The following is a 57,671-nucleotide window of genomic DNA, read 5'->3' on the forward strand; positions in this document are numbered from 1 at the left end:
CGACCGCAGGTCGCTCCAACCCACCTCCGTCGCGAGCGGCTCGGCCCGCTCGGTCTCGACGACGGACGACGACATCACCGTCAGATCGGTGTGGGGGGCGTGCAGGTCGAACGCCGTGACCGCGGTGCCCCAGTAGTCGATGTAGCGATACGACCGCGTCGCCGGGATGGTTTCGACGCGGTTGAGGATGACGTTCTGCCGGGTGTTGGACCGCGGCGTGAGCCGGGCCTCGTTGTAGGAGGCCGTCACCGGCGACTGGTAGGCGTACCCCGTGGTGTGCACCACCCGCAGCCGCCACATCAGCCGTCCCCTTTCCTGCCGGCCAGCCGGGCGCGCTGGCCCGCGTCCGACCACGCCACCCACGGCGTCACGTGGAAGTACTGCAGCGCCAACGCTTCTCCGACGTCACGGCAGGTCCGTTGCAGCCCCGCCAGACGGCTCTCCAGCGATTCCAGCAGCACGCCGGGCTGGACGAACTCCAACTCGCTGCGCGCCTGGCCGAGCAGCCGCTGCGCCTCGGCGGTGGCCCCGATCCGGCTCTGCCGGTTGTGCACCAGTTCGTCCAGGTTGTGTTCGGCCAGCCGCAGCGAATAGAAGACCGATCGCGGAAAGAGCCGGTCCAGCAACATGAATTCGACCACCCGGCCCGCGTCCAGCACGCCGCGGTAGGTCCGCAGGTAGGTGTCGTGTGCGCCCGCCGACCGCAACAGCGTCACCCACGCCGGGGACGAGGCGCTGTCGCCGACCCGCGACAGCAGCAGCCGAACCGTCATGTCGACCCGTTCGATCGCCCGGCCCAGCACCATGAACCGGTAGCCGTCGTCGCGGGACAGCGTCGAGTCGGCCAGACCGGCGAACATCGCCGCGCGCCGTTCGATGAACGACAGGAAGTCATGTGGCCCAAGGCGTTTGGCGGCCCGCTCGCGTTCGGGCAGGGCATGGTAGGTGGTGTTGAGGCACTCCCATATCTCGCTGGAGGTCACCTCGCGCGCCGACTTCGCGTTTTCTCGCGCCGCGGTGATCGCGTCGACGATCGAGCAGCCGCCCTGGGTGTTGGTGTTGTAGGCCACCAAGTCGGTCAGCGACCAGACGTCCAGGTCGCGATCCGGCGGGTCGATGCCGAGCACCCGCAGCAGCAGCCGCGAAGCCTGGTCGGGGTCGACGCTGGAGTCCTCGAGCAGTTGGTGCAGGGCGACGTCCAGGATGCGTGCGGTGTCGTCGGCGCGCTCGACGTAGCGGCCGATCCAGTAGAGCGACTCGGCATTACGTGCCAGCATCAGCGCACCGCCTTTTGTTGTTGCTGCTGCTTGGGTTTCTCGCGCTGGGGGTGGTCGGTGGGCTGCGGCTGCTGAGAGGTCACAGACGTCAGACGCGGCGAGTCTTCCAGCGGGTCCGGCATCGACTCCGGCAACGAGCGCACCACCTCGGCCGCGCCGAGCTCGTGCTCGCCCCCGAGGCCCGCGACGCCAACACCCAGGTGTCCTTGGAGCCACCGCCCTGGCTGGAGTTGACCACCCGCGACCCCTCGACCAGGGCCACCCGAGTCAGCCCGCCGGGCAACACGAACACGTCGTTGCCGTCGTTGACCGCGAACGGTCGCAGATCCACGTAGCGCGGCGCCAGCGTGTTGCCGATCTGCGTCGGCACCGTCGAAAGCTCCATCATCGGCTGCGCGATCCAGCTGCGAGGATCGTCGCGGATCTTCTTGGCGGCGGCGGCGAGCTCCTTCGCCGAGGCCTCCGGACCGAACACGATGCCGTAGCCGCCGGACCCCTCCACCGGCTTGATGACCAGCTCATCGATGCGGTCCAGCGCTTCTTCACGCTCGTCATCGAGCCAGCAGCGCAACGTCTCCACGTTGGCCAGCAGCGGCTTCTCGCCCAGGTAGTACTCGATCATGGTGGGCACGTAGGTGTAGACGAGTTTGTCGTCGCCGACGCCATTGCCGATGGCGCTGGAGATGGAGACGTTGCCGGCGCGGGCCGCGTTGACCAGGCCGGCCACGCCCAGCATCGAGTCGGCGCGGAACTGCAGCGGGTCCAGGAAGGCGTCGTCGATGCGCCGATAGATGACGTCGACCTGACGCTCGCCCTCGGTGGTCCGCATGTACACCTGGTTGTCGCGGCAGAACAGGTCGCGGCCCTCGACCAGCTCGACGCCCATCTGGCGGGCCAGCAGCGAATGCTCGAAATAGGCCGAGTTGTAGACGCCCGGGGTCAGCACCACCACCGTCGGGTCGGCCTCGTTGGTGGCCGCGGAGTTGCGCAGCGCCCGCAGCAGGTGCGAAGCGTAGTCGTCGACCGCGCGCACCCGATGGGTGGCGAACAGGTTCGGGAAGACCCGCGCCATCGTGCGCCGGTTCTCCATGACATAGGACACCCCCGACGGCGAGCGCAGGTTGTCCTCGAGGACCCGCCAGACACCCTTCTCGTCGCGGATCAGATCGATGCCGGCGACGTGGATCCGCACCCCGTTGGGCGGGACGATGCCCATCGCCTGGCGGTGGAAATGCTCGCAGGAGGTGACCAGGCGGCGCGGGATGACGCCGTCGTTCAGGATTTCCTGGTCGCCGTAGACGTCATCGAGATACATCTCGAGCGCCTTGACCCGCTGGGTGATGCCGCGTTCCAGCCGGGTCCACTCGGCGGCCGAGATCACCCGCGGCACCAGGTCCAGCGGAAACGGCCGTTCCTGGCCCGACAACGAGAACGTGATCCCCTGGTCGAGGAAGGCGCGCGACAGCGCTTCAGCGCGAGCTTTCAGTTCCGAGGCGTCCGAGGGTGCGAGCTCGGCGTAAATGCCCTTGTAGGGGCCGCGGACTGCGCCCTGGGCATCGAACATTTCGTCGAAAGCCATGTCGTAGGCGTCCGAGGACCCGTTGTAGCCGCCGAAGATGCGCTCAGCACGCGCAGCGCGAAAACCCCGCTTGCTGTCGTCAAGCTGGTTCGTAAGACTCACTGTTCAGATGCTGCCTCAAGTCGACGTTCTGGCAGCCCACGTGTTCCCGTTTTGGGAGAAAACGTAACTCACTGATAACCTGGGCAATCGCTGTGGTGATATCCGGCGACCCACAAAACGTCTAATCGAAGAAGGAACTCCAGCGTGGCCAACATCAAGTCGCAGCAGAAGCGCAACAAGACGAACGAGCGCGCTCGCCTGCGCAACAAGTCGGTGAAGTCGTCGCTGCGTACCGCCGTCCGCGCGTTCCGCGAGGCCGCCCACGCCGGTGACAAGGAGAAGGCCGCCGAGCTGCTGGTGTCGACCAACCGCAAGCTGGACAAGGCCGCCAGCAAGGGCGTGATCCACAAGAACCAGGCCGCGAACAAGAAGTCGGCGCTGGCGCAAGCCCTCAACAAGATCTAAGGGCTTTACCGGCCCACGCCGCCCGGCCCCTAATGGCCGCGCTGGGCGGCCAGTTCGGCCACCTGCCTGACCGCGGATTCCAGGGCGTAGTCGGCGTCCACCACCGCTCCCTTGACGTTGGCGTTGAGCGCCGCGACCACCTTCATCGCCGTCGCCACCGAGTCACGCGACCACCGCCGGGCCTGTTTCTGCGCCTTCTGCACCCGCCACGGCGGCATCCCGAGCTGCGACGCCAGCCGATAAGGGTCGCCGGACAGCGGGCCGACCCGTCCGATCGTGTGAATCGCCTCGGCCAGCGCATCGGCCAGCACCACCAGCGGCTCGCCCCGCATCATCGCCCAGCGCAGCGCCTCGGCGGCTCCCTCGATGTCACCGACCACCGCCTTGTCCGCGATGTCGAAGCCCTTCACCTCGGCCTTGCCGCTGTGGTACCGGCGCACCGCCGCGGCGTCGACCACCCCGCCGGTGTCGGCGACCAATTGGGAGCAGGCAGAGGCCAATTCCCGCAGATCCGAACCGACCGAATCCAGCATCGCCGTCACCGTCTCCTCGTCGGCCTTGACCCGCAGACGGCGAAATTCCTTGCGGACGAAGTCGATCCGTTCGCTGAGTTTGGTGATCCGCGCGCACGCATGCACCTCGGCGCCAAGCGACTGCAGCTCGGTGGCCAGCGCCTTGGCCCGCCCGCCGCCCGAGTGCACCACCACCAGCACCACACCCGTCGGCATGTCGTTCGCGGCCGAAACAATCACTCCCGCAGCGTCTTTGCCCGCCTCGCCGGCGGCCTCCAGAACCACGATGCGCTCGTCGGCGAACAACGACGGGCTCAGCAGCTCGGCGAGCTCATACGTGCTGACGTCGCCCGCCCGCATCCGGTTGACCGGCACGTCGTCGGTGCCGGCCCGCTTCCGCGCCAACCGCAGCACGTCGGCCACCGCCCGCTCGACCAGCAGTTCCTCGTCTCCCAGGACCAGGTGCAACGGCGAAACCTCGCTCACCCCACGATGGTGTCACGCCCCACCGACTGCGCCGCTCGGGGATCCGGCGGGACCGAGCCCCGACCCGGCTTCGCCCTACCCCAGCCCGGCCAGCACCCAGGCCAGCCCGGTCAGCGCCGCCACTGCGGCGGCGAGACGGAACGGCCGCCACCGCCACAGCAGCACCGCCAGCACCGTGACACCGCCGACGATCACTGTGCCGGGGAGGCCCTCGGGAACCGGCAGGGTCGCGCCGGGCAGATCGGCCGCCCAGCGGGCGACCCCGTCCACCCACCACAACTCGGGACCGGTGAAGCGGATCAGCAGCCGCGCGGCGGCCGGCCACACCGCGCAGAGCGCCGCCGCGGCGGTGCCGAGCACGGTGATCGGCGCGATCACCGCGGCCACCACCAGATTCGCGAGCGCGGCGACCACGCTGAAACGGCCCGAGATGGCCGCAACCAGGGGCGCGGTCACCACCTGCGCGGCCCAGGCGACCGCGAGCGCGTCGGCCAGCGGCTTGGGCCACCCCTTCGCCACCAGGCGCCGTGACCAGACCGGCGCGACGACGATAAGCGCGGCGGTGGCGACCACCGACAGCGCGAACCCCACGTCGACGGCCAGCGCGGGGGCGATGGCCAGCAGCACCAGCACGGTGGTCGCCAGGGCCGGAATGGCTTGGCGCCGGCGCGAAGACAGCATTCCCAGCAGTGCGATGGCACCCATCACCGCCGCCCGCACCACACTCGCCGTCGGCTGCACCACGATGACGAAGGCCACCAGCGCCAGCGCGGCGAGGACGACGGCCGCGCGGGGACCGATCAACCGCGCCGAGAACAGCACGGCGGCGCACACGATCGTCACGTTGGCCCCCGACACGGCCATCAGGTGCGTCATGCCGGCGGCGCGAAAGTCGCGGCTGGTGTCGCCCGGCACCGCCGAGGTGTCACCGAGTACCAGTGCGGGCAGCATCGCCGCCTGCTCGCCGGGCAGTGTGTCGCGAACGACGGCGGCGAACCGGCCACGCACCCCGTGCGCGGCGCGCTGCACTGCGCTCGCGGTGCCCATGACGGGCCGCCCCGACGCGTTGAGCACCGCGACCGTCAGGTCGCGACGGGCCGGGCGGGTGATGCGCGCGGTGAACCGCACCGGCTGGCCAACCGTCACGGAGCCGAAGTCCGAGGCGCGCGCGAAAACGACGACACGGCCGGATGTTTGGGCGTCGCGCAGCCGTTGCAGGGAGGCCTTGAACATCATCCGGCTGCTGCCCAGCGACACCGGGCTTTCGGTGGGGGTGACCGTGACGGGGGCGCTGCCGCCGAAGGCCGCGGTGATCGGGTGGTGAGCGACCGCGTCGGCGCGCAGCGCGACGGCGAAGCCGTATCCGGCCCCCACCACACCGATCGCGGCCACGCCGGCGCTGACCGCCCGCAGCCGCGCCGTCCGGCCGGGTCGGTACGCGGCGCGCCATGCCAGCACACCGGACGCGGCGATCAGCGCCACGCAGCACCCGGCGAGCATCCGGCCGGCCGACCACCAGATCCCGCCCGCGGTCACCGCCCAGCAGGTCAACGCCGCGGGCACCAGGCGCACATCCACATGCCCGGAGGGCGATTCGCCCGCCCCGGGGTGCACCACCGGGGTCAGACACGGACCAGGGCGCGCAGCTTCTCCAACCGCGCCGGCCCGATGCCTTCGACGTCGGCGAGCTGGTCGACGCTGGTGAATTTGCCGTTGGATTGCCGCCAAGCCACGATCGCGGCGGCGGTGACCGGCCCGACGCCGGGCAGCGCGTCGAGTTCCTCGACGGTCGCGGTGTTCAGGTCGACCGCCTGGCCCGGTTTCGGCGTGGCCGATCCCTTCGTCGGTGCGGGGGCCTTCGATGTGGGCGTCGTTGCGGTGGCCACGGAGCTGCCGAGCACCGTCGGCTGCCCGGGCGCGGGAGCGAGACCGACCACGATCTGTTCCCCGTCATCGAGCGGTCGGGCCATGTTCAGTCCGATGGTGTCCGCGCCGTTCACCGCACCCCCTGCGGCCTGCAGCGCATCGGCGATACGCGCGCCCGGCGCGAGGGTCACCAGGCCCGGGGTGTGCACCAGACCGACCACGCTGACCACCACCGGGCGGTCGGGGCCCGGCGATGGCGCGGCACCCGGACCCCCGACGACCGCGGGCCGGCCGTCGACACCTGCTCCACCGGCGGCAGCTTGGCCGACATCACCGGCGCCGGCCGGTCGCGCAGCAACGTGAAGACCGTGACCAGCACCGCCAGCGCCGCCACGATCGCGAGCCCGACGGCGCCGGCGCGCCCGGGGTCGGCGCGCACCCTGGCCACCCAGCCCCGGTCCCGCGATGCGTCGGGAAGCCACCGGGGCAGCAGCGAATTCTGGTCGTCGTCGGGGGTGTCCTCGGTCGACGCCGACCCGGAGTCGACCACACCGGCGTGCGCGTCGGTCTCCGGTTCGGCGTTGAGCCGCCGCTGCAGGCGCTCCGCCGGAAGTTCTGTTCGCATGGACCGACGGTAGGTCCGCGCACCGCCAAAACGGCCCCGCTCAACGGCGCCGCGGGCCCGAACTGTGGATTAACCCGAGGCTGTGCACGGGGCCTGCGAGGGATGGGTCAAGATGGAAGCCGAGCGAACGACCGGCATCGCCAGAAAACAGCTCTGGGCGCTGCGTCGTCACCCTCACCGGAGAGAAACGACAGGAGGCTGCCATGCAACTGGCGCTCACGCCCGAGGAAGCCGCGTTCCGCGACGAACTCCGCACCATCTACACGACCAAGATTCCCGAGGAGATGCGCGAGCGGGTGCGCCGAGGCGCGGCCGAGGTGAACCACGACGACATCGTGACCAGCCACAAGATCCTGCACGAGCACGGCCTGGCGGTACCGAACTGGCCGGTCGAGTGGGGCGGCAAGGACTGGACGCCGACCCAGCATCAGATCTGGGCCGACGAGATGCAGTTGGCGTGCGTGCCGGAGCCGCTGAACTTCAACACCAAGATGGTGGGCCCGGTGATCGCCGAATTCGGTTCGGAGGAGGTCAAACAACGCTTCCTGCCCCCGACGGCCAGCCTCGACATCTGGTGGTGCCAGGGATTCTCCGAGCCCGAGGCGGGATCGGACCTGGCGTCGCTGCGCACCACCGCGGTCCGCGACGGCGACAGCTACGTCGTCAACGGCCAGAAGACCTGGACCACGCTGGGGCAGTACGCGGACTGGATCTTCTGCCTGGTCCGTACCGACCCGCAGGCGCCCAAGCGGCAGGCCGGCATCTCGTTCCTGCTGTTCGAGATGAACACCCCGGGCGTCACCCTGCGACCCATCAAGACGATCGACGGCGGCCACGAGATCAACGAGGTCTTCTTCGAGGACGTCCGGGTGCCCGCCAATCAGCTTGTCGGAGAAGAGAATAAGGGCTGGACGTACGCGAAATTCCTGCTGGGCAACGAGCGCACGGGTATCGCCGGGGTGGGACGGACCAAGGTGCGCCTCGCCGAGGTGAAGAAGCACGCCGCGGCCACCGGGGTGCTCGACGACCCGCTGTTCGCGGCGCGGCTGGCCGAGGCCGAAAACGAGTTGCTGGCACTGGAACTCACGCAGTCGCGAGTGGTCACCGACTCCACGGACGGCCAGCCCAACCCGGCGTCGTCGGTGCTCAAGCTGCGCGGCAGTCAACTGCAGCAGGCGGCCACCGAATTGCTCGTCGAGGTGGCCGGCCCGGACGCGCTGCCGGCCGACGGCGAAGACATCGCGTCGCCGTCCTGGGCGCAACACAGTGCGCCCCACTACCTCAACTACCGCAAGACGTCGATCTACGGCGGTAGCAGCGAGGTGCAGCGCAACATCATCGCGTCGACGATTCTGGGATTGTGAGGCAGCCATGGACTTTCAACTGAGCGACGAGCAAGCCCTGCTCCGCGACACCACCCGCGATCTGTTGTCGCGCAGCTACGACCCGGAAAGCCGCAACAAGATCATCGGCTCCGATCTGGGCTGGAGCAAGGAGGTGTGGAATCAGCTCGCCGACACCGGGATCCTCGGACTGGGTTTCGAGCCGGAGGAGTCGGGCCAGATCGAGATCATGGTGGTGCTCAACGAGGTCGGGCGCCGGCTGGCCCCCGAACCGGTGCTGCACGCGGCGCTGGGGCCCGGCGCGCTGATCGCCGAGTTGGGCAGCGCCGAGCAGAAGCAACTGCTCGACGAGGTCGCGGGCGGGCAGCGGCTGCTCGCGTTCGCCCACCTCGAGCCGGGCCAGCGCAAGCCCTCGGCCGAGGTGAGCACCAAGGCTGAGCAGCAAGGTGATTCGTGGACGCTAAGCGGCCGGAAGAACCCGGTGCTCGCCGGGGACTGCGCCGACACTCTGGTGGTCAGCGCGGCGCTGCCCAGCGGTGGCACCGGCCTGTTCCTGGTCGACGCCGCAGCGGTGACCAGGCACCCGTACCGGACGTTCGACGGACAGCGCGGCGCCCAGATCGACCTGGACTCCACCGCCGCGCAACCCCTGGGCGAGGCGGTCGACGCGTCGGGCGCCATCCGCGACGGCCTGGTCCGCATCCAGTCGGCGCTGTGCGCCGAAGCGCTGGGGGCCATGGAGGAATCGCTGCGCCTGACCACCGATTACCTCAAGACGCGCAAGCAGTTCGGTGTCACGCTCAACAAATTCCAGGCGCTCACGCAGCGCGCCGCCGACATGTACGTGTCGCTGGAATTGGCCCGCAGCATGACGTTGTACGCGGCGATGTCGATCGCCGACGGCACCATCGACCCGGTGATCGCCTCGCGCGCCAAGCTGCAGATCGGCCGCTCGGGCCGGCACATCGCGCAGGAGTCGGTGCAGATGCACGGCGGCATCGGGGTGACGGCGGAATACCCGATCAGCCATTACGCCGCCCGGCTCACCGCGATCGAACACACCCTGGGAACCTCGGGCGAGCACCTGCACAACCTCATCGATCACCTCGGCGACTACGACCTGGCCCGCCTCTAACGCATGGCCGAGTTATCCGACAGGGTCGTCGAGTTCCTGTCAACCGGCACCCGTACCGGGATGCTGGGGTACCTCGCGGCCGACGGCCGCCCGCTGGTCGCGCCGGTGTGGTTCGTGGTCGACGACGGACAGCTGGCGTTCAACACCGGGCGCGACACGTCGAAAGGCCGTGCCCTGGCTCGTGATCCGCGGGTGGTGATGTGCGTCGACGATCCTCATCCGCCCTATTCGTTCGTCCAGGTACAGGGCGTGGCCACGGTCAGCGAGGATCCGCAGGACGTGCTCGACATCGCCACCCGCACCGGTGGCCGCTACATGGGCGCCGACCGCGCCGACGAATTCGGCCGCCGCAACGCCGTTCCCGGTGAATTGGTGGTTCGGGTGCGGCCGACGAAGGTCAACGCAGGGTTCGATATCAGCAACTAGTTGGCGCACGGCAAAGGAGCCGCGATGAGCAAGGCAAGCACAGACCGTCCGCTGCGGGTGATCCAGTGGACGACCGGCAACATCGGTCGTCGTTCGCTGCACGCCATCATCGGGCGGCCCGACCTCGAACTGGCCGGCGTGTATGCGCATGGCGCCGACAAGGTCGGGGTCGACGCCGCCGACTTGGCGGGCTGGCCCGAGCCGACCGGGGTCCACGCGACGAACGACATCGACGCGCTGTTGGCCCTAGGCGCCGACGCGTGCTGCTACAACCCGTTGTGGCCCAACGTCGATGAGTTGGTCCGGCTGCTGGAAGCGGGAGTAAACGTGTGCACCAGCGCGGCGTGGATTACCGGCGGAAAGCAGACTCCACAGGACCGCAAGCGCATCGAGGACGCCTGCCGCAAGGGCAATTCGACGATCTTCGGCAGCGGTGCCCACCCGGGCATGACGAACATGGTGGGCATGGTGCTGTCCGCCTCGTGCGAGCGTGTCGACGAGATCCGCATCACCGAGTCGGTCGACTGCTCGACCTATGAGTCGGCGGAAACCCAGACGGCCATGGGGTTTTCGCAAGACCCCGATACCCCGGGGCTGGCCGAGAATGTCCGTCGGGAAAGCGAGGTCTTCGCCGAATCGGCCGCGATGATGGCCGACGCGATCGGGGCGAAGCTGGACAAGACGACCTTCGACGTCACGTTCACCGCGGCCACCGATGATTCCGATCTGGGCTTCATGAAGATTCCCGCCGGCACGGTCGGCAGCGTCTACGGCTACCACCGCGGCTGGGTCGGCGATCGCAACGTCGTCAGCGTCGGGTTCAACTGGACCATGGGCAGTCACGTCGTGCCACCCAAACCGCTCGAGCACGGCCACGTCATCCAGGTGTTCGGGCTACCCAACATGCGCACCGTCTTGCACTGCCTGCCGCCCAAGGATTGGACGGAGCCCGGGTTCATGGGCCTGGGAATGATTTACACCGCGATGCCGGTTACCAACGCCGTCCCGGCGGTGGTGGCCGCCGAACCCGGGATCGTCACGCTCGCGGATTTGCCGCCCGTCACCGGTCGGCTGGCCCACTAGCGGGTATGCCGTTCGCCACAACTGGCGGCCCCCGGGAGGAACGCTTGCGTGCACTAAGGTTAGTATCCCTAACCGAGCAAATGTTCCGTTGACATTGATGTCGTCGGCGACGGTTGGTGAGCTTTGCGGAAGGCGGTCAGGTGGTGGCTAGTCCGGACTCAGGTCCCCGCCCCGGCATTGTGACCCGCGTGCTGAGGCAAGGGTGGATCCCGCTGCTGCTGGTGGTCGTGCTGGCTGTGTCTGCACTCGTGGTGTCGCGGCTGCACAAGCTCTTCGGTTCGGAAGATCTCAACGCGAACGCCGGCAAGGGGATTGAAATCGTGCAGTTCAACCCGAAAGTCGTCGTCTACGAGATTTCCGGTCCGCCCGGGGCGACCGCCAACATCAACTACTGGGACGCGGACGCCAACACGCATCAGGTCAACAATGCCCCCCTGCCGTGGTCGACCACCATCTCGACCACACTGCCCTCGGTGAGCGCCAACATCATGGCGCAGAGCGACGGCAGCACGATCAGCTGCAAGATCACCGTGGACGGCGTCGTCCGCGCTAACCAGAACTCCGATGGCCATAACGCCCAGACCTTCTGCCTGGTGAAGTCCGCATGAGCAATGTGAACAACGAGACCGAGCGCGACCTGAGCGCGGCCGATACCGGCCCGATCACAACCCGGGGCCTGTCCAAGGCCGAGCGCGGCCACCGCCCCTACCTTCCCCATGCGATCCGCATCTTCGCGATACCGATCATTGTGGGCTGGGTTGCCATCACAGTGCTGGTGAACGTCCTGGTCCCCTCCCTGGAAGTGGTCGGCGAGGCGCATTCGGCGCCGATGACCCCCCTGGACGCGCCGTCGATGAAGGCGATGATGCGCCTGGGCAGTAACTTCCACGAATTCAACTCGAACAGCACCGTGATGATCGTGCTCGAAGGCCAGCAACCCTTGGGCCCCGATGCACATAAGTACTACGACAAGCTGATCCGAGACCTGCGCAAGGATCCCGCGCACATCCAGCACATCCAGGACTTCTGGGGCGACCGCCTGACCGCCGCGGGCGCGCAGAGCGCCGACGCCAAGGGCGCGTACGTACAGGTGAACCTCGCCGGTAATCAGGGCACCACGCAGGCCAACGACTCCGTGGACGCCGTCCGCAAGGTGATCGACGAGAACAAGGCGCCGCCCGGTGTGAAGGCCTACGTCACCGGGCCTGCGGCACTGTCCGACGACATGCACATCATCGGCAACGCCAGCCTTGCCAAGATCACGCTGTTCACCCTGGGCGCGATCGCGATCATGTTGCTGCTGGTCTACCGATCCATCGTCACCACGCTCGTGCAGCTGTTCATGACCTTCGTGGCGCTGGCGTGCGCGCGCGGCGTCGTCGCGGTTCTGGCCTATAACAACGCATTCGGGCTCACCACGTTCGCTGCCAACATCCTCACCATGCTGGCAATCGCCGCGGGAACCGACTATGGCATCTTCCTCGTCGGGCGATATCAAGAAGCGCTGGCCGCCGGTGAGGACCGAGAAACGGCTTACTACACCACATTCAAGGGAGTCGCCCCGGTCGTCCTGGGTTCCGGCCTGACGATTGCGGGAGCCACCTACTGCCTCAGTCTTGCCCGGCTGCCCTGGTTCAACACGATGGGCGCACCGGTGGCGATCGGCATGCTGGTCGTGGTGCTCGCAGGGCTTTCCCTCGGCCCTGCGGTCGTTTTCGTCGGCAGTCGTCTCCATCTCTTCGAAAGGCAGGCGAAGCGAGGTCGGCTGTGGCGCCGGGTGGGCACCGCCGTGGTGCGTTGGCCCGCACCCATTTTGGCCGTCAGCGCCGCGGTCGTGCTGGTCGGCATGGTGGCCCTGCCGGGTTTCAAGCCGAGCTACAACGACCGGCATTACCTGCCGTTGTCAGCCCCGGCCAATCAAGGGCAAGAGGCCGCGAATCGGCACTTCTCCGAGGCCCGGATGAACCCCGACCTGCTGATGGTCGAATCCAACCACGACATGCGAAACCCGGCCGACATGCTGGTGTTGGACAGGGTGGCGAAAAACGAGATGCGCACGCTCGGCATCGCCATGGTTCAGGACATCACCAGGCCGCTGGGCATCCCGATTCAGCACAGCTCGATTCCGTTCCAGAACAGCGTCCAAAGCCAGACGACGATGCAGAACATGGGCTTCCTCAAGGAGCGCATCAAGGACATCCTCAGGATGGCCGATGACCTGCAGACCCAGATCGACACCACGCAGCGCCAGTACGAGGTGTCGCTGGATTTGGCCAACGCCGCCGACGACAGTGCAAAGACGACGGCGGTGACGTCGCAGATCACCGACACCCTGCGCGACCACATCGCGGACTTCGACGACACGTTCCGGCCGATACGCAGCATCTTCTACTGGGAGAAGCACTGCTACGACATTCCAGTGTGCGTCGGGCTGCGGTCCCTGTTCGACACGTTCGACGGGTTCGACCAACTGGCCGAGCAGTTCCATTATTTGACGACCGATATCGCGCACACGGCCAAGGCGTCACGCGACCTGACCGCGCTGTTTCCCACTCTGATCACCACGCTGAAGACCACCAGGGGCATCACGCTGACGCTCTACCAGACGTTCAAGGCGATGATCGACCAGATGGAGGCAATGAGCAACACCGGGATCGTCATGGGGCAGAGCTTCGATCAGTCGAAGAACGACGACTTCTTCTACCTTCCACCAGAAGCCTTTGACAACCCCGACTTTCAGACGGGTCTGCGCATGTTCTTGTCGCCGGACGGTAAGTCGGCGCGATTCTTCATCACCCACCAGGACGATCCGATGACGCCGGAGGGAATTGAACGGGTGGCGGCCGAACGCACCGCCGCGCAGGAAGGACTCAAGCAGTCCTCCCTGGCCGACGCCAAGGTGTATCTCGGCGGAACCGCCGCGACCTTCAAGGACATGGCCGACGGTGAGAAATACGACCTGATGATCGCCGTCATCGCGTCACTGACGCTGATCTTCATGATCATGCTGCTGCTGACCCGAAGCGTGGTGGCCGCGCTGGTCATCGTCGGCACCGCGGCCAGCTCGATCGCCGCATCATTCGGGCTGTCCGTGTTGATTTGGCAGGACCTGTTCGGCATCAATATCCACTGGATCGTGATGGCGCTGGCGGTCATCATCCTGCTGGCCGTGGGATCGGACTACAACCTGCTGTTGGTCTCCCGGTTCAAAGAGGAGATCCATCACGGGCTCAAGACGGGCATCATCCGATCGATGGCCGGCACCGGTGGCGTGGTGACGGCCGCGGGTCTGGTGTTCGCGTTCACGATGGCGTCCATGCTGGGCAGCGATCTGCGCGTGCTCGGTCAGTTCGGCTCGACCGTCTGCATCGGTCTGCTGCTCGACACGCTGATCGTGCGCACCTTGCTGATGCCCTCGATCGCCACCCTGCTCGGTCGGTGGTTCTGGTGGCCACAGGTGGTGCACCCGCGCGGTGACCACGCGCGACGGCCGGTGAGCGCCTGATCCGCTGGGGGCGCCCCGCCACTAATCCGACGGCAACTCGACGCTGACCGCGACCGCGCCCGCGCCGACATGCAGCGCGAGCACGGGTCCCAGCTCGGTGATGATCGCCGGCTCGCACGCCGGTAGCCGCTCGCCCAGGGCCGTCGCCACCTCCTGGGCGCCGTCCGGGTTGGCCACGTGATGCACCGCCAGGGCGGCGGCGTCGTTGCCGACGACTTGACAGACCCGGTCGATCATCGCCTCCGTCGCATGGCTTACCGTGCGCACCCGTTGGGCCAGAACGAGTTTCCCGTCGTCGATGCGCAGCAGCGGCTTGAGTGCCAGCGCGGTGCCCAGCCACGCCTTCGCCCCGCCGATGCGTCCGCTGCGGCGCAGGTTATCCAGCCGGTGCACCACGATGAAGGCGTGCCCGCGGTCCACGGCCGCGCGGGCGGCGTCCGCGACGGCGTCGACGTCTTTACCGTCGGCCGCGGCGCGCGCGGCGGCCAGCGCGACGAAGCCGGTGCCCATCGCCGCCGACTTGGAGTCGACGACGCGCACGTTCGGATCGAGGTCGGCCGCGGTGCGCTCCGCGGCCCGGCAGGTGCCCGACAGCGCCGACGAAAGGTGTACGGCCACAACCCCGTCGGACCCACTGTCGACCAGGGCCTGCTGGTAGACGTCGGCCAGTTCGGCCGGAGTGGCCGCCGCGGTGGTGGCCGTCAGTTTGTAGATGTCTGCGGGGATGTCGTCCACACCGTCGCGCAGATCGTTGCCGTCGAGCAGGATATGCAGGGGAACGACGCGTATCCCCCACTTTTCGAGCAGGTCGGCCGGCAGACGCGCCGACGAGTCGGTCACCACCACAACGGACATGGCGCTACCCGCGCGGTTTCTCGTTGGCCACGCCGGCCTCGGCGAGCGCCTTGAGCATCAACTCCGCGACCGCCTGGTGAGCCTCGAAATTCCAGTGAATGCCGTCGGGGTTCCCACGACCACTCATAACCTGCTCGGCGACAGCGGCTTTGAGGTCGACCAGGGGCACCCGGTGGGTTTGCGCCCATTCGGTGATCGCGGCCACCGTCCCCTCGCGCCCGTGATGCGCCCGGCCGTAGGTGTCGGCGATGTGCACGGACGGCAGTGACGCCACGATCGGGATGCCGGGGCGGTTGAAATCGATTGCACCCCGGGTCTGTTCGAGGTAATCCGCGCTCAGGTGGGGAGGCAGGGCCGATCGGGCCACCGGCGAGAGCCTGGGCTGCAGCCAGCCGTAGCCGTCGCGGACCCAACGTCGCAGCCAGGGCGGCCGCACGTAGCGGATCAGTTCGCGCAGCGCGGTCGGCAGCACCGACGGCAGCGAATCCATGCCGCCGGTGGCGAAGATGACCGCGCCGGCCCTGGGCAGCGCCGCCCAGGCCCGCGGGTCCTGGGTCGCCGCCCACCAGATGTCGCGGCACGTCCAACCGATGCGGCCGATCAGCTCGACATCCCAGCCCAATTGCGTCGCCACGATATTCGGCCAGATGCGGGGGTCGTCGGCGGGTAGCCCCCCGGTCGGCCCGTAGTACGCCAACGAGTCGGCGAAAATCAGCAGGGTGGGCTTTCGCGGCCGTTCAGAGGACATCGTTGGACACCTGCGCCGAAGCGTTCCACACGTCCAGACGCCAACGGATGCGGTCGAATTCGTCGGCGGGATCGTCGTTGTGTCCGGACAGCTGCACCCAGCTGGCATTGCCCATGCCACCCAGAATCGGCCAGTTGGCGACGGGAAGCTTCAGCAGCGCGGCCGACAGCGCGGCGATCAGGCCACCGTGGGCCACCAGCACCACCGGGCGGTCCGGCCCGTCGGGGTCGCCCCACTCGCGCTCGGCGGACACCAGTTCGGCGACCAACGGCACGCTGCGGGCCGCGACGTCGACCCTGCTCTCGCCGCCGTGCGGTGCCCAGGTGGCGTCCTCGCGCCAGGCCAGCCGCGCACCGGGGGCCTGCGCGTCGACCTCGGTGTGGGTCAGGCCCTGCCAGTCACCCAGGTGGGTTTCCCGCAACCGCTGATCCACCCGAATCGGCAGACCTGTCACCTCCCCCAGCCTGACCGCGGTGTCATACGCGCGATGCAGATCCGACGACACGATCAGCAGCGGCGGCAGCTTGCCCAACACCTCGGCGGCGGCGATCGCCTGCGCCCGCCCGAGTTCGCTCAGCTCGGAATCCAGCTGGCCCTGCATCCGGCTATCGGCGTTGAACTCGGTTTGCCCGTGCCGCAACATGATCAGACGACGGATTCTCATTGCGCGCCCGAGTCTTCGGAGTTGCCGGGGCGCGCGTCCAGCTCCACCGGCACCATCGGGCAGTCACTCCACAACCGGTCCAGGGCGTAGAAGTCGCGGTCTTCCCGGTGCTGAATGTGAACGACGATGTCGCGATAGTCCAGCAGCGTCCAGCGGCCTTCCCGCGTGCCCTCGCGACGCGCCGGCTTGTAACCGGCCTTGCGCATCTTCTCCTCGACCTCGTCGACGATGGCGTTGACCTGTCGCTCGTTGGACGCCGAGGCGATAACGAAGCAGTCCGTGATGGCCAGCTGGGCCGAGACGTCGATGACGACGACATCGTCGGCCAGCTTCGCCGCGGCAGCACCGGCGGCCACCGTCGCCATGTCGATGGCCTCCTGGGTGGCGCTCATGGGTGTTCCCCTGTGCTCAGCCGTGTTTCGTTCACGATCACCGGCGGCTGCTCGTCGTGGCGGTAGAGCCGGCGCTTGGAGACGTACTGCACGACGCCGTCGGGCATCAGGTACCACAGCGGCCGGCGCTGCGCCGCGCGCTGCCGGCAATCGGTCGACGAGATGGCCAGCGCCGGGATCTCGACCAGCGTCAGCGCGTCGTCGGGCAGCTCGCCGAGCACACCGGTGATGTGTTCGCGGCGCAGCTCGTAGCCCGGCCTGCTGACCCCGATGAACCGCGCCAGGTCGAACACCGTCTCCCAGCCCTGCCACGACAGGATGGAGGCGAGCGCGTCGGCCCCGGTGATGAAGTACAACTCGGAGTCCGGGTTGAGGGCGTGCAGCTCGCGCAGGGTGTCCTTGGTGTAGGTGGGGCCGGCGCGGTCGATGTCGACCCGGCTCACCGAAAAGCGGGGATTGGATGCGGTGGCGATCACCGTCATCAGGTACCGGTCCTCGGCAGCCGAGACGTGCCGGTCCTTCTGCCAGGGCTGCCCGCTGGGCACGAACACCACTTGGTCGAGTTCGAACAGGTCGGCGACCTCACTGGCGGCAACCAGGTGGCCGTAATGGATGGGGTCGAATGTCCCACCCATCACTCCTAACCTGCGAAGCTGCTTTTGCACGATTTGCCAGCTTACTTGAGCCGGTGTTACGAGCCGATTTCCCAGGCATTGGTCACATGCGCCACACCGGTCTCTGCGCCGGGCGGCATGTGTTGTGCCCGCCTCACAGCGACAAATGGCTGGCGGCGGCGCATCGACGGCGGCGCGCACCGACGGCGCATCGAGGGCGGCGCACCGACGGCGCATCAAGGGTGACGCACCGACGGCGCATCGAGGGCCGGCCCGCGGCGGTTGTCGCTAAGAGGCGGGCACAAGGACATGCCCCGCCCGACGGAGACGCGCGTGGCCGGTGTGAACGACGCGGGGTCGGCTACACCGGCAGCAGCTGGTCGATCACCGCGGCCAGCTGCTTGGCGGACCGGCACTCGTGCATCGGGATGACCTCTTGATAGCGCGGCACCGCCGAGTCGCCGCTGCCCCACAGATGCTTGGGTTCGGGATTCAGCCAATGCGCGTGCCGGCTGGCGGTGACCATGTGGGTCAGCAGGTCGATCTCCGGATTGCGGTAGTTGGTCCGGCCGTCCCCGAGGACCAGCAGCGAGGTGCGCGGCGAGAGCACATTGGGGAACGCCTGCACGAACGACGCGAACGCGTTGCCGTAATCGGAATGGCCGTCGCGGCTGTAAACGCCCGACTCCCGGGTGATGCGCTGGATCGCCACCGCCAGGTCGGCCTCCGGGCCGAACATGTGGGTCACCTCGTCGGTGGTGTCGATGAAGGCGAATACGCGCACCCGCGAAAACTGTTGGCGCAGAGCGTGCACCAGCAGCAGGGTGAAATGGCTGAACCCGGCGACCGAGCCGGACACGTCGCACAGCACTACCAATTCCGGCCGGGCCGGGCGCGGCTTGGCCAGCACCACGTCGATCGGCACGCCGCCGGTGGACATCGACTTGCGCAGCGTCTTGCGCAGATCGATCGACCCCGCCCGGGCGCGTCGCCGCCGGGCCGCCAGCCGGGTCGCCAGCGTGCGGGCCAGCGGGGCCACCACCCGGCGCATCTGCCGGAGCTGCTCACCGGAGGCACGCAGGAATTCCACGTTCTCGGAAAGCTGTGGAATGCCGTACATCTGGACGTGATCGCGGCCGAGCTGCTCCGCGGTGCGTCGCTTGGTCTCGGAGTCGACCAGCTTGCGGATCTGGGAGATCCGCTGCGCAGCAAGCGCTTTGGCGATCTCCTCCTGACTGGGCGTGGGTTCCTCGCCGTAGGAGGCGAGCAGCCCGGCCAGCAACTTGCCCTCGAGCTCGTCGAGCGCCATCGCCTTGAGCGCCTGATACGACGAGAACGACGGGCCGCGGCTGGAGCTGTATTTGCCGTAGGCCTCCACGATTTGGGCGATCATCGCCACCAGGCGCTCGTCCATCTCGGCGAGGTCGGGGTTCTCGGTCAGCAGGTCCGCCAGCATCTGGCGCATCGCCTCGACGTCGTCGGCCGGCAACGCGTCGTCGTCCGGCGAGTCGTCGGCCTCCTCGTCGGCGACCACCGCACGAGCGCCCAGCGCCGCGGGGAACCACAGGTCGAACATCGCGTCGTAGGTCTCGCGGTGATCCGAGCGGCGCAGCACGGCGCACGCGAGGCCCTCGCGCAGCACCTTCCGATCGCCGAGGCCGAGCGTCGCCATCACCCGACCGGCGTCCACCGTCTCCGACGGACCGACCGAAATCCCTGCCCCACGAAGCGCTTCCACGAATCCCACCAGGTGGCCCGGCAGCCCGTGCGGGGCGAGCGGTCGGGAGGGTCGGATACGGCGGGTGGCCATCGCAGCGGTCCTAATTCAGCCGCAGCTCGCCGGTTGCGCGCTGCTGGTCGGACTGGTGTTTGAGCACGACACCGAGCGTGGCGGCGACGACCGCGTCGTCGATGGTGTCCAGGCCCAGCGCGAGCAGCGTGCGGCCCCAGTCGATGGTCTCGGCAATGGACGGCACCTTCTTGAGCTGCATGCCGCGCAGCACGCCGATGATGCGGACGAGCTCCTCGGCCAGGTGCGCGGGCAGCTCGGGGACCCGGGACAACAGGATGCGACGTTCCAGGTCCGGACTGGGAAAGTCGATGTGCAGGAACAGGCACCGGCGCTTGAGCGCCTCGGAGAGTTCGCGGGTGGCGTTGGAGGTCAGCACCACCAGCGGTGTGCGCTCGGCGGTGATCGTGCCCAACTCGGGAACGGTCACGGCGAAGTCCGACAGCACCTCCAGCAGCAGGCCCTCGATCTCGATGTCGGCCTTGTCCGTCTCGTCGATCAGCAGCACCGTCGGTTCGGTGCGCCGGATGGCGGTCAGCAACGGACGCTGCAGCAAGAACTCCTCGCTGAAGACGTCGTCCTTGGTCTGGTCCCAGTCCCCCGAACCGGCCTGGATGCGCAGGATCTGCTTGGCGTGGTTCCACTCGTAGAGCGCGCGCGCCTCGTCGACGCCCTCGTAGCACTGCAGGCGCACCAGGCCCGAGCCAGTGGCCTGCGCGATCGCGCGGGCCAGCTCGGTCTTGCCCACGCCGGCCGGGCCTTCCACCAACAACGGCTTGCCGAGCCGATCGGCCAAAAACACGGCCGTCGCGGTGGCGGTGTCGGGCAGGTAGCCGGTCTCGGCCAATCGCCGCGACACGTCGTCGATGTCGTCGAACAGCGGCTTGGACCGGGCGGGCACACTCACAATCGGTTCTCCTAAAACACTTGCTGCACGCGGGATATCAGGCCGGACGAGTTTGTCCGTCTCCCCACGCAATCCATTTGGTCGAGGTCAATTCGGGCAGCCCCATCGGGCCGCGGGCATGCAACTTCTGGGTGGAGATGCCGATTTCGGCGCCGAAGCCGAACTGCTCACCGTCGGTGAATGCCGTGGAGGCGTTCACCATCACCGCGGCGGCGTCGATGCCGTCCGTAAACTTCTGCGCCGCAGCCATATTGGTGGTCACGATGGCCTCGGTGTGCCCGGTGCCGTACTCGTTGATGTGAGCGATCGCGGCGTCGATACCATCGACCACCGCCACCGCGATATCCATCGACAGGTATTCGCGGCGCAGGTCGTCCTCGTGCGCGTCCTTGGAGAATCCGCCGTGCACGGTCACGCCGGCGTCTTGCAGGGCATTCACCAGCCGCGGCAGCGCCTCGTCGGCGATCCCGACGTCGATCAGCAGCGTCTCGGCGGCGTTGCAGACGCTGGGCCGACGGGTCTTGGAATTCAGCAGGATTCGCTCCGCGACATCCAGGTCGGCCCCCTCGTGCACGTAGACGTGACAGTTGCCGACGCCGGTCTCGATGGTGGGCACCTGCGCGTCGCGGACCACCGCGTCGATCAGGCTCGCTCCGCCGCGCGGAATCACCACGTCGACCAGGCCACGGGCCTGAATCAGATGCGTCACCGTGGAGCGGTCATCGGACGAAAGCAATTGCACCGCATCGGCGGGCAGGTCCTCGCTGACCAGCGACGCCCGCAGCACCTGCACCAGCGCCTGGTTGGACCGCGCCGCCGACGAACTTCCGCGCAGCAGCACGGCATTGCCGGACTTCAACGCCAAACCGAACGCGTCAACGGTCACGTTGGGCCGGCCCTCGTAGATCATGCCGACGACGCCCAGTGGAACCCGCTGCTGGCGCAGCTGCAGCCCGTTGGGCAGGGTGTAACCACGCAACACCTCGCCGACCGGGTCGGGCAGCCCGGCGACCTGACGCAGGCCGGCGGCGATGCCCTCGACGCGTTTGGGGTCCAGTGCCAACCGGTCGAGCATCGCCGAAGGTGTGCCGGCGGCACGGGCGGCGTCGAGATCTTCTGCGTTGGCCGACAGGATCAATTCGGTGTGGGCGGCGATCGCGTCGGCCGCAGAGCGCAGTGCCTGATCCTTGGCAACGGTCGGCAACAACGCCAGGACACGTGACGCAACGCGGGCGCGGCGAGCGGCGTTGTGCACCTCCTGGCGCAAGTCAGGAAGCGATGGTGCTTGCAGACTCATTGAACCAGGGTATCCGGCCGCAAAACCCCGGGTGAGCCGACCCGATACGGTCAGCCCACCCGCTCACCGCGCCGCGCACTGCGCACCTTGCTGCGCCGCTCTTCGATGATGTTGCCGAAGTTCTGCAGCAGCACCGGAGCACGCGTCACCAGGTGCTCGATATGTTCGCGGTCGATCTCCAGCGCGGTGACCTCATCCAGCGCGTACGCGCTGGCCAGGTTCGGTTGCCGGGTCAGCGCCGTCAGCCCCAGGAACGAGCCCTCGACCAGTGTGCTGATCGGCACCAGGGCCCCGTCGTCGGCGGTCGCGGTCAGCTGTACGCGCCCGGAGACCAGGAATGTCATGGTCGTGGGCACCTGGCCGGCGTACTCCACCACCTCGTCGGCGCCGTAGCGGACGATCCGCGCCGCCGAGCGCAGCGATCGCTGCTCCTCGGCGCCGATCCGCAACGCGGGGGCCACCACCGTGTGCAGCGCGTGCTCCACCCGTTCGACGGTGGAGAAGTCGTCGTCGGCGTCATCGAGGTGCAATTCCTCCCGGCGGGTCGCATACCAGGCCCAGCGGAGGAACGTGGCCTTGGCGGCGCCGGCGTCCGCGGGTGAGTCCAACCCAATGGTCGTGCGGTACTCGCCCGCGCCCACCGGGACCGTGCGCGGCACGCTGCCGGCCTTGAGCTGCGGCAGCCCCTGCGCGATCCGCGACAGCACCGCACACACCCGGTCCGGCGGGTCGACGCTGGAGAACATCGTCGTCACCGCGAGCTTGTGCGCGCCGGGCGGGCGACTGAGGTTCGTGAACGCGTTGCTCGCCAGCATCGAGTTCGGCATGACCCGAATGCCGCTGCCGGTGTCGATGTGTACCGAGCGCCAATTCACCTCGACCACGCGTCCGCGCGCCGTCCCGGTGTCCAGCCACTCGTCGATGCGGAAAGGCTGCTCGAACAACATGAACAGGCCCGACACGATCTGGCCGACGGAGTTCTGCAGCATCAGACCGATGACGACGGACGTGACGCCCAGCGCGGTGAAGATGCCGCCGATGCGCACGCCCCAGATGTAGGACGACATCACCGCCAGGCCGACACCGATCACCGCGAGCCGGGCACAGTCCAGAAAGATGGTGGGTAACCTTTTGCGCCAACTCTTTTCGGGCGCGCCCTCGAACATCGTCGCGTTGAGGCCGGACAGCAGAAGCACCAGCACCAGCAGACCGAACACCGTGGTCAAAACGCGCACCGGAACGTCGTCGGCCGGAACCTGCGAGGCCTGGACCAACAACAGCAGCAGCGCACCGAGCGGCAGCAGGTAGTTGCGCAGCAGGCCGACCTGGCGGGCCAGCGGGCTGTTCCGGCGCAGCAGCGCGTCGTGCAGCTCGGTGAGCGCGATCAACCCGAGGGGCAGTCCGACCGCGATGCCGATGGCCCAGTAGAACCAGGTCGAGTTGAAGAGGTTCATCAGCGCTCCAGCAACCGGTAGATGGCCTGATCGACACCGCCGACGGAGATGCTGCCGGCGGGCGCGAACTGCCGAACGTCCCGCATCGCCTCGTACACCTGCGAACTGACGTACACACCCGGCTGCGGTGAGCCACTGTGCATTTGATACGCCAGGCTGACCGCACCACCCCACATGTCGTAAACCAGGCTGGAGCGCCCGACCAGCCCGCTCACCACGTTGCCGGTGTTCACCCCGACCCGCAGACCCAGCTGATGCGCGGCCTGACGGTTGAATCGATCGATGATGCGACCGATCTCGAGGGCGAAGTCGACGGCACGGTGAATGCTGTCCAGCCGGGGGGTGACCACCCCGCAACTGGCCAGATAGCCGTTGTGGAAGGTGCGAATCCTTTCCACGCCAAGGGCTTCGGCGGCCGAATCGAATTGCCGGAAAAGATCGTCCACGGTGGCGACCAACTCGTCTTCGGGGACGTCGTTGGAGAACTCGTCCAGGCCGACGATGTCGGCATAGATGATGGCGACGTCCTGATGCTTCTGGGCGATGGTCTCCTCGCCCTCGCGATAGCGCTGCAACACCGATTCGGGCATCAATGCGAGCAGCAGGCGGTCGTTTTCCCGGCGCTGCTCGTTGAGCAGCTCCTCCTTGATTGCCAGATTCCGGCTCATTTCATTGAATGCCGCTGTGAGGTCACCGATCTCGTCGCGGTGGCGGACCGGGATGTTGATCTCGTAGTCGCCGGAGCTGATTTTGCGGGTGCCTTCTTCGAGGCGCCGGACCGGTCGCACGGCGGCCTGCGCGACGAACAGCGACGCCACGCAGATGGCGAAGATCATTGCGGCGACCGCGATCACCAGCGTCTTGCTGAACCTGCCGAGCCGGGCGAAGGCATCCGAGTTGTCGCGCGTCGCGAGGATCGACCAGTGCAGGTCGGAGTTCGGGATGCTCAGCGGTGAGTACGCTTCCAGCTCCCTGTTGCCCAGGTAATCGGTGGCGCTGATCACCCCCGTCTCGCCGCGTTTGGCGGCCCGGAGACCGGCGGTGTCGACAGGTTGCACCAGGGTGGTGGTGCCCAGCCGGATCGCCCGGTCGACCACATCGGGCGGCGTGCCGGCGTCGATCGCCGAACGCCGGTATCCCTTCGGGTCCTCAATGAAATCCCTTGAATCGGAACGCATCAGGTCATCGGGGCCGGCCAGGTATGTTTCGGTCGCGGGCCCCATGCCTGCGGCCTCCCAGTGCTTGTCGGCAGTCATGATCTTGTTGATCTTCGCGACCGGCACCGGCAGCGCCATCACGCCCTCGAACTTGCCGTTCATGCCGATCGGTGACACCACCCACGCGGTGGGGGTGTCCAGTGCCGGCTGGTACTGCTGGAAGTCGGTGATCCAGACGAAGTCGAGGTCGTTGGACGCCAAGGCTTTCTGATACGCCTCCCGCAGCTTCGACTCGCGATACGGGCCGGTCAGAATGTTGGTGCCGAGATCGGGGCCCTTCAGCACGCTGTAGACGACGTTGCCCTGCATGTCCAACAGCAGCGCGTCGCGATAGTCGAAGCGCGTGACGATGCCGCGCATGTAGAAGTCGAAACGCGCGTTGGCAGCCGACCATGCGCTGCCGTCGCCGGCATCCTGGGCGGGCAGCGCGTCGGGGCCCGGACGGGGCGCGGCGGTGTAGTACGCCTGAATGTACTTCTGCGCGTTGGAACTTGGCAGGACGGCCCGGATGTCGATGGTGTCCCCGGTGATTCGCTTGATCGGTTTGATCATGTCGTTGTCGTAGTAATCGACCAGCGACTGCTGTTGGGCCGGGGAGATCTGCGCGTTGTTCAATTGGGCGAAGTCCGCCGTGAGCGCCGTCGTCGCCTGGTTGATGCCAAACCCGCCGCTCCAGGTGATCAGCGAATTCGACACCTCGCGGAACAGCGCCTGCACCGCCCGCTTTTGCGACTCGCGCATCTCGATCAGGCGTTCGGACTCGACCTGCCGCAACGCGTTGCGCCCCGAAGCCGCCCCGATGGCACCGATCACCGCCACGCCCAGAATGCTCGACAGTAGCATCGTGATCAGAATCTTGGATTGGATGCCGAACCGGAATCGGGCCAGGGCGCGCTGCCGCGGGCGTTTGGCGGCCGGTTGGGCGGGTTCGGGATCGATATGGGGTTCAGCGTCTGTTAGCTCGCTCGTGGTCAACCGCCTGCCCCTTTTCTTGGGATCCAGCACCCCTAACGCAGCAGAATATCGCGCGACCATCGAGTTATTCAGCGTTTGCCGTGACGCGATTGGGCGTCGAAAGCGCTGGTGGCCCTGGTGTGCCTTGCCATTCCGTCGCGACTAACGTCGGCCTCATGGCTGGGGTGTGTGTAGTGGGCAGCGTGAATCTCGATCTGTCGTTGAGCGTCGACGCCCTGCCGCGGCCCGGCGAAACGGTTTTGGCGTCGTCGTTGACCCAGGCCCCCGGCGGCAAGGGCGGCAATCAGGCGGTGGCGGCGGCGCGCGCGGGCGCGCGGGTGCAGTTCGTCGGGGCGGTGGGCGATGACGCGGCCGCCGGACAATTGCGCGCGCACCTCGAGGCCAACGGCGTCGGGCTCGACGGAGCGATCGAAATTCCCGGTCCCAGCGGCACGGCCATCGTGGTGGTCGACGCGAACGCCGAGAACACCATCGTGGTCGCGCCGGGGGCCAACGGGCGGTTCACGCTGACCGACGACCGCGCGCGTGCGGTCGTCGCGCGCTGCGACGTGATGTTGACCCAGCTGGAGATCCCGGTGGACACGGCTGTCGCGGCCGCGCAGCACGCGCGTTCCGCCGGGGCGATCGTCGTCGTGAACGCCTCGCCGGCCGGCCAGGACCCCCGCTCGTTGGGCGAGTTGGCGGCCGCGGCGGACGTGGTGATCACCAACGAAGACGAAGCCGACGAATGGCCATGGCGTCCAGAGCATTTAGTGATCACGCTGGGTGCGCACGGCGCCCGCTACATTGGCACGGACGGCGAGTACACGGTGCCGGCCCCGGCCGTGGACCCGGTGGACACCACCGGGGCCGGCGACGTGTTCGCCGGCGTGCTGGCGGCGAATTGGCCGTCCAACCCGGGCTCGCGGGATCAGCGGCGGCTCGCGTTGCAGCGTGCGTGCGCGGCGGGTGCGCTGGCGACGTTGGTCGCCGGCGCCGGCGATTGCGCACCCGACGCCGACGCGATCGACAAGGCGCTCCGCGACGCGTCCTGACCTGCGGTTGGCAGTGTTTGGCAGCTCCTGGCGTCGATCTGGCAGTGGTTCGCGAGCAGCGTCGGTGGTGATCGCAGTCGCCATCGAGAAAGGAACATCATGTCCGCAACCACGATTGACCGCACGGGTACCCGGGACGGCTTGCTTCGCCTTGCCATGCGCGCCGACGCCGCCATCAGCGGACTGGTCGGCCTGGCCGGTATGCCGTTCGCCGGCTGGCTCGCCGACGTCTCGGGCACCACGAAGGCGTTCGAATACGGCATGGGCGCGTTCCTGATCGCCTACGGCGTGGTGGTGTTCGGGCTGGCCACCCTGCCGTCGGTGCGGCGCGCCGGCATGGCCGTCATCATCGCGAACGTGGCCTACACGGTGGCCGCGATCGTGCTCGTGCTCTCCGACGTCTTCCCGCTGACGCCGACCGGCGTGGTGCTGAACCTGGCGGCCGGCGTTGGCACACTGGTTATCGCGGAAGTGCAGTACCAGGGCTGGCGCCGCGCGAAGGCCTGAGTCCGGACGCTCGGGGTCCGCCCGGCGTTGCCGGGCGGACCCATGCCGGCTACTCCTCGGGGATTTCGCGGTCGATCTCGTCGAGCCAGATCCGCGCCGACATGTCGGACGGCGCGCGCCAATCGCCCCGCGGCGACAGCGAACCACCGTGTGACACCTTGGGCCCATTGGGCAGGGCCGAACGCTTGAACTGGCTAAATGAGTAGAAGCGCTGCACGAAGACCTGCAGCCAGTGCCGAATCTCCTTCAGCGAGTACGACGGCCGTTTGTCCTGGGGGAAGCCGGGCGGCCAGATGCCGTGTTCGGGATCGCTCCACGCATGCCAGGCCAAAAAGGCGATCTTCGACGGCCGGAATCCGAAGCGCAGCACGTGGAACAGCGAAAAGTCTTGCAGCGCAAACGGTCCCACCTTCGCCTCGCTGCTCTGCAGCTCCTCCTCCTCGCCGCTGGGCACCAGCTCTGGGGTGATCTCGGTGTCGAGCACCGACTGCAGCACCTCGCTGACCTCCGGCTCGAACTGCTCCGACGAGATCACCCAGCGGATCAGGTGCTGAATCAGGGTTTTGGGGACGCCGCCGTTGACGTTGTAGTGCGACATCTGGTCGCCGACACCGTATGTCGACCAGCCCAGCCCGAGCTCGGACAGGTCGCCGGTGCCCAGCACGATGCCGCCGCGCTGGTTGGCCAGCCGGAACAGGTAGTCGGTGCGCAGGCCGGCCTGGACGTTCTCGAAGGTGACGTCGTACACCTTCTCACCCCGGGCGAACGGGTGGTCCATCTCCTTGAGCATCAGCTCCGCGGATTCGCGGATGTCGATCTCGGAGAACGTGACACCGAGCGTGCGGCACAGCTCGGCCGCATTGCGTTTGGTGTGGTCGCCGGTCGCGAAGCCGGGCAGGGTGAACGCCAGGATGTCACTGCGCGGGCGCTGTTCGCGATCCATCGCGCGGGCGGCGACGATCAGGGCGTGCGTCGAGTCCAATCCGCCGGAGATCCCGATGACGACCTTCGGGAAATCCAGTGCGCGCAGCCGCTGTTCGAGGCCGGCGACCTGGATGTTGTAGCCCTCGAAGCAATCCTGTTCCAGCCGTTGCGGATCGGCGGGAACGAACGGGAAGCGCTCGATCTCGCGCCGCAGCCCGATGTCGCCCCCCGGCGGGTCCAGCCGGAACTCGATGCGCCGGTAGCTATCCGTCGTCGCCCGGTGGTGGCGCCGGTTGTCGTCGAAGGTGCCCATCCGGAGCCGTTCCGAGCGAAGCAATTCGATGTCGATGTCGGCCACGCTGAGCCGCTCGCCCTTGGGGAATCGCTCGGAGGAGGCCAGCATCACGCCGTTCTCGAACACCATGGTCTGACCGTCCCAGGCCAGGTCGGTCGTCGATTCGCCTTCCCCGGCAGCCGAATACACGTACGCGGCCAGGCAACGCGACGAGGCCGACCGGGCCAGCAGGCAGCGGTCCTCGGCGCGGCCGATGGTGATCGGACTGCCGGACAGGTTGGCCAGCACGGTGGCGCCCGCCAGCGCGGCCTCCGCGCTGGGCGGGATCGGCACGAACATGTCCTCGCAAATCTCCACGTGCAGCACCAGGCCTGGGATGTCGGAGGCCTCGAAGAGCAGGTCGGGACCGAACGGCACCTCGGCGCCCGCGACGCGGATGGTGCCGCGCTCGTCGTCTCCGGGCGCGATCTGGCGACGTTCGTAGAACTCCCGATACGTGGGCAGGTACGACTTGGGCGCCACCCCGAGGACCGCGCCGCGGTGGATCACCACGGCGGCGTTGTAGATCCGGTGCCGATGACGCAGCGGCGCCCCGACGACCAGGACCGGCAGCAATTCGGCCGAGGCCGCGACGATCTGTGCGACGGCCTTCTCGACATCGTCGAGCAGCAAATCCTGCAGCACGATGTCCTCGATGGAGTACCCGGACAGCGTCAACTCCGGGAAGACGGCCAGCGCGACGGCGTCGTCGTGGCACTCCCTGGCCATCCGCAGGACCGATTCGGCGTTCGCGGCCGGGTCACCGATGACCGTGTGGTGCGTGCATGCGGCGACGCGGGCAAAGCCCTGGCTGTAAGCGTTGTAAAAGTCCATCGCCCTTCCATTGTCGTCCCATGCGTGTCAATCGGTGGCCGCAGGGTATCCCGGACGGCATGAGTGACACCGCTGTCCTAGTGGTCGACATGATGAACACGTACCAGCATCCCGACGCTGAAAATCTAATACCCAATGTCGAGAAGATCATTGAGCCGTTGACCGACTTGGTTCGGCGGGCACGTGAATCCGATGACGTCGACCTGGTCTATGTCAACGACAATTACGGCGACTTCACCGCGGAGTTCTCCGACATCGTGCGCTCCGCGTGCGACGGGGCCCGGCCCGATCTGGTCAAGCCGATCCTACCGACCGAGGAGTGCCGCGTGATGACGAAGGTCCGGCACAGCGCGTTTTATGCGACGGCGCTGGCGTACCTGCTCAACCGGCTGGAAACCAAGCGGTTGATCATCACCGGTCAGGTGACCGAGCAATGCATCCTCTATACGGCCCTGGATGCCTACGTCCGGCACTTCCCGGTGGTGATCCCGACCGATGCCGTCGCGCACATCGACGCCGACCTGGGCGAGGCGGCGTGCAAGATGATGCAGCAAAACATGTCCGCCGAGCTCACGACCGCGGCCGACTGCCTCGGCTGAATCTCCTACTCTGGATGAGGTGACCGTCGGCCGCGCAGAATCGCCTGAACTGGTCACGCTGCTGGCGGGACGCCGGATCACGGTGCTCACGGGCGCGGGCATCTCGACCGATTCGGGCATTCCCGACTACCGCGGACCCGACGCACCGCCGAGCAATCCCATGACGATCCGCCAGTTCACCGGCGATCCGGGATTTCGGCAGCGGTACTGGGCGCGCAACCACGTCGGTTGGCGGCACATGCACGACACGTTGCCCAACGCCGGCCACCGCGCACTCGCCGCGCTCGAGGAGGCGTCGGTGGTCACCGGCGTCATCACCCAGAACGTCGACCTGCTGCACACCAAGGCCGGCAGCCGCAACGTCATCAACCTGCACGGCACCTACGCGCAGGTGATCTGCCTGGGCTGCGGAGCCACCATGACCCGGGCCGCATTGGGCGAACGGCTGGAGGCGCTCAACCCCGGGTTCATCGAGCGCGCCGAAGCGATCGGTGGGCTCGCGGTGGCTCCCGACGCCGACGCGGTCGTCGCCGATACCGGGTCGTTCCGCTACCTGGATTGCGAGCGCTGCGGCGGGATGCTCAAGCCCGACATCGTCTATTTCGGCGAAAGCGTTCCCAAAGACGTTGTGGCGGAAGCCTATAGGTGGGTCGAGCGGGCCGACGCGCTGCTGGTCGCGGGCTCGTCGCTGACCGTGTTCTCCGGGTACCGGTTCGTCCGGCACGCCGCCACGCTGGGCATCCCGGTGGCCATCGTCAACCGCGGCGGTACCCGCGGCGACGACCTGGCCAACGTCAAGGTCGACGGCGGCTGCTCGGAGTTGCTGGCCCTGCTGGCCGACGAGTTAGCGCCCCTTACAACGCACTAGAAGGTGCACGGCATGCTGCGGATGGCGTGCACGAAGTTGCCGGCGAGATAGGCGGGCTCACCCGCGCGGAGGTCGGGCAGCTGCCGGAACAGCTCGCCGAAGATGGCCCTCAGCTGCGCGCGAGCCACGTGCGCACCCAGGCAGAAGTGCAGCCCGCCACCACCGAAACCGATGTGCGGATTGGGATCGCGGCTCAGGTTCAAGCGTTCCGGGTGGTCGAACGCCTCGGTGTCCCAGTTGCCGGACGGATAGAACATGACCACCTTCTCGCCCGCCAGGATGGTCTGACCGCCCAGCTCGATATCGGTTGCGGCCGTGCGGCGGAAGGTCATCACCGGTGTCGCCCAACGAATGAACTCCTCGATGGCGGTGCCGATGCGATTATCGAAATCCTCGAGCAGCCAAGCCTTCTGGTCGGGGAAGTCGGTGAGGGCGCGCAGGGTGTGGCTGATGGTCTGCCGCGTGGTGTCGTTGCCCGCCACGGAGAGCAGCACGAAGAACGCCGCCACCTCCGCGTCTTCCAGGCGGTCGCCGTCCACCTCGGCCGTGACCAGGCTGCTGATCAAATCGTCGCCCGGGTGTTCGCGACGTTCGGTGGCCAGGGTGCCGACGATCTGGTGCAGATACAGCTGGTTTTCCACCAGGACTTCCATCGCCGGGCGCCCCTTGAGGAACTCCGGATCGGCCCAGGAGACCAGGGCGTCGGTGGCGTGCGCCATCCGCTCGCGCTCGGACTCCGGGATGCCCATCATGTCCGACAGGGTGCGGATGGGCAGTTCCTTGGCGCACTGGTCGACGAAATCCGCACCGCTGCCGACGTTCCGCAGTTCCTCGACGATGGTCTTCGCGTTGGCCCGGATCGAGTCCTCGATCCGGCGGACCTGCCGGGGGCTGAGCGCGGCGTGCGCGAGCTTGCGCAGCTTGGTGTGGCGCGGCGGGTCCATCGCCAGAAATGACTGCGACGCCTCGAGCAGCTCCACCGGGATGCTCTCGAACATCACACCCTGACCGGACAGGAAGACGTCGTTGTTGCGGCTGACCGCGACGATGTCGGAGCGCCGGGTGACCGCCCAGAAGCCCGGGTCGGCCGGATCGGGCATCAGCGAGTCTTCGACGGGCGGATGCCAGCTCACCGGGCGCTCGGCGCGCAGCACGGCGAAGGAGCGCTCCCGATCCGCCGCGGTGGTCGACCAGAACGCCCGCGAGGACAGATCGATCTCGTCGTAGGCGCGACCGGACTTGTCGGTCCCGGACTTACCCGTCAGCACGGCCATGGTGGTCCTCCGTCTCGTATGACCCCGGTCACAGACTTCCCGGCGACGATATGCCTAGACACTGTGTCTAGTCAATATGTCGATCGCTCGACTATGCTCGGCGCATGCCGTCGCTCACCCGCAAGCCGCAGAGCCACCGCAGCGTGGCGCGCGAACAGCGGCGCGAGCAGATGGAGCGCCGCCTGCTGGACGCCACCGAACGGCTGATGCGCGAGGGCGCGAGCTTCACCGAACTGAGCGTGGATCGGCTGTCCGGCGAGGCCGGCATCTCCCGGGCCAGCTTCTACATCTACTTCGAGGACAAGGGCCATCTGCTGCGCCGGCTCGCGGGCCAGGTGTTCGCCGATCTGACCGACGGCGCACGGAGTTGGTGGAGCGTGGCCGGGCGCCATGACCCCGACGATGTCCGCACGGCGATGGGCCGCATCATCGCCACCTACCGGCGGCATCAGGCGGTGCTGGTCGCGCTCAACGAGATGGCCGCCTACGACCCGCTGACGGCGCAAACGTATCGCGAACTGCTGACCGGCATCTCCGAGCAGTTCACCCACGTCATCGAGGCCGGACAGGCCGACGGCTCCATCCGGCCCGAGCTGGCCCCGCTGACCACCGCCAGCGCACTGACCTGGATGGTCGAGCGGGCCTGCCAGCAGAATCTGCCGGCCAAGCCGCCCGACTACGATGCCGAGCTGGCCGCCACCCTCGCCGAAATTGTTTGGGGCGCACTGTATCTCAAGCCGACCTCGGAGCGCTGACCGAAGCCCGTTCGGAAATGCCCTAGGTCCCAGGCGCCGCCGCGCACGCCCGGATCGGCCTTTACACCGCCACCAGGTCGTCGGCGTGCACCGCGGGCCGGCGCAGGTCGCCGGGCAGCTCAGAGGTCGACCGGCCCATCATGGTGGTCAGTTCGGTCGCGTCGTAGGCGACCACGCCACGGGCCACCATCACCGCGTCCGGGTCACGCAGTTCGACGACGTCACCGGCGTAGAACCGTCCGGCCACCGCGGTGATCCCGGCGGGCAGCAGCGAGCGCCGCTGCCGCACCACCGCCCGCACCGCGCCCTCGTCCAGCGTCAGCTCGCCGGCCGCCTCTGCGGCGTAGCGCACCCAGAACCGCCGCGCCGACATCCGTACCGGGCGCGCGGCGAACACGGTGCCCACCGAGGCGTCGGTGAGCGCGGTAGCGGCGTCGGCAGCGGCGGCCAGCAGCACCGGCACACCGGCGTCCGCGGCCAGCAGCGCCGACGACATCTTCGACGTCATCCCGCCGGTACCTAAATGGCTTCCGGGCCCGGCGATTACACCGATCAGGTCCGCGGATCCCGACACCTCCGAGATGAACCTGGCGCCGTCGGTCTTCCGCGGATCCGAGTCGTAGAGCCCATCGATGTCGGACAGCAACACCAACGCCTCGGCCCCGACCAGGTGGGCCACCAGCGCCGAGAGCCGGTCATTGTCGCCGAACCGGATCTCGTTGGTGGCCACCGTGTCGTTCTCGTTGACGATCGCCACCGCGTGCAACGCGCGCAACCGATCCAGCGTGCGCTGGGCGTTGGTGTGCTGGGCCCGCATCGAGATGTCGTGCGCGCTCAGCAGCACCTGCCCGACCGTGCGGCCATAGCGGGCGAACGCGGCGCTCCACGAATTCACCAGCGCCACCTGACCGACGCTGGCCGCCGCCTGCTTCGTCGCCAAATCTCTTGGGCGACGGGATAATCCGAGCGGTTCGATGCCGGCGGCGATGGCGCCCGACGACACGATGACGACGTCGGTACCCGCCTTCATCCGCGCCTCGATCGCGTCGACGAGCCCGGCCAGCCGGCCGGCGTCGAACACGCCCGCCGGTGTGGTCAGCGCGTTGGTGCCCACCTTGACGACCAGGCTGCGCGCATTGCGAATGACGTCGCGGTGGGGGCTCACGGCTCTTCGCCGTGTTCTCTGGTGCCGCGCCGCCCCTCCGCATCGCTGGGGTCTGCGTCGTCGCCGGCGCGGCGCTGGCGCCGGGCGGCCTTGCGTTCGGCGGCGCCGACGCGCTCGGTGCGCTCCAATCGCGCGTCGGTTCCCCGTCCCGACAGCGCAACCTGTTGTCCGGCCGGCGTTTGCGGCTCCCAATCGAACGTCATGTCCCCGATGGTCACTTCGCAGCCCGGTCGCGCACCCAGCCGCAGCAATTCCTCCTCGACGCCGAGGCGTGCCAGCCGGTCGGCGAGGTAGCCGACGGCCTCGTCGTTGTCGAAGTTGGTCTGGCGGATCCACCGCTCGGGGCGCGCACCGCTGACCACGAAGGCGCCCGGCTGCTGGGGATCGGGCTCGACGCTGAAGCCGCTGTCGTCGACGGGAACCGGGCGAATCACCGGACGGCGCGGCACGATCTCCGGCTGGGCGGCCTGGTATTCCGAGATCATCTTCCACAACCCGAAGATCAACGGCTGCAAGCCGTCTCGTGCGACGGTCGACACCAGGAACACCGGCCAGCCACGCTCGGCGATCTCGTCACGGACGAATTCGGCGAGCTCGCGCGCCTCGGGCACGTCGATCTTGTTGAGCACCACGGCGCGCGGCCGCTCGGTCAGATCACCCAACGTCGCATCCCCTTGCAGGGTGGGCGTATACGCGGCGAGCTCGGCCTCCAGCGCGTCGATGTCGGAGATCGGGTCACGGCCGGGTTCCGCGGTGGCGCAGTCGACGACGTGTACCAGCACGGCGCACCGTTCGATGTGCCGGAGGAAATCCAGCCCCAGGCCGCGGCCCTCGGACGCGCCCGGGATCAGGCCGGGCACGTCGGCGACGGTGAAGGTGTGCTCCCCCGCCGATACCACGCCGAGGTTGGGCACCAGCGTGGTGAACGGATAGTCGGCGATCTTGGGCTTGGCCGCCGAGATCGTGGACACCAGCGAGGATTTGCCGGCCGAGGGAAATCCGATCAGGCCGGCGTCGGCGACCGTCTTGAGTTCCAGCGTCAGGTCGCGGGTCTGGCCCTGCTCGCCCAGCAGCGCGAAGCCCGGAGCCTTGCGCGCCCGCGACGCCAGGGCGGCGTTGCCCAGCCCGCCGCGTCCGCCCGCGGCGGCTTCAAAGCGGGTGCCCGCACCGACCAGGTCGGCCAGCAGCCGGCCGTTCTCGTCGAGGACGACGGTGCCGTCGGGCACCTTGACTTCCAGGTCGGCGCCGGCGGCGCCGTCCCGGTTGTTGCCCATCCCCTGCTTGCCCGAGGGCGCGGTGACGTGCGGATGGAAATGGAAGTCGAGCAGGGTGTGCACCTGCGGATCGACGACGAAGACGATGCTGCCGCCGCGCCCGCCGTTGCCACCGTCGGGGCCGCCGAGCGGCTTGAACTTCTCGCGATGGACCGAGGCGCAGCCGTTACCCCCGGCACCGGCGCGCGCATGAATGACGACGCGGTCGACGAACCGAGGCATCCTGGGTCCTCTCACCTTCGCCTGGCGACGATGCGGACCGGAACGGTCAGCTGAGGAGCCAGGCTATCCAATCAGAGCCGGGCCCCGAAATCACCGGGCTGGGCCCGGAAACACGGGTCAGTCGGTGGCTTGCCCGGCCGCCACGATGTTGACGGTCTTGCGGCCGCGCTTGACACCGAACTCGACCGCGCCGGCCTCCTTGGCGAACAGCGTGTCGTCCCCGCCGCGCCCGACACCCACACCCGGGTGGAACTTGGTGCCGCGCTGGCGAACGATGATCTCGCCCGCCTTGACGACCTGGCCGCCGAATCGCTTCACGCCCAGCCGCTGCGCGGCGGAATCGCGACCGTTGCGCGAGCTGGAAGCGCCCTTCTTGTGTGCCATGTTTCGTCGCCTTCGCTACTTGATTCCGGTGACCTTCAGGACCGTCAGCTGCTGACGGTGCCCCTGACGCTTGTGGTAGCCGGTCTTGTTCCTGAACTTGTGGATACGGATCTTGGGGCCCTTGGTGTGCTCGAGCACCTCGCCGGTCACCGCGACCTTGGCCAGCGCGGCCGCGTCGGTGGTCACCTTGGCGCCGTCCACCACCAGGGCGACCGGCAGCGACACGTTGGAGCCGGGCTCGGATTCGAGCTTCTCGACCTTGACCACGTCCCCGACGGCGACCTTGTACTGCTTGCCGCCCGTCTTCACGATTGCGTAGGTCGCCATCGTCGCTCTGCTCCTTCTGCTAGCCGCTGCTCTGCGCGTCGCGCGCGAACCAGCCGCGGTGCGCGTGGTGGGTCTGGGTTGCGGGCCTGCGCCGATTCCCCGGGAGTCCCGCTGCCGCCGGTCGAAGTTTCCTCACCCGGCCGTACGACAACTGTCCAAGGGTACGTGACCAGCGGCTACAGGGTCAAACCGGCACGACCGGTCGCTTCGGCGCCGGCCGGGTCAGTCCGCGTGGATCGGCGGTCCGGCCGGCCTGCCCGCAGCGCGTCGGCGCCTGGGCCGTCCCGAGCCGGCCTGGCCGGCCCCGCGGAGGCCTGATCGGCGTCGGTGTCGTCCGAATCGTCGTCCTCGGTGTCCAGATCGTCGTCGTCGAGCTCGAGGTCCTCGTCATCGTCGCCGAGGTCCTCTTCGTCGTCGATGTCGTCGTCATCGTCGTCGAGGTCGTCGTCATCGTCCGAGTCCTCGTCGTCGTCCGAATCGTCGTCGTCCGTGTCCTCGTCGTCCGAGTCCTCGTCGTCGTCCGTGTCCTCGTCGTCGGTGTCGTCGAAGTCCTCGTGGTCGGTGTCCTCGACGTCGCCGGCGCGTCCCGCCTTCTCCCGGTCGAGCTCGTCGGTGGCCTCTTCGGTGGTCTCGTCGTCCTCGGACTGCGTGGCGGAGCCGGCGGCCATCGCCTTGAACATCGGGTGCTCGCCGGGAGCGTGGGTGGGCACCTTGGCCACCACGGGCTCTTCGGCCTTGTTCTTCTTGCGCCTGCCCCGGCGGCCGCCCCCACCGGATTCGGACTTGCGCCCGTTCGACGGGGCCGAATCCACCGGGTCGGTGTGCAGCAGGATGCCGCGCCCCCCACAGTTCGAGCACGACGTCGAGAAGGCCTCGATGAGGCCGGTGCCCAGCCGCTTGCGGGTCAGCTGGACCAAACCGAGCGACGTCACCTCGGACACCTGATGGCGGGTGCGGTCGCGGGCCAGCGCCTCGGTCAGCCGCCGCAGCACCAGATCGCGGTTGGACTCCAGCACCATGTCGATGAAGTCGATGACCACGATGCCGCCGATGTCGCGCAGCCGCAGCTGTCGCACGATCTCCTCGGCCGCCTCGAGGTTGTTCTTGGTGACCGTCTGCTCGAGGTTGCCCCCGGACCCGGTGAACTTGCCGGTGTTGACGTCGACCACCGTCATGGCCTCGGTCCGGTCGATCACCAGCGTGCCGCCCGACGGCAGCCACACCTTGCGCTCCATCGCCTTGGCCAGCTGCTCGTCGATGCGGTGCACCGCGAACACGTCCGGTCCGGCCTGCCCTTCCGGCCCGGCGGGCGCCTCGTACTTGGTCAGCTTCGAAACCAGGTCGGGGGCAACGGAATTCACGTAGTCGTTGATCGTGGTCCAGGCCTCGTCACCGGAGACGATGAGGCCGGCGAAGTCCTCGTTGAACAGGTCGCGGATCACCTTGACCAGCACGTCGGGCTCTTCGTAGAGGGCCACCGCGGCACCGGCGGCCTTCTCCTTGATCTCGATCGCCTTGGCCTCGATCTGTTTCCACCGCTCCTGCAGGCGGGCGACGTCGCTGCGGATGTCCTCTTCCTTGACGCCCTCGGACGCGGTCCGGATGATCACCCCGGCGTCGGACGGCACGACCTCACGCAGGATCTCTTTGAGCCGCTGGCGCTCGGTGTCGGGCAGCTTGCGGCTGATCCCGGTGGACGATGCCCCCGGAACGTAGACCAGGTAGCGGCCCGCCAGCGACACCTGCGTGGTGAGCCGCGCGCCCTTGTGCCCGACCGGGTCCTTGCTGACCTGGACGACGACGTAGTCGCCGGGTTTGAGCGCTTGTTCGATCTTGCGGTCCGAGCCGCCGAGCCCGGCGGCTTCCCAGTTGACCTCGCCGGCGTAGAGCACACCGTTGCGGCCGCGGCCGATGTCGACGAACGCCGCCTCCATCGACGGCAGCACGTTCTGCACGATGCCCAGGTAGATGTTGCCCACCAGGGAGGCCGACGCGGCCGAGGTGACGAAGTGCTCGACGACGATGCCGTCCTCGAGCACCGCGATCTGGGTGTAGCGGGCCCCCTGATGCGGCGGCTCGGTGCGGACTCGGTCGCGCACGACCATCATCCGCTCGACGGCCTCGCGGCGGGCCAGGAACTCGGCCTCGGTCAGCACCGGCGGGCGGCGCCGCCCGGCGTCGCGGCCGTCCCGGCGCCGCTGCCGCTTGGCCTCCAGCCGGGTGGAGCCGTTGATGCCCTTGATCTCGTTGTTGGAGCCGCCGGAGTCGTCTCCGCCGCCCTTGCCGCTGCGCGGTGCCCGCTCGTGCACCACCGTGTTGGGCGGGTCGTCCGGCGACGAGCTCTCGTCGTTGTCGTCGCCCGATCCCGATTTGCGCCGCCGGCGCCGGCGGCGCCGGCGGTTGCCGCCGTCCGCCGAACCGTCGTCGCCGTTGTCGGAGTCGTCGGAGTCATCGGAATCGTCGGAGTCTTGGCCGTCGGAGTCCTCCGCGTCGGCCTGACCGCCCTTCTTGCCCCGCGGCTGCCTCTCGTCGTCGTCGCCGTCGTCGCCCTGGTCGTCGGATCCGCCCTGCTCACCGCGGCCGCGGCCACGGCCGCGACGGCCGCGGCGGCGGCGCCGGTTCGACGGCCGGTCGGACTGCTCGTCGTCCTCGCCGTCGGCATCGTCGGAGTCGGCGCCGTCATCGGCGCCGGTGTCATCTTCGCGGGCGTCGATCGGCTGCGGCGCGACGAACAACGGCATGTAATGCGGCCGCTCGGCCGCGTTGTCCGGGGTTTCGAGCAGCAGCCGGGATTCGGGTTCGTCGGCCTCGGCGCCGGCCGTGGGTGCGCCGTCCGCGTCCTCGGCGCCCGCCGGGGGCTGCGCGGACGCCAGCAGGTCGCGCACCCGGACGGCGTCGTCGCGGTCCACGGTGGAATGTGCGCTGCGGATCCGCCCGTCCAGCTCGCTCAGTGCGTCCAGCACCCGCTTGCTGGTGGTTCCCAGCGTTCGGGCCAGCGAATGAACCCTCAAGCGGTCCGGCAGTTCCTCGGGCCGAGTCGATTCTTCTGATGGGTCTGCAGTCGGTGCACCGTCTACCACGTATTCTCCTCAAGCCCCCGGGCGCGTCGTTGCGACGCGGCCACGCGAGGGCTTCGCTATGGGCCCGGGCCGTTTCTCCCGGGCTTGTAATGGTCTCGCCCCGAGCGGCCCAGGATGAGGACCCACTCGGCGCCGTGCTGAATGACGGCCTGACATGCAGCGAACCAAGGCGACGGGGCTATGGTCGCGCTTGTCTAAGTCTTCATTCGGGTGTCTGACACCGGTCCGGCGACGTTCACCCGAGACCAGTATCCCACATCACGCCGCCGGCCCAGCCACACCTGATGCAGCCCGCTCCAGCAAAGGCGTCGACGGCCGCGTCGCCGCAGCTCTAGGCGTTGGGAAACCAGAGCGCGATTTCGCGCTTCGCGGACTCGACCGAATCCGACCCGTGCACCAGATTGAACTGGGTCTCCAGCCCGAAGTCACCGCGGATCGTCCCGGGGATCGCCTTCTCCACCGGGTCGGTACCGCCCGCGAGCTGCCGAAACGCCGCGATCGCCCGCGGCCCCTCCACGATGGCCGCCACCACCGGTCCCGAGGTGATGAACTCCAGCAGCGACTCGAAGAAGGGCTTGCCCTCGTGTTCCGCGTAATGCTGGGCGGCGATGTCGCGGCCGACGGGCCGCAGCTCCAGCGCAACGATGGAAAGGCCCTTGCGCTCGATGCGGCCGATGATCTCCCCGACCAGCTGCCGCTGCACGCCGTCGGGCTTGATCAGTACCAATGTCCGTTCGGTCACGGCGGACAGCGTACATAACCAGGCGGCACGGGGCCGGGCGACGGCGGCCGGGCCCTGCTCGGGTGGTGTCGCCGACTGCCGCCGGCCTACCCCTGCCTGCGCCGGACCTCGGCGCGGAAGTAGGCGATCAACCCCCACAGCCCGGTGAACAGCACGCCGATGAACCCCACCCCCGGGTACACCGCGAAGCCGGCGAGCAGGATCACCTGCACGCCGAGGTTGGCCCAGATCGCCCAGGGTTTGCGCTGCACGCCGGCCATCAGGATCAGCAGCACGGCCAGCCCGATCAGGTAGACCAGCGACACCGTCGTCAGGCCGCCGCCGACCGCGCCCACCACCGGGATCGCCAGCAGCACCACGATCGCTTCCAAGAACAGCGTCAGGGCCATCACCGCGCCGAAGCTGCGCCACGGGTCGGCCGGCGGCGCCGGGGCCCGCTCCTCGGGGTTCTCGGGCACGTCCGTCATTGCGGATCACGACCGAACAGGGTCCGCGCCGCCCCGGCGGTCACCACCGACCCGGTGACGACGATGCCGGTGCCGGAGAAGGCTTCGGCTGATCCGTCCGCTACCCCATCCCGACCGGCGTCGTCGACCAGCGCGGTCGCGACGTCGATGGCGTCGCGCAGGTTCTCGGCGGTGCTCACCCGGTCGGGCCCGAACCGCTCGCGCGCCGCCAGCGCCAGCGACTCGACGTCGAGCGCCCGCGGGGATCCGTTGTGGGTCACCACGACGGCGTCGAACACCGGCTGCAGGGCGGCCAGGATGCCGTCGACGTCCTTGTCCGCGAGCACGCTGAGCACCCCGACGAGATAGCGGAAGTCGAATTCGTCGGCCAGGGTCCGCGCCAGCGCGGCCGCACCGGCGGGGTTGTGGGCGGCGTCGAGGAACACCGTGGGGGCGCTGCGCATCCGCTCCAGCCGGCCGGGGCTGGCGACGGCGGCGAAGCCGGCGCGCACCGCCTCGACGTCGAGCTGACGCTGCGCGCCCGCGCCGAAGAACGCCTCTACGGCGGCGAGCGCCAGGGCGGCGTTGTGCGCCTGGTGCTCGCCGTGCAGCGGCAGGTAGACATCGGAATACACGCCACCCAGGCCCTGCAGCTGCAGCACCTGCCCGCCGATCGCGACCTGCCGGCCCAGGACGGCGAACTCGGAGTCCTCGCGGGCCACCGCGGCGTCGGCGCGCACGGTCTGGCTCAACAGCACCTCCATCGCCTCGGGGGCCTGACGCCCGATGACCGCCACGGTATCGGGTGCGCCCTCGGGCGCCCGGGTGATGATGCCGGCCTTCTCCCCCGCGATGGCGGCGAGATCGTCGCCCAGGTATTCGACGTGGTCGATGGAGATCGGGGTGATGACCGCGACCGGGGCGTTGATCACGTTGGTGGCGTCCCAGCGTCCGCCCATGCCCACCTCGACCACGGCGACGTCGACGGGGGCGTCGGCGAACGCGGCGAACGCCATCGCCGTCAGCACCTCGAACTTGCTCATCGCGGGGCCGCCGTCGGCCTGCGACTGGGCGTCGACCATCTGCACGAACGGCTCGATCTCGCGGTAGGTCGCCACATACTGCGCCGGGCTGATCGGCTTGGAGTCGATCGAGATGCGTTCGATTGCCGATTGCAGGTGCGGGCTGGTGGTACGCCCGGTGCGCCGGTGCAGCGCGGTGATCAGCGCGTCGATCATCCGCGCCACCGAGGTCTTGCCGTTGGTGCCCGCGACGTGGATCGACGGGTAGGCCAGCTGCGGCGAACCCAGCAGGTCCATCAGCGCGCTGATCCGGGTCAGGCTCGGCTCGATCTTGGTCTCCGGCCAGCGCTGGTCCAGCAGGTGCTCGACCTGTAGCAGCGACGCGATCTCGTCGGGGGTGGGGGCCGGGTCGGGGATTTCGCCGGGACCCTCGTCCTGCGGCCAGTCGGGGTCCTGAGGCCAGTCGGGCGGCTCGGTCATCGAACCCTCACTGCAGCCCGGCGAGCCGCGCGTTGATCCGCTCGGTTTCCTCCTGGGCCAGGCGCTGGCGATCGCGGATCTTGTCGACGACGTTTTGCGGGGCCTTGCCCAGGAATTCGTCGTTGGCCAGTTTGGCGGTGGTCGATGCCAGCTCCTTGTGCGCGGCGGCCAGATCCTTTTCCAGCCGGCGACGTTCGGCGGCGACGTCGATGGTCCCGGAGGTGTCGAGCTCGACGACGACGGTGCCGCCGGACAGCCGCACCTCCACCGACGCCGACGGGCGAAACTCCGGGCCGGCGGCGGTGAGCCACGCCAGCGACGCCACCGCGCTCACTTGGGTGCTCAGATCGGATGCGTCGACACCGGTCATCCGGGCCGGCACCTTCTGCCGGTCCGCCAGGCCCTGGTCGCTGCGGAACCGGCGCACCTCGGTCACCAGCTTCTGCATGTCGGTAATCCGCTGCGCGGCAACCTGATCCAGGCTGATCCCGGACGGCTGCGGCCAGTCGGCGATCACCAGTGACGCCTGGGCGTCGTCGCCGGTCAGCGCCTGCCACAGCGCCTCGGTGATGAAGGGGATCACCGGGTGCAGCAACCGCAGCAGGGTGTCCAGCGTCGCCGCCAGCACGGCTGTGGTGTGCGTGATCCCTTCGGCCAGTTGCGTCTTGGCCAATTCGACGTACCAGTCGCAGAATTCGTCCCACGCGAAGTGGTAGAGCGCCTCGCAGGCGCGGCTGAACTCGTAGCTGTCGAACGCCGAATCAACCTCCGCGCGAACCTCTTCCAGTCGCCCGAGGATCCATCGGTCGGCGTCGGTGAGCTCGGAAGCCGCGGGCAGCGGGGCCAGCTTCGCTCCGTTGAGCAGCGCGTAGCGGGTGGCGTTGAACAGCTTGGTGCAGAAATTGCGCGACGCGCGGACGTGGTCCTCGCCGACGGCCAGGTCGGCGCCGGGGCTGGCGCCGCGGGCCAGGGTGAAGCGCAGCGCGTCGGCCCCGAACGCGTCCAGCCAGTCCAGCGGGTCGACGACGTTGCCCTTGGACTTGCTCATCTTGCGGCCGGATTCGTCGCGGATCAGCCCGTGCAGGAAGACGTCGGTGAACGGCACCTGCGGTCCACGCTGCCCGTCGAGCGTGATGACGTCGTCACCGCCGACGAACGTGCCGAACATCATCATCCGGGCGACCCAGAAGAAGATGATGTCGTAACCGGTGACCAGAACGCTTGTGGGATAGAACTTTTCCAGCTCCGGGGTCTTGTCGGGCCAGCCCAGCGTGGAGAACGGCCAGAGCGCCGAGGAGAACCAGGTGTCCAGCACGTCGGGGTCCTGCTCCCAGCCCTCCGGCGGCGTCTCGTCGGGGCCGACGCAGACCTGTTCTCCGTTCGGGCCGTACCAGATCGGGATCCGGTGGCCCCACCACAGCTGGCGCGAGATGCACCAGTCGTGCATGTCGTCGACCCAGGCGAACCAGCGCGGCTCCTGGCTCGCGGGGTGGATCGTGGTGTCCCCGTTGCGCACCGCGTCGCCGGCGGCCTTGGCGAGCGATTCGACCCGGACCCACCACTGCAGGGAGAGGCGCGGTTCGATCGGCTCGCCGCTGCGCTCCGAGTGGCCGACGCTGTGCAGGTACGGCCGCTTCTCCTCGGTGATCCTGCCCTCGGCCGCCAGCGCCTCGCGCACCGCGACCCTGGCCTGGAATCGGTCCATACCGTCGAATTGCGTTCCGGTGTCGGTGATCCGGCCCTTGGTGTCCATGATCGAGATCATCGGCAGCTGATGCCGCAGGCCGATCTCGAAGTCGTTGGGGTCGTGCGCGGGCGTCACTTTGACTGCGCCGGTGCCGAATTCGGGATCGACGTGCTCGTCGGCGACCACCAACAACTGACGGTCGACGAACGGGTGCGGCAGGCTGGTGCCGACCAGGTGCCGGTAGCGTTCGTCGTCGGGATGCACCGCGATCGCGGTGTCGCCGAGCATCGTTTCCATCCGGGTGGTGGCCACCACGATGTGTGGTTGCGAGTCGTCCATCGAGCCGTACCGGAACGAGACCAGTTCGCCCTCGACCTCTTGGTAGTCGACCTCGATGTCCGAGATCGCCGTCTGCAGCACCGGCGACCAGTTGACCAGCCGCTCGGCCCGATAGATCAGCCCGGCGTCGTAGAGGCGCTTGAAGATCACGCGGACCGCGCGCGACAGGCCCTCGTCCATGGTGAACCGGTCGCGGCTCCAGTCCACGCCGTCGCCGAGCCGGCGCATCTGGCCGCCGATGGCCCCGCCGGACTCTCGCTTCCAGTCCCAGACCTTTTCGATGAACAGCTCTCGGCCGAAGTCCTCTTTGCTCTTGCCGTCGAGAGCGAGCTGCTTTTCCACCACGCTCTGCGTCGCGATGCCGGCGTGGTCCATGCCCGGCTGCCAGAGCACCTCGTAACCCTGCATCCGCTTGCGCCGGGTCAGGGCGTCCATCATGGTGTGCTCGAGCGCGTGGCCCATGTGCAGGCTGCCGGTCACGTTCGGCGGCGGCAGCACTATCGAATACCCGGGCTTGGTGCTGCTGGGGTCCGCCGTGAAGTAGCCGGCGTCCACCCACTTCTGGTAGATCGCGCTTTCGGCCGCAGCGGGATCCCACGACTTGGGCAGGTCGGTGGCGGGGCTGCGGCTGGCGGTCACCCGTCAATTCTAGGGAGCGGCGTTTACCTTCATGTAAGCGCCCAAACGCGCAGGTGGCACTGTTGGTTGCGCGGTGATCAGGGAATCGTGAGCACTTGGCCGGGCTGAATCAGGTCCGGGTTGGAGATGCCGCTGGCGTCGGCGATGGCCTGGTATCGGTTGCCGTCGCCGTAGAAGCGCTCCGCGATCGCCCACAGGGTGTCGCCGGACGCGACCGTGTAGGTCCGCGCGGCGGGCTCCGGCTCCGGCGCCGGCTCCGCGGCGACCTCGGCCGGGGCCTCGTCGGCGACGGCCTCCTCCGCCTGCGCGGCGGGCTCGTCGGCGGCGGCCTCGGGCGCCGGTGGCGGCGGGCTGTCGGTCTCTGTGTGCGTCGACCATGCCGGCCCGTCGGCGGCATACAGCACCAGGTTGCGGTCGTCCTGAAGCACGAGTTTGACGTCCTTCTTGCCCTTGGTGTCGGTGTGCCAGACCGGCTTGTCCGCCGTGTACAGGACGAAGTTGCCGTCGGGTTGCACTTCGGCGCGCACCACATTTTGGCCTTCGGTCGACGTGGACCACAAAGCCTGACCGCGCGAGGCCAGCACCAGGTTGCCGTCGTCCTCCAAGGTCAAGGTGTAGGCGCCGTTGTTCGAGGCGAGCGATTCCCCGCGCACAAGCTTTTGACCACCAGTAAGCGTGTCTGACATAGCATTACCTCTCTCATCAACGCAGTCCGGCCACGCCAAGGCCGAACATTGCTCGTACCCGCAAGGGGCTGATCGATCTCTTGTTGGGGCCTGGGCATCCCTCCCTCGACGCAGTCGAAACCAGCCGGGAACTACCGATGAAGACTCCGCGTGAATTGTGCGGGGCTGGGCTACTTCTTGCCGCCGAGCAAGCCGCCGAGGACATCGCCCAGCGCACCGCCCTTGCCGCCCAACACGTTTCCGATGATGCCGCCGAAGGATTTGTCACCGGAGCCGGCACCGAGGATGCTGCCCAGAACTTCGCCCAGCGCGCCACCCGAGGCGGCCTGTGTCGTCCGCGGGACCGTTTCCGGCGAGCCGCGGCCCCCCGAATTCAGCTGTTTTCCGATGTATGCCAACACGATCGGGGTCAATATCGGCAGCAACTGCTTGAGCATGTCGCTGTTACCGGCGCCTCCCTTGGCCAGTGCGGACGCGACTTGATCGGCGTCGTTGCCACCGAAGATCGTCGCGATCGCCTGCTGGCCCTCGCCCGCATCAACCTGGTCGACGTCGCCGCCGGCGTCGAGCAGGCCACGGGCGGCGTGACTCGTGGCGGCGGACTCGATCCGGTCGGTTGCCCCGGGATCCTGCGAGTTCTGGTGAAGGCCGCTCAACAACACCGGCACCAGCGTGTGAACCGCGCCTGCGACTTCGTCTTCGTTCACGCCGAGCCTTGTCGCGATTTCAGATGTAGGGATCTGGGCGTACAGATCGTCAAGACTGGCCATCGCGGGTCACCCGCCTCTATTGCTGGATATTTGAGCCAAGTCAAATACGACACTAGACTCCTGCGGCCCGACACAACAGCCCTCGCGGCGGGCCGGGCAGCGCAACCGGGTCACTAACCCAGCCGCTCGACCTCCAATGTCACGCCCGCCGCGGGGAACCGGTCCAGCAGCGCGTCGCCCATCGCGGCCGCGGGGGTGAGAACGCCGTGCAGATCCGGGAGCTTGTCGCGGTCCACGGCCAGCGCGAGGCCGCACTCCCCCAGCAGCACCGAGGTCGCCTTGTAGCCGGGGTCGCCGCGCTGTTCCATGCGCGCCACGTACCGCGCGCCGGTGGTCGTGGTGGTGAAGGTCTCGATCCGGTAGTAGCCGCGTTCGCGGGCGGCCTCGCTCGGCCCGGTTCCGGGTTTGGGCACGATGCGCTCCACCAGTTTGCGTGGCAGCAGCCGGAAATACCGGCTGCCCAGCCCGAAGGTCGCCGCGCCGACCCCACCCACCACCGCGGATGCCACCGGAGCCAGCGGCGACGAGCCCAGGCTCATGCTTTCGCTGTACCGCAACCGGCGTCCGTAGGCCCAGTCCAGCAATGCGTTGCTGCGCCGCACGATTCGGGTGTTGTACGGCGCCATCAGGAAGCCCGACGTCCACAACCCGGCCAGCTCCGGCGCGATCTGACGACCACGACGCCAGGGCAGATCCGGCTGGGGGCCGATCTCGGGTTCCGCGGCGCGGTCGGTGGTCAGCGTGTACGGGTCGGCGAGCTGGCGGCGGGCGTCCGGGTCGCGGGAGGCCGTGTCGAGCACTTCCAGCATCGACGCGACGGTTCCGCCGGACACACCGCCGGAGAAGGAGCGGACCACCAGGTCGGTGTCGCCCAGCTCGCCGGCGCCGTCGTCCCGCGCCGCCCGGTGGAGCGCATACACGCTGAGGTCGGAAGGGACGGAGTCGAATCCGCATGCGTGCACGATGCGGGCTCCGGTGTCCGCGGCCTGCTTGTGGTACAGGTCGATGCTTTCGCGGACGAACATCGCCTCGCCGGTCAGGTCGGCATAGTCGGTGCCCGCGCCGGCGCAGGCGGCCACCAGCGGCAAGCCGTAGCGGGTGTAGGGCCCGACCGTGGTGATGACGACCTGGGTGCGGGCCGCCATCTCGTCGAGCGTCGAGGGCGACGACGCGTCCGCGTTGAGGATGGGCCACGACTGCGCGGCCTCGCCCAGCGTGTCGCGTACGGCGCGCAACCGGTCGGGCGATCTGCCGGCCAGCGCGATCCGCCTGTCCGGTGCCGAGCCGGCCAGGTATTCGGCGGTGAGTTTCCCGACGAAGCCGGTCGCCCCGTACAGCACGATGTCGAATTCGCGCGGCGTTGCGGTCACGGGCCCGACGCTACCCGACGCCGGCGGTGGCATCCCCTGCAGATAAGAAGTGCCGGGCACGAGGCCCGGCACTTCTTATATGTATGACGGCGAAGCGTCAGCCGCGGCGGCCGCAAACCGGCCACGCGCCGATGCCCTGCGAGTGCAGAACGTTCTCGGCGACACGGATCTGCTCCTCGCGGCTGGCGCCGGACGGGGAACCCGACCCACCGTTGGCGTGCCAGGTGCTCGGGGTGAACTGCAGACCACCGGAGAAGCCGTTACCGGTGCTGATCCCCCAGTTGCCACCCGACTCGCACTGCGCGATGGCATCCCAGTTCACGCTGTACGCCCGGTGGGCGGGCGGCGGCGGGACATCCGGCCCGGGCGGCGGCGCGTCGGGGCCGGCGGCGGCGGAGCGTCGGGGCCGGCGGCGGCGGGGCGTCCGGGCCGGCGGCGGCGGAGCGTCGGGGGCCGGCGGCGGCGGCGCGTCGGGGGCCGGCGGCGGCGGCGCATCCGGGGCAGGGCCGGCGGCCGGCGCGTTGGGGTCGAAGCCCACCGCTTCCGGGTCCGCGTGCGCGGTGGCCGATGGGATGGTCACGAGCGTGCCCGTGACCGCGGCAAGAATGAGCGTCTTTCGGACGTTCTTCAAGTGTGTTCCTTTCGCGGTGCGCGCGCGCCAAAGCAAGCCCACGGAGGTGGGCTGAAGCTGTCTGGTTGATGCCTGCTTTGAAACGTGCCGTCTGGGTCAGGCACGGCAGCGGCGGGCCAAGTCTGCCCGGTGGGTGTTACCCACCGACCACGGTCGGGCTTTCGCCGTCCGTGGCGCCGCTCGCACGCGGGTCCGTGGATTCAATTATTTGATTACTCTTCCGTAACCCGTTCTGGGCTAACAGGGACCGTAGAAGACCCCGACGCGTTCGTCATCTTCGGAAATCGGATATCTCGTTTCGATAACGGGCCGATCACGTCGCGGTATCCTCGACATTTCCGCAGGTCATTGCGGCGTTTTCCGAAGCGGCGCTCGGACGGAATCACCAAACGAATGGTGAGCCGAATCACCTGCATTTTGTGAGCTGGCGCACGTTTATTTGCCGCGCTGTCGCCGATTGGCCAGCGCTTCAACGGATCCGAACGCACCGGCCGCAAACCGGGATAGGGTACCGCAAATCGTGCGCGCCGCAAGGCGCCCGTTCGCGACCTCGATCAAGGAGACCCGACGGGATCAACTTCTACTGCGCGCCAATATGATTCGATCTAGCCAGCGGACATCGGCGCGAGTTTCCAAGCCGAAACCGCACACCCGTCGTATTGCCGTGCTCGACAACGGTTTTGGTCAATGATGCTCAGCGGCAACGTATTTCGATAGACCGCGACATGCTTGGGGCAAGCGCTCGATACCGCGGACGGCGGTCGCCCAACCGGGCAGCACCGGCCGTTTAAGCGTGCGCGACGCCACAAGTCAATTTTGCCGAAAAGGATTACGCGTCTTCGGCAAAGACTCGTGGAGCGCGCCTCGCGGACACCAACAAACTCAGTGGTGAAATCCTCAAATCAGCACCGCTGCAACAGATCACGACGCCCGGCCGGGAATACGCAGGAGTGGGTCCGTCCCGGTAATGGGGAAATTGCACGACCGTATTCCGGAATGACCGAATAACGACTGCCGTGTTTATGTTGCGGGTGGTCAGCGGCGCCGAATTGCCGAAACGCGGAGACCGCCGGCTCGATCGGCGCGGCGCTTCGCCGTCAGCCGCGGGACTGCGCCAGAGCGAGCAGGTCGCTCTCCGTGTTGACGTTGGCCAGGAAGCGCGACTCCGGCAGCACGATCTGCTGGGCGTCCGAGGCGTCGATCAGGGCACGCATGGAGCGGGCACCGCCGGCCACCAGGCCGTCGATCCGCCCGGCCAGATCGGTGCGGTACACCGCGGCCAGGTAGTGGCTGCGACCGTCCCACGGCAACACGATCTCGGCGTTGGTCTCGGTGGCCAGCTGCACCAGCTCGTCGATCAATTCCGCCGACAACAGCGGCATGTCGACCGCGCAGACGAAGGCATACCGGGCGCCCGCCTCCGCGGCCGCGCGCAGCCCGCGTCCGGTCGCCGGCAGCGGCCCCTGGCCGCGCACCTCGTCGCGGATGACTTGGGCCTGCACCGCGGGCAGCGGTTGGCCCTGCGCGGCCATCACGAAAACCGGTTCGCAGCGCTGCGCGATAACCCCGGCGACGTATTCGAGGAGCGTGGCCGCACCACCGGGGCCGGGCAGGGTGGCCTTGTCGCGGCCCATGCGCCGCGATTCGCCGCCGGCCAGCACGATCCCCGCTAGCGACCCGGCCTTCTTCTCCGTGTCGGGCTTCTGCTCGGCCACGTCAGTCGACGGTCCAGGTGTCGCGCCCGCGCAGCAACGATTGCAGCGCGGCGGAGTCGAACGCCTTCGCCGACTGGGCGGCCTGCACCTGTGCGCGCGCCGCGTCGTCGTAGGTGGGCCGGCTGATGTTGCGGAAGATGCCCAGCACGGTGTGATCGAGGTTCTGGTCCGACAACCGGGACAGGCCGAAGGCGTAGGCCGAGTTGTCGCTGTGCGCGTCGTGCACGACGATCTCGTCGACCGACACGTCGGCCGTCTTGGCCACCTCCAGGCCGAAGCCCGACTTCACCACGCAGTATTCGCCGTTGGCGCCGAACACAATTGGCTCGCCGTGACGGACGTTGATGACCCGCTCCTCGGCGCCCTCCTTGCGCAGGGCGTCGAAGGAGCCGTCGTTGAAGATCGGGCAGTCCTGCAGGATTTCGACCACGGCGGCGCCCCGGTGCCCGGCGGCGGCGCGCAGCACCTCGGTCAGACCGTTGCGGTCGGAGTCCAGCGCGCGGCCGACGAAGGTCGCCTCGGCGCCCAGCGCCAGCGACACGGGGTTGAACGGGTGGTCCAGCGATCCCATCGGGGTCGACTTGGTGACCTTGCCGACCTCCGAGGTCGGCGAATACTGGCCCTTGGTCAGGCCGTAGATCCGGTTGTTGAACAGCAGGATGGTGATGTTGACGTTGCGGCGCAGCGCGTGGATCAGGTGGTTGCCCCCGATCGACAACGCGTCGCCGTCACCCGTGACCACCCACACCGAGAGGTCCTCGCGGGCCAGCGCCAAACCGGTGGCGATGGCCGGTGCGCGGCCGTGGATCGAGTGGAAACCGTAGGTCTCCAGGTAGTACGGGAACCGGCTCGAGCAGCCGATGCCGCTGATGAACACGATGTTCTCGCGGCGCAGGCCCAGGTCGGGCAGGAAGTTGCGGATCGTGTTGAGGATGACGTAGTCGCCGCAGCCCGGGCACCAGCGGACCTCTTGGTCGCTGGTGAAGTCCTTCGACTTCTGCGGCTGGTCCTCCGGAGACAACGTGGGGACCCCGTCGTTTTTGGTCAGTTTCGCGGTCATACCGAGGTCTCTGCCCGCCAGGTTGCCGATCACGTCAGTCACGAGCGCCGCTCCTCCTCATCGCTTCGCTCCGCATCGTCGCGGCGCCCGTCGCGAGCACCGTCCCGTCATCGCTTCGCTCTGCGTTGTTGCCGGTCGGAACCACGGGGCTCATGCGCCGGCTCCAACCGTTGCTGCCGCCATCTTGGCGACCATTGTCTTGTCGTTCTCCACTTCGGCCAGCGTCCCGCCCAGGGCGGCGCGGATGACGCGGCCGATCTCGTCGGCCAGGAAGGCGACACCCTGCACCTTGCTTACCGACTGCACGTCGACCAGGTACTTGCCACGCAGCAGGAACGCCAGCTGGCCCAGGTTCATTTCCGGCGCCACCACCTGCGGGTAGCGGCGCAGCACCTCGCCCAGGTTGGCCGGGAACGGGTTGAGGTAGCGCAAGTGGGCGTGCGCCACCTTGATGCCCTTGCGCCGGGCGCGCCGGCAGGCCTCACCGATCGGGCCGTAGGAGCTGCCCCACCCGATCAGCAGCAGCTCGGCGTCGCCGGTCGGGTCGTCGACCTCCAGGTCGGGCACCGAGATGCCGTCGATCTTGGCCTGCCGCAACCGGACCATGAGGTCGTGGTTGACCGGCTCATAGGAGATGTTGCCCGAGCCGTTCGCCGCTTCCAGCCCGCCGATGCGGTGCTCGAGCCCCGGGGTGCCCGGCACGGCGAATTGCCGGGCCAGCGTCTCCGGGTCCCGCGCGTAGGGCTGGAAAGGCTCGTCCGGCTTGGCGAAGGTGTGCGTGATGCGCGGCAGCGTGCTGACGTCCGGAATGCGCCAGGGCTCGGATCCATTGGCGATCGCCCCGTCGGACAACACGATCACCGGGGTGTGATAGGACACCGCGATGCGCGCCGCCTCCAGCGCGGTCTCGAAGCAGTCCGAGGGCGACCGCGGGGCCAGCACCGCGACCGGTGACTCGCCGTTGCGTCCGAACAACGCCTGCAGCAGGTCGGCCTGCTCGGTCTTGGTGGGCAGCCCGGTCGAGGGCCCGCCGCGCTGCACGTCGACCACGAGCAGCGGCAGCTCGGTCATCACGGCCAGCCCGAGCGCCTCGGACTTCAGCGAAATGCCCGGGCCCGAGGTGGTGGTGACGCCCAGCGCGCCGCCGTACGAGGCGCCGATGGCCGCGCAGATGCCACCGATCTCGTCCTCGGCCTGGAACGTCATGACGTTGAAGTTCTTGTGCTTGGACAGCTCGTGCAGGATGTCCGAGGCGGGGGTGATCGGGTAGCTGCCGAGCAGGACCGGAATGTCGGCCAGCTGGCCGGCGGCCACGATGCCGTACGCCAGCGCGGTGTTGCCGGAGATCTGGCGGTATTCGCCCGACGGCAGGGTCGCCCGCGACACCTCGTAGGTGGTGCCGAAGGCCTCGGTCGTTTCGCCGTAGTTCCAGCCCGCCTTCAGCGCCAGCACGTTGGTCTCGGCGACCTCGGGCTTGCGCGCGAACTTCTCCCGGATGAACTTCTCGCTGGTTTCGATCGGCCGCCCGTACATCCAGGACAGCAGGCCCAGCGCGAACATGTTCTTGGCGCGCTGGCCGTCCTTCTTCGTGGCGCCGATCGCCTCGACGGCCCCGAGCGTCAGCGTGGTCATCGCGACGGAATGCACCACGTAGTCCGACAACTCGTCGGTCTCCAGCGGGTTGGTGACGTAGCCGACCTTGGTCAGGTTGCGCTTGGTGAACTCGTCGGAGTTGGCGATCACCATTCCACCGCGGGGCAGGTCGCCGATATTGGCTTTGAGCGCAGCGGGATTCATCGCGACGAGGACGTCGGGCCGGTCGCCGGCCGTCAGGATGTCGTAGTCGGCGATCTGAATCTGGAAGGACGAGACGCCGGGCAGCGTGCCTGCGGGGGCGCGGATCTCGGCGGGATAGTTGGGCTGGGTGGCCAGGTCGTTACCGAAAAGCGCTGCCTCAGACGTGAACCGGTCACCGGTGAGCTGCATGCCGTCTCCGGAGTCCCCGGCGAAGCGAATGACGACTTGTTCGAGGCGCTGACGGGCAGATCCGTTGGGGGAAGCCCCATTCTGTGAGTCTGATCCGGCTCCGCTGCCGTTCGGATCCACGTCTTTGCCCTCCACTTTGTTCACCGGACAGACGCCGCGCGCAAAACTAGGTTACGCCCGTGAAAGCGACTTTCCGGCCGTCTCGGTTTGATGTCACTGGAAGTATCAATTATGGCACTGATTTGCGGTCGCCATCGCCGGCTCCCAGCCGTCATCTCGGCCGCATCGGGATCCAAAAGACGACGTCAGCGACGTGCTACCGATCAGTAGCACAGCAAACTGTGGCGTTGGTCACGTCGACGCGCGTCGCCCGGCCAGCAAAACACGCCCGGCGATCGGCACGGGACCCCGCCGGGCGGACGGGCGGACTTAGGCGCTCTTGTCGCGACGCTCGGAACGGGACGGCTTGCGCGGCACGATCGTCGGCAGCACGTTGTCCTGGACGGTCTCCTTGGTCACCACGACCTTGGCGACGTCGTCGCGGCTCGGGATGTCATACATCACCGGCAGCAGGACCTCTTCCATGATGGCCCGCAGGCCACGAGCCCCGGTGCCGCGGTGGATCGCCTGGTCGGCGATCGCTTCCAGGGCGTCGTCGGAGAACTCGAGCTCCACGTTGTCCATCTCGAAGAGCCGGGTGTACTGCTTGACCAGCGCGTTCTTCGGCTCGGACAGGATCTTGACCAGCGATTCGCGGTCCAGGTTGGTCACCGAGGCGACCACCGGAAGCCGGCCGATGAACTCGGGGATCAGGCCGAACTTGATCAGGTCCTCGGGCATCACGTCGGAGAAGTGGTCGGTGGTGTCGATCTCGGCCTTGGAGCGCACCTCGGCGCCGAAGCCCAGGCCGCGCTTGCCGACGCGCTCGTAGATGATCTTCTCCAGGCCCGCGAAGGCCCCGGCGACGATGAACAGCACGTTGGTGGTGTCGATTTGGATGAACTCCTGGTGCGGGTGCTTGCGCCCGCCCTGCGGGGGAACCGAGGCCTGGGTGCCTTCCAGGATCTTGAGCAGGGCCTGCTGGACGCCCTCCCCGGAGACGTCGCGGGTGATCGACGGGTTCTCGCTCTTGCGGGCGATCTTGTCGACCTCGTCGATGTAGATGATGCCGGTCTCGGCGCGCTTGACGTCGTAGTCGGCGGCCTGGATCAGCTTGAGCAAGATGTTCTCGACGTCCTCACCGACGTAACCGGCTTCGGTCAGGGCGGTGGCGTCGGCGATGGCGAACGGCACGTTGAGCATCTTGGCGAGCGTCTGGGCCAGGTAGGTCTTGCCGCAACCGGTCGGTCCGAGCATCAGAATGTTGGACTTGGTCAGCTCGACCGGCTCGTGGCGCGAGTCGCGACCCTTTTCACCGGCCTGGATCCGCTTGTAGTGGTTGTAGACGGCGACGGCCAGCGTCCGCTTGGCGGTGTCCTGCCCGATGACGTATCCCTCGAGGAACTCCCGGATCTCGATCGGCTTGGGAAGCTCATCGAGCTTCACGTCGTCAGCGTCGGCGAGCTCCTCTTCGATGATCTCGTTGCAGAGGTCGATGCATTCATCGCAGATGTATACGCCGGGGCCAGCAATAAGCTTCTTGACCTGCTTCTGGCTCTTCCCGCAGAACGAGCACTTCAGCAGGTCACCGCCGTCTCCGATCCGTGCCATGGTGCGTCAGCGCCTACTTCCTGTTCGCCTTGGTCTTGCCTGTCCCCGCATGTATTCACCGACGCTACCCGTTTGTTCGGGCCCGACGCGACCATAAGGGCCGAATCGCGTCAGTGGTATTCATGCCTGTTCCGTATGGATGAAACATATAGCCAGACGGTGCCCGTCATTCGCGAAAGGCGCGCTTTGCGTGTCTTTGGCGTGTCGCGGTCGTGATGCGACCGAGGCTGACTGCCCTCCGACCTTGCTTCGGTGTGGAGGTGCCAACCCAACGCCAACATTCACGCGAGGCCTGGGTGGACCCCCAGGAATTCACCCTACAGTGGCGAGGTGGGTTTGGCGGGGGGCTTTGCATGGCCCGGCGGATCCGTGTTGCTCGACGGCGGCCTGGCCACCGAGCTCGAAGCGCGCGGCCACGACCTGTCCGACCCGCTGTGGTCGGCCGGGCTGCTCGCGGACGCCCCGCGGGACATCGCCGCCGTGCACGCCGCCTACTTTCGCGCCGGGGCGAGGATCGCGACGACGGCCAGCTACCAGGGGTCGTTCGAGGGGTTCGCCGCCCGCGGGTTCGATCGCCGGGAGACCGCCGGGCTGCTGCGCCGCAGTGTGGAGCTCGCCCAGGCGGCGCGCGACGAAGCCGGCGGCGCTGGGCTGCTCGTCGCCGCGTCGATCGGACCGTACGGCGCGGCGCTGGCCGACGGATCGGAGTACCGCGGACGCTACGGCCTGTCGGTTGCGGCCCTGGCGCGATGGCATCGGCCGCGGCTGGAAATACTGGCCGACGCCGGCGCGGACCTGCTGGCGTGCGAAACCGTGCCCGACGTCGACGAGGCGCAGGCCCTGGTCGAGCTGGTGCGCTCGGTCGGGAAGCCGGCCTGGCTGAGCTACACCATCGACGGTGACCGGACCCGCGCCGGGCAGCCGCTGGCCGACGCGTTCGCGGTGGCCGCCGGCGTCGACGAGATCGTCGCAATCGGGGTGAACTGCTGCGCGCCCGGCGACGTGTTGCCGGCGATCGCGCGCGCCGCGGCCGTCGGGAAGCCCGTCATCGCCTACCCGAACAGCGGCGAACGCTGGGATGGGTTGCGGCACACCTGGATCGGGCCGTCGCGGTTCAGCGCGCAACTGGCGAAGCAGTGGACCGCGGCCGGGGCGCGCATCGTCGGCGGATGCTGCCGGGTCGGGCCCGCAGAGATCGCCGAGATCCGCCGAGCGTGCAATCAGGGCGAAAAATCAGCGGAAAATTCGCCGTGAGTGCTCCCCCGCACGCGGGAGGTGCCCCCAGTTCGGCGATGCGTTACGCCGTCTGCGCCGAAAGCTTCCGGTACTCCAGCACGGTGTCGATGATCCCGTAGTCCTTGGCCTCTTCGGCGGTCAGGATCTTGTCCCGGTCGGTGTCCTTGCGGACCGTCGCGGCGTCCTTGCCGGTGTGGCGGGCCAGCGTGGTCTCCATCAGCGTGCGCATCCGCTCGATCTCGGCGGCCTGGATCTCCAGATCGGAGAACTGCCCCTGGATCACGCCCTGCAGCGAGGGCTGGTGGATGAGCACCCGGGCGTTGGGCAGCGCCATCCGCTTGCCCGGCGTCCCGGCGGCCAGCAACACCGCCGCCGCCGAGGCGGCCTGACCCAGGCACACCGTCTGGATGTCGGCGCGCACGTACTGCATGGTGTCGTAAATCGCCATCAGCGAGGTGAATCCGCCACCGGGCGAGTTGATGTACATGGTGATGTCGCGGTCGGGGTCCAGCGACTCGAGGACCAGCAGCTGGGCCATGATGTCGTTCGCCGACGCGTCGTCGACCTGCACGCCGAGGAAGATGATGCGCTCCTCGAACAGCTTGTTATACGGGTTCGACTCCTTGACACCGAAGCTGGAGTGCTCGATGAACGAGGGCAGGATGTAGCGCGCCTGGGGCTGGGTTTCGGGGTTCACTGGGCTTCTCCATTGGTGATGTGGGCGGCGCGGGTGATGATGTGGTCGACGAAGCCGTATTCCAGGGCTTCCTGCGCGGTGAACCAGCGGTCGCGATCGGAATCCGCCTCGATGCGCTCGATCGACTGGCCGGTGAATTCCGCGTTGAGCCGGAACATCTCCTTCTTGATGACCGTGAACTGCTCGGCCTGGATGGCGATGTCGGCCGCGCTTCCGGTCACCCCGCCGAGCGGCTGGTGCATCAGGATGCGGGCGTGCGGCAGCGCGTACCGCTTGCCCTTGGTGCCGGCGGCCAACAAGAACTCGCCCATCGAGGCGGCCATGCCCATCGCGTAGGTGGCGATGTCGCACGGCGCCAGCACCATGGTGTCGTAGATCGCCATCCCGGCGCTGATCGATCCGCCGGGCGAGTTGATGTAGAGCGAAATGTCCTTGGTGGCGTCCTCGGCGGCGAGCAGCAGAATCTGCGCGCAGAGCCGATTGGCGATTTCGTCGCTCACCTCCGAACCCAGGAAGATGATGCGCTCGGACAGCAAGCGCTCATAGACCGAGTCCGTGAGGTTGAGACCCTGCGAGTTTGAACGCATGTCAGTCACGACTGGGTTACCTGCTTTCTCGAGATCCGTATTCACGACACTAACCAACCGAACCCGCCGTTTCGCGGCCACGCACCCGCGTTCGCTCACAGCGTCATGGCGCGGTCACTCCCCGGCGTCAGCCTCCGTGGATTCGCCGGCCTCGTCCGAGTCCTCTTCGGCGGCGGCGTTCGATTCGTCGGCCTCGGCTCGCTTGCCGAAGAATTCACTGGTGTCGATGGCGTTTCCGGCGGTATCGGTCACGGTCGCCGCCCGGATCACCTCGGCGATGGCCAGCGACCGGCGCACATCGGCGAACATGGCCGGCAGCTGGTTGTTCTCCTGCAGGTACGCCACCAGCTGCTGGGGTTCGATGCCGTATTGCCGCGACGTCGCCACCAGGCGCTCGGTCAGGTCCTCCTGGCCCACCTGGACCTCCAGGTCGTCGGCCAGGGCGTCCAGCAGCAGCTGCCGCTTGACGTCCGTCTCGGCGGCCGTCCGCGTCTCGGTCTCGAACTCCTCGCGTGACTTGCCCTGCTGGGCCAGCACCTCTTCGAGCTTGGACTCGTCGTGGTCGAGGCTGTGCAGGGCGTTGTGCAGGGCGCTGTCGACCTGTGCCTTCACGATGGCCTCCGGCAGCGGCACCTCGACCTGCTCGAGCAGCGTGTCCAGGGCGGCCTCGCGGATGTTCTCGGCTTGCTGCGCGCGCTTGGTCCGGCCGACCTGCTCGCGCAGGTTGGCCTTCAGCTCCTCGATGGTGTCGAACTCGCTGGCCAATTGCGCGAACTCGTCATCGGGCTCGGGCAGCTCGCGTTCCTTGATCGACTTGACCGTGACGGTCACCTGCGCGTCCTTGCCCGCGTGCTCGCCGGTCGCCAGCTGCGCGGTGAACTCCTTGGACTCGTCGACGGACAAACCGACCAGCGCCTCGTCCAGGCCCGCGATGAGCCGGCCCGAGCCGACCTCGTGGGACAGGCCCTGCGCGGCGGCGCCCGGAATCTCTTCGCCGTCGATGGTGGCCGACAAGTCGATCGAGACGAAGT

General features: G+C 68.1%; 49 protein-coding genes and 2 pseudogenes (2 of these 51 running past the window's edge). 13 read left to right on the plus strand and 38 right to left on the minus strand.

The annotated features are described in order from the left end of the window. The 3 genes and pseudogenes from B9D87_RS11020 to B9D87_RS11030 all read right to left on the minus strand — a co-directional run. A protein-coding gene (locus tag B9D87_RS11020) for a transglutaminase family protein (RefSeq protein ID WP_007769867.1) crosses the window boundary here: on the minus strand, nt 1-300 show its beginning. Its footprint begins 540 nt before the window's first position; the window shows 300 of its 840 coding nt (coding positions 1-300); the start codon lies at nt 298-300; the stop codon falls past the left edge of the window. Next, entirely contained in the window at nt 300-1,277 is a 978-nt protein-coding gene (locus B9D87_RS11025; protein ID WP_007769866.1) for an alpha-E domain-containing protein, read from the minus strand. Before B9D87_RS11025 ends, B9D87_RS11020 begins: the two co-directional genes overlap by 1 nt. After that, nucleotides 1,277-2,958 (minus strand): annotated as a pseudogene (locus B9D87_RS11030) (circularly permuted type 2 ATP-grasp protein). The gene B9D87_RS11025 and the pseudogene B9D87_RS11030 overlap by 1 nt, the downstream one beginning before the upstream one ends. Before the next feature lie 144 nt (nt 2,959-3,102). Between B9D87_RS11030 and rpsT the strand changes: the two are divergent. Then, the gene (gene rpsT, locus B9D87_RS11035; protein ID WP_007769864.1) at nt 3,103-3,363 is read left to right on the plus strand and encodes a 30S ribosomal protein S20; all 261 of its coding nucleotides are present in this window, start codon (nt 3,103-3,105) and stop codon (nt 3,361-3,363) included. Between the two features lie 29 nt (nt 3,364-3,392). On the opposite strand, the gene holA is transcribed toward rpsT, so the two are convergent. The 3 genes and pseudogenes from holA to B9D87_RS11045 form a co-directional block, all read right to left on the minus strand. Continuing rightward, nucleotides 3,393-4,343, minus strand: a complete 951-nt coding sequence (holA, locus tag B9D87_RS26505; RefSeq protein WP_085977803.1) for a DNA polymerase III subunit delta — start codon at nt 4,341-4,343, stop codon at nt 3,393-3,395. Nucleotides 4,344-4,436: 93 nt separating this feature from the next. Continuing rightward, complete coding sequence (locus B9D87_RS26510) at nt 4,437-5,933, minus strand: ComEC/Rec2 family competence protein (RefSeq protein WP_040629956.1); 1,497 nt, start codon at nt 5,931-5,933, stop codon at nt 4,437-4,439. Between the two features lie 50 nt (nt 5,934-5,983). Beyond that, a pseudogene (locus B9D87_RS11045) lies at nt 5,984-6,852 on the minus strand (ComEA family DNA-binding protein). A gap of 203 nt (nt 6,853-7,055) precedes the next feature. Here B9D87_RS11045 and B9D87_RS11050 point away from each other — a divergent pair. The 6 genes from B9D87_RS11050 to B9D87_RS11075 all read left to right on the plus strand — a co-directional run bounded on the left by B9D87_RS11050 (nt 7,056) and on the right by B9D87_RS11075 (nt 14,344). Then, nucleotides 7,056-8,216 (plus strand): acyl-CoA dehydrogenase family protein, encoded by a 1,161-nt coding sequence (locus B9D87_RS11050; protein ID WP_007769861.1) that lies wholly within the window; start codon nt 7,056-7,058, stop codon nt 8,214-8,216. A gap of 7 nt (nt 8,217-8,223) precedes the next feature. After that, a complete protein-coding gene (locus B9D87_RS11055) occupies nt 8,224-9,330 on the plus strand; it encodes an acyl-CoA dehydrogenase family protein (protein ID WP_007769860.1) in 1,107 nt (368 codons plus the stop codon). A gap of 3 nt (nt 9,331-9,333) precedes the next feature. Beyond that, a complete protein-coding gene (locus B9D87_RS11060) occupies nt 9,334-9,756 on the plus strand; it encodes a PPOX class F420-dependent oxidoreductase (RefSeq protein ID WP_007769859.1) in 423 nt (140 codons plus the stop codon). 24 nt (nt 9,757-9,780) lie between these two features. Beyond that, nucleotides 9,781-10,839, plus strand: a complete 1,059-nt coding sequence (locus B9D87_RS11065; protein ID WP_007769858.1) for an NAD(P)H-dependent amine dehydrogenase family protein — start codon at nt 9,781-9,783, stop codon at nt 10,837-10,839. A gap of 140 nt (nt 10,840-10,979) precedes the next feature. Next, nucleotides 10,980-11,447: an MmpS family transport accessory protein gene (locus B9D87_RS11070; protein WP_174320901.1), complete on the plus strand. Its 468-nt coding sequence runs from the start codon at nt 10,980-10,982 to the stop codon at nt 11,445-11,447. Then, the gene (locus tag B9D87_RS11075; protein ID WP_007769856.1) at nt 11,444-14,344 is read left to right on the plus strand and encodes an MMPL/RND family transporter; all 2,901 of its coding nucleotides are present in this window, start codon (nt 11,444-11,446) and stop codon (nt 14,342-14,344) included. Before B9D87_RS11070 ends, B9D87_RS11075 begins: the two co-directional genes overlap by 4 nt. Nucleotides 14,345-14,365: 21 nt before the next feature. On the opposite strand, the gene B9D87_RS11080 is transcribed toward B9D87_RS11075, so the two are convergent. The 10 genes from B9D87_RS11080 to B9D87_RS11125 all read right to left on the minus strand — a co-directional run bounded on the left by B9D87_RS11080 (nt 14,366) and on the right by B9D87_RS11125 (nt 25,256). Then, the gene (locus tag B9D87_RS11080) at nt 14,366-15,199 is read right to left on the minus strand and encodes a DegV family protein (protein ID WP_007769855.1); all 834 of its coding nucleotides are present in this window, start codon (nt 15,197-15,199) and stop codon (nt 14,366-14,368) included. Between the two features lie 4 nt (nt 15,200-15,203). Beyond that, a complete protein-coding gene (octT, locus tag B9D87_RS11085) occupies nt 15,204-15,947 on the minus strand; it encodes a diglucosylglycerate octanoyltransferase (protein WP_007769854.1) in 744 nt (247 codons plus the stop codon). After that, nucleotides 15,937-16,611, minus strand: a complete 675-nt coding sequence (gpgP, locus tag B9D87_RS11090; RefSeq protein WP_007769853.1) for a glucosyl-3-phosphoglycerate phosphatase — start codon at nt 16,609-16,611, stop codon at nt 15,937-15,939. The genes octT and gpgP overlap by 11 nt, the downstream gene beginning before the upstream one ends. Beyond that, nucleotides 16,608-17,003, minus strand: a complete 396-nt coding sequence (gene rsfS / locus B9D87_RS11095) for a ribosome silencing factor (RefSeq protein WP_007769852.1) — start codon at nt 17,001-17,003, stop codon at nt 16,608-16,610. The genes gpgP and rsfS overlap by 4 nt, the downstream gene beginning before the upstream one ends. Further along, a complete protein-coding gene (gene nadD, locus B9D87_RS11100; protein ID WP_007769851.1) occupies nt 17,000-17,638 on the minus strand; it encodes a nicotinate-nucleotide adenylyltransferase in 639 nt (212 codons plus the stop codon). Before nadD ends, rsfS begins: the two co-directional genes overlap by 4 nt. Nucleotides 17,639-17,978: 340 nt before the next feature. Further along, a complete protein-coding gene (locus B9D87_RS11105) occupies nt 17,979-19,427 on the minus strand; it encodes a vWA domain-containing protein (protein ID WP_007769849.1) in 1,449 nt (482 codons plus the stop codon). Between the two features lie 10 nt (nt 19,428-19,437). Next, complete coding sequence (locus tag B9D87_RS11110) at nt 19,438-20,313, minus strand: AAA family ATPase (protein ID WP_007769847.1); 876 nt, start codon at nt 20,311-20,313, stop codon at nt 19,438-19,440. 37 nt (nt 20,314-20,350) lie between these two features. Next, on the minus strand, nt 20,351-21,610 hold the full coding sequence (locus tag B9D87_RS11115) for a glutamate-5-semialdehyde dehydrogenase (protein ID WP_007769846.1): 1,260 nt from the start codon (nt 21,608-21,610) through the stop codon (nt 20,351-20,353). Nucleotides 21,611-21,660: 50 nt separating this feature from the next. Next, on the minus strand, nt 21,661-23,064 hold the full coding sequence (locus B9D87_RS11120; protein WP_007769844.1) for a mechanosensitive ion channel family protein: 1,404 nt from the start codon (nt 23,062-23,064) through the stop codon (nt 21,661-21,663). Continuing rightward, entirely contained in the window at nt 23,064-25,256 is a 2,193-nt protein-coding gene (locus B9D87_RS11125) for an adenylate/guanylate cyclase domain-containing protein (protein WP_007769842.1), read from the minus strand. The genes B9D87_RS11120 and B9D87_RS11125 overlap by 1 nt, the downstream gene beginning before the upstream one ends. Nucleotides 25,257-25,411: 155 nt before the next feature. Here B9D87_RS11125 and B9D87_RS11130 point away from each other — a divergent pair, with 155 nt between their 5' ends. Beyond that, nucleotides 25,412-26,290: a ribokinase gene (locus B9D87_RS11130; RefSeq protein ID WP_080598505.1), complete on the plus strand. Its 879-nt coding sequence runs from the start codon at nt 25,412-25,414 to the stop codon at nt 26,288-26,290. 99 nt (nt 26,291-26,389) lie between these two features. Next, a complete protein-coding gene (locus B9D87_RS11135; RefSeq protein WP_007769838.1) occupies nt 26,390-26,797 on the plus strand; it encodes a hypothetical protein in 408 nt (135 codons plus the stop codon). A gap of 49 nt (nt 26,798-26,846) precedes the next feature. On the opposite strand, the gene B9D87_RS11140 is transcribed toward B9D87_RS11135, so the two are convergent. Next, complete coding sequence (locus B9D87_RS11140) at nt 26,847-28,889, minus strand: NAD(+) synthase (protein ID WP_007769837.1); 2,043 nt, start codon at nt 28,887-28,889, stop codon at nt 26,847-26,849. A 59-nt stretch (nt 28,890-28,948) separates the two neighbouring features. Between B9D87_RS11140 and B9D87_RS11145 the strand changes: the two genes are divergently transcribed. Both B9D87_RS11145 and B9D87_RS11150 read left to right on the plus strand, forming a co-directional pair. Then, nucleotides 28,949-29,488 (plus strand): cysteine hydrolase family protein, encoded by a 540-nt coding sequence (locus B9D87_RS11145; protein WP_007769836.1) that lies wholly within the window; start codon nt 28,949-28,951, stop codon nt 29,486-29,488. 19 nt (nt 29,489-29,507) lie between these two features. Beyond that, nucleotides 29,508-30,356 (plus strand): SIR2 family NAD-dependent protein deacylase, encoded by an 849-nt coding sequence (locus B9D87_RS11150; protein WP_007769835.1) that lies wholly within the window; start codon nt 29,508-29,510, stop codon nt 30,354-30,356. On the opposite strand, the gene B9D87_RS11155 is transcribed toward B9D87_RS11150, so the two are convergent. Continuing rightward, nucleotides 30,353-31,630, minus strand: coding sequence for a cytochrome P450 (locus B9D87_RS11155; protein ID WP_007769834.1), 1,278 nt, complete (start codon nt 31,628-31,630; stop codon nt 30,353-30,355). The genes B9D87_RS11150 and B9D87_RS11155 overlap by 4 nt on opposite strands. 104 nt (nt 31,631-31,734) lie before the next feature. Between B9D87_RS11155 and B9D87_RS11160 the strand changes: the two genes are divergently transcribed. Further along, nucleotides 31,735-32,385, plus strand: coding sequence for a TetR/AcrR family transcriptional regulator (locus tag B9D87_RS11160; protein WP_007769833.1), 651 nt, complete (start codon nt 31,735-31,737; stop codon nt 32,383-32,385). 61 nt (nt 32,386-32,446) lie between these two features. On the opposite strand, the gene proB is transcribed toward B9D87_RS11160, so the two are convergent. From proB to clpX, 17 genes are all read right to left on the minus strand, one after another. Beyond that, nucleotides 32,447-33,550, minus strand: coding sequence for a glutamate 5-kinase (proB, locus tag B9D87_RS11165; protein ID WP_007769832.1), 1,104 nt, complete (start codon nt 33,548-33,550; stop codon nt 32,447-32,449). After that, on the minus strand, nt 33,547-35,046 hold the full coding sequence (gene obgE / locus B9D87_RS11170; protein WP_007769831.1) for a GTPase ObgE: 1,500 nt from the start codon (nt 35,044-35,046) through the stop codon (nt 33,547-33,549). The genes proB and obgE overlap by 4 nt, the downstream gene beginning before the upstream one ends. A 117-nt stretch (nt 35,047-35,163) precedes the next feature. Beyond that, a complete protein-coding gene (gene rpmA, locus B9D87_RS11175; protein ID WP_007769830.1) occupies nt 35,164-35,430 on the minus strand; it encodes a 50S ribosomal protein L27 in 267 nt (88 codons plus the stop codon). A 15-nt stretch (nt 35,431-35,445) separates the two neighbouring features. Continuing rightward, nucleotides 35,446-35,757: a 50S ribosomal protein L21 gene (rplU, locus tag B9D87_RS11180; RefSeq protein ID WP_007769829.1), complete on the minus strand. Its 312-nt coding sequence runs from the start codon at nt 35,755-35,757 to the stop codon at nt 35,446-35,448. A gap of 176 nt (nt 35,758-35,933) precedes the next feature. Continuing rightward, entirely contained in the window at nt 35,934-38,768 is a 2,835-nt protein-coding gene (rne, locus tag B9D87_RS11185; RefSeq protein ID WP_496401147.1) for a ribonuclease E, read from the minus strand. Between the two features lie 400 nt (nt 38,769-39,168). Continuing rightward, nucleotides 39,169-39,579: a nucleoside-diphosphate kinase gene (gene ndk / locus B9D87_RS11190; protein WP_007769826.1), complete on the minus strand. Its 411-nt coding sequence runs from the start codon at nt 39,577-39,579 to the stop codon at nt 39,169-39,171. Between the two features lie 86 nt (nt 39,580-39,665). Next, nucleotides 39,666-40,046, minus strand: coding sequence for a DUF4233 domain-containing protein (locus B9D87_RS11195; RefSeq protein WP_040629654.1), 381 nt, complete (start codon nt 40,044-40,046; stop codon nt 39,666-39,668). Next, a complete protein-coding gene (folC, locus tag B9D87_RS11200; RefSeq protein ID WP_007769822.1) occupies nt 40,043-41,527 on the minus strand; it encodes a bifunctional tetrahydrofolate synthase/dihydrofolate synthase in 1,485 nt (494 codons plus the stop codon). The genes B9D87_RS11195 and folC overlap by 4 nt, the downstream gene beginning before the upstream one ends. Nucleotides 41,528-41,534: 7 nt before the next feature. Then, on the minus strand, nt 41,535-44,192 hold the full coding sequence (locus B9D87_RS11205; protein WP_007769821.1) for a valine--tRNA ligase: 2,658 nt from the start codon (nt 44,190-44,192) through the stop codon (nt 41,535-41,537). Nucleotides 44,193-44,269: 77 nt separating this feature from the next. Then, on the minus strand, nt 44,270-44,878 hold the full coding sequence (locus tag B9D87_RS11210; protein WP_040629652.1) for a LysM peptidoglycan-binding domain-containing protein: 609 nt from the start codon (nt 44,876-44,878) through the stop codon (nt 44,270-44,272). Nucleotides 44,879-45,048: 170 nt separating this feature from the next. Beyond that, nucleotides 45,049-45,648 (minus strand): DUF937 domain-containing protein, encoded by a 600-nt coding sequence (locus tag B9D87_RS11215; RefSeq protein WP_040629650.1) that lies wholly within the window; start codon nt 45,646-45,648, stop codon nt 45,049-45,051. Between the two features lie 113 nt (nt 45,649-45,761). Beyond that, the gene (locus tag B9D87_RS11220; protein WP_007769816.1) at nt 45,762-47,018 is read right to left on the minus strand and encodes a saccharopine dehydrogenase family protein; all 1,257 of its coding nucleotides are present in this window, start codon (nt 47,016-47,018) and stop codon (nt 45,762-45,764) included. A 97-nt stretch (nt 47,019-47,115) separates the two neighbouring features. Beyond that, on the minus strand, nt 47,116-47,649 hold the full coding sequence (locus tag B9D87_RS11225; protein ID WP_085382809.1) for a transglycosylase family protein: 534 nt from the start codon (nt 47,647-47,649) through the stop codon (nt 47,116-47,118). A 1,097-nt stretch (nt 47,650-48,746) separates the two neighbouring features. After that, nucleotides 48,747-49,364, minus strand: coding sequence for a molybdenum cofactor guanylyltransferase (gene mobA, locus B9D87_RS11230; RefSeq protein ID WP_007774158.1), 618 nt, complete (start codon nt 49,362-49,364; stop codon nt 48,747-48,749). 1 nt (nt 49,365) lies between these two features. Continuing rightward, a complete protein-coding gene (locus B9D87_RS11235; RefSeq protein WP_238553477.1) occupies nt 49,366-50,424 on the minus strand; it encodes a 2-oxoacid:ferredoxin oxidoreductase subunit beta in 1,059 nt (352 codons plus the stop codon). A gap of 150 nt (nt 50,425-50,574) precedes the next feature. Further along, nucleotides 50,575-52,530, minus strand: a complete 1,956-nt coding sequence (locus tag B9D87_RS11240; protein WP_085977867.1) for a 2-oxoacid:acceptor oxidoreductase subunit alpha — start codon at nt 52,528-52,530, stop codon at nt 50,575-50,577. A gap of 309 nt (nt 52,531-52,839) precedes the next feature. Then, nucleotides 52,840-54,120 carry an ATP-dependent Clp protease ATP-binding subunit ClpX gene (gene clpX, locus B9D87_RS11245; protein ID WP_007774153.1) on the minus strand — a complete coding sequence of 427 codons (1,281 nt, stop codon included), beginning with the start codon at nt 54,118-54,120 and terminating at the stop codon, nt 52,840-52,842. Between the two features lie 330 nt (nt 54,121-54,450). Between clpX and mmuM the strand changes: the two genes are divergently transcribed. Next, nucleotides 54,451-55,374 (plus strand): homocysteine S-methyltransferase, encoded by a 924-nt coding sequence (gene mmuM, locus B9D87_RS11250; protein WP_238553474.1) that lies wholly within the window; start codon nt 54,451-54,453, stop codon nt 55,372-55,374. A gap of 43 nt (nt 55,375-55,417) precedes the next feature. Here mmuM and clpP2 read toward each other — a convergent pair whose 3' ends face one another. From clpP2 to tig, 3 genes are all read right to left on the minus strand, one after another. Beyond that, nucleotides 55,418-56,053, minus strand: coding sequence for an ATP-dependent CLP protease proteolytic subunit ClpP2 (gene clpP2 / locus B9D87_RS11255; RefSeq protein WP_007774151.1), 636 nt, complete (start codon nt 56,051-56,053; stop codon nt 55,418-55,420). Continuing rightward, nucleotides 56,050-56,640 carry an ATP-dependent CLP protease proteolytic subunit ClpP1 gene (gene clpP1 / locus B9D87_RS11260; protein ID WP_007774150.1) on the minus strand — a complete coding sequence of 197 codons (591 nt, stop codon included), beginning with the start codon at nt 56,638-56,640 and terminating at the stop codon, nt 56,050-56,052. The genes clpP2 and clpP1 overlap by 4 nt, the downstream gene beginning before the upstream one ends. 114 nt (nt 56,641-56,754) lie before the next feature. Next, nucleotides 56,755-57,671, minus strand: the 3' portion of a protein-coding gene (tig, locus tag B9D87_RS11265; RefSeq protein ID WP_007774149.1) for a trigger factor. The gene runs 487 nt beyond the window's last position; the window shows 917 of its 1,404 coding nt (coding positions 488-1,404); the start codon falls outside the window, past its right edge; it ends in the stop codon at nt 56,755-56,757.

Origin of the sequence: Mycobacterium colombiense CECT 3035, from assembly GCF_002105755.1 — a bacterium.
GTDB classification, from domain to species: Bacteria; Actinomycetota; Actinomycetes; order Mycobacteriales; family Mycobacteriaceae; genus Mycobacterium; species Mycobacterium colombiense.

Bases quoted from the DNA above. Each gene is read 5' to 3' on its own strand.
- B9D87_RS11130 (WP_080598505.1), top strand. From the start codon at position 25,412: ATGGCTGGGGTGTGTGTAGTGGGCAGCGTGAATCTCGATCTGTCGTTG.
- folC (WP_007769822.1), bottom strand. From the start codon at position 41,527: ATGACCGAGCCGCCCGACTGGCCTCAGGACCCCGACTGGCCGCAGGAC.
- B9D87_RS11050 (WP_007769861.1), top strand. From the start codon at position 7,056: ATGCAACTGGCGCTCACGCCCGAGGAAGCCGCGTTCCGCGACGAACTC.
- B9D87_RS11160 (WP_007769833.1), top strand. From the start codon at position 31,735: ATGCCGTCGCTCACCCGCAAGCCGCAGAGCCACCGCAGCGTGGCGCGC.
- clpX (WP_007774153.1), bottom strand. From the start codon at position 54,120: ATGGCACGGATCGGAGACGGCGGTGACCTGCTGAAGTGCTCGTTCTGC.
- B9D87_RS11210 (WP_040629652.1), bottom strand. From the start codon at position 44,878: ATGTCAGACACGCTTACTGGTGGTCAAAAGCTTGTGCGCGGGGAATCG.
- B9D87_RS11065 (WP_007769858.1), top strand. From the start codon at position 9,781: ATGAGCAAGGCAAGCACAGACCGTCCGCTGCGGGTGATCCAGTGGACG.
- B9D87_RS11155 (WP_007769834.1), bottom strand. From the start codon at position 31,630: ATGGCCGTGCTGACGGGTAAGTCCGGGACCGACAAGTCCGGTCGCGCC.
- gpgP (WP_007769853.1), bottom strand. From the start codon at position 16,611: ATGAGAATCCGTCGTCTGATCATGTTGCGGCACGGGCAAACCGAGTTC.
- B9D87_RS11080 (WP_007769855.1), bottom strand. From the start codon at position 15,199: ATGTCCGTTGTGGTGGTGACCGACTCGTCGGCGCGTCTGCCGGCCGAC.
- B9D87_RS11075 (WP_007769856.1), top strand. From the start codon at position 11,444: ATGAGCAATGTGAACAACGAGACCGAGCGCGACCTGAGCGCGGCCGAT.
- obgE (WP_007769831.1), bottom strand. From the start codon at position 35,046: ATGCCTCGGTTCGTCGACCGCGTCGTCATTCATGCGCGCGCCGGTGCC.
- clpP1 (WP_007774150.1), bottom strand. From the start codon at position 56,640: ATGCGTTCAAACTCGCAGGGTCTCAACCTCACGGACTCGGTCTATGAG.
- B9D87_RS11235 (WP_238553477.1), bottom strand. From the start codon at position 50,424: ATGACCGCGAAACTGACCAAAAACGACGGGGTCCCCACGTTGTCTCCG.
- B9D87_RS11025 (WP_007769866.1), bottom strand. From the start codon at position 1,277: ATGCTGGCACGTAATGCCGAGTCGCTCTACTGGATCGGCCGCTACGTC.
- B9D87_RS11060 (WP_007769859.1), top strand. From the start codon at position 9,334: ATGGCCGAGTTATCCGACAGGGTCGTCGAGTTCCTGTCAACCGGCACC.
- B9D87_RS11135 (WP_007769838.1), top strand. From the start codon at position 26,390: ATGTCCGCAACCACGATTGACCGCACGGGTACCCGGGACGGCTTGCTT.
- B9D87_RS11115 (WP_007769846.1), bottom strand. From the start codon at position 21,610: ATGAGTCTGCAAGCACCATCGCTTCCTGACTTGCGCCAGGAGGTGCAC.
- rpmA (WP_007769830.1), bottom strand. From the start codon at position 35,430: ATGGCACACAAGAAGGGCGCTTCCAGCTCGCGCAACGGTCGCGATTCC.
- B9D87_RS11195 (WP_040629654.1), bottom strand. From the start codon at position 40,046: ATGACGGACGTGCCCGAGAACCCCGAGGAGCGGGCCCCGGCGCCGCCG.
- rplU (WP_007769829.1), bottom strand. From the start codon at position 35,757: ATGGCGACCTACGCAATCGTGAAGACGGGCGGCAAGCAGTACAAGGTC.
- B9D87_RS11120 (WP_007769844.1), bottom strand. From the start codon at position 23,064: ATGAACCTCTTCAACTCGACCTGGTTCTACTGGGCCATCGGCATCGCG.
- octT (WP_007769854.1), bottom strand. From the start codon at position 15,947: ATGTCCTCTGAACGGCCGCGAAAGCCCACCCTGCTGATTTTCGCCGAC.
- B9D87_RS11215 (WP_040629650.1), bottom strand. From the start codon at position 45,648: ATGGCCAGTCTTGACGATCTGTACGCCCAGATCCCTACATCTGAAATC.
- rsfS (WP_007769852.1), bottom strand. From the start codon at position 17,003: ATGAGCGCCACCCAGGAGGCCATCGACATGGCGACGGTGGCCGCCGGT.
- B9D87_RS11145 (WP_007769836.1), top strand. From the start codon at position 28,949: ATGAGTGACACCGCTGTCCTAGTGGTCGACATGATGAACACGTACCAG.
- B9D87_RS11105 (WP_007769849.1), bottom strand. From the start codon at position 19,427: ATGGCCACCCGCCGTATCCGACCCTCCCGACCGCTCGCCCCGCACGGG.
- nadD (WP_007769851.1), bottom strand. From the start codon at position 17,638: ATGGGTGGGACATTCGACCCCATCCATTACGGCCACCTGGTTGCCGCC.
- B9D87_RS11055 (WP_007769860.1), top strand. From the start codon at position 8,224: ATGGACTTTCAACTGAGCGACGAGCAAGCCCTGCTCCGCGACACCACC.
- B9D87_RS11140 (WP_007769837.1), bottom strand. From the start codon at position 28,889: ATGGACTTTTACAACGCTTACAGCCAGGGCTTTGCCCGCGTCGCCGCA.